This window comes from Acinetobacter johnsonii (assembly GCF_048551975.1).
Lineage (GTDB): Bacteria > Pseudomonadota > Gammaproteobacteria > Pseudomonadales > Moraxellaceae > Acinetobacter > Acinetobacter johnsonii_A.
The window spans coordinates 57,672-115,342 of record NZ_JBIMCF010000002.1 but is presented as its reverse complement, the minus strand read 5'-3'; the positions used below and the strand labels follow the sequence as shown (position 1 = coordinate 115,342).

The 57,671-nt window shown below is 42.1% G+C and carries 46 protein-coding genes and 2 pseudogenes (2 of these 48 cut by a window edge); 25 read left to right on the top strand and 23 right to left on the bottom strand.

Annotation, left to right across the window (positions count from 1 at the left end; translation table 11 throughout):
• Positions 1-790 carry the 3' portion of a permease gene (locus ACG9ZB_RS02645; protein ID WP_419323948.1) on the top strand. It extends 95 nt beyond the left edge of the window, so only the last 790 of its 885 coding nucleotides appear in the window; the start codon falls outside the window, past its left edge; it ends in the stop codon at positions 788-790.
• 122 nt (positions 791-912) lie between these two features.
• Here the strand turns inward: ACG9ZB_RS02645 and rdgB are convergent, their stop codons facing one another.
• From rdgB to ACG9ZB_RS02605, 8 genes are all read right to left on the bottom strand, one after another.
• Complete coding sequence (gene rdgB, locus ACG9ZB_RS02640; RefSeq protein ID WP_419323946.1) at positions 913-1,539, bottom strand: RdgB/HAM1 family non-canonical purine NTP pyrophosphatase; 627 nt, start codon at positions 1,537-1,539, stop codon at positions 913-915.
• 104 nt (positions 1,540-1,643) lie between these two features.
• Positions 1,644-2,234 (bottom strand): tetratricopeptide repeat protein, encoded by a 591-nt coding sequence (locus ACG9ZB_RS02635; protein WP_392453077.1) that lies wholly within the window; start codon positions 2,232-2,234, stop codon positions 1,644-1,646.
• Positions 2,231-2,824 (bottom strand): methionine biosynthesis protein MetW, encoded by a 594-nt coding sequence (metW, locus tag ACG9ZB_RS02630; protein WP_004979039.1) that lies wholly within the window; start codon positions 2,822-2,824, stop codon positions 2,231-2,233. Before metW ends, ACG9ZB_RS02635 begins: the two co-directional genes overlap by 4 nt.
• Positions 2,824-3,984 (bottom strand): homoserine O-succinyltransferase MetX, encoded by a 1,161-nt coding sequence (metX, locus tag ACG9ZB_RS02625; RefSeq protein WP_419323944.1) that lies wholly within the window; start codon positions 3,982-3,984, stop codon positions 2,824-2,826. The genes metW and metX overlap by 1 nt, the downstream gene beginning before the upstream one ends.
• Positions 3,985-4,085: 101 nt before the next feature.
• Positions 4,086-5,783: a 2-isopropylmalate synthase gene (gene leuA, locus ACG9ZB_RS02620; protein WP_419323942.1), complete on the bottom strand. Its 1,698-nt coding sequence runs from the start codon at positions 5,781-5,783 to the stop codon at positions 4,086-4,088.
• A gap of 425 nt (positions 5,784-6,208) precedes the next feature.
• Positions 6,209-6,892 (bottom strand): Fe2+-dependent dioxygenase, encoded by a 684-nt coding sequence (locus ACG9ZB_RS02615; RefSeq protein WP_419323940.1) that lies wholly within the window; start codon positions 6,890-6,892, stop codon positions 6,209-6,211.
• A 100-nt stretch (positions 6,893-6,992) separates the two neighbouring features.
• The gene (locus tag ACG9ZB_RS02610) at positions 6,993-9,281 is read right to left on the bottom strand and encodes a TonB-dependent receptor (RefSeq protein WP_419323938.1); all 2,289 of its coding nucleotides are present in this window, start codon (positions 9,279-9,281) and stop codon (positions 6,993-6,995) included.
• A gap of 338 nt (positions 9,282-9,619) precedes the next feature.
• Complete coding sequence (locus ACG9ZB_RS02605) at positions 9,620-11,758, bottom strand: TonB-dependent receptor domain-containing protein (RefSeq protein ID WP_419323936.1); 2,139 nt, start codon at positions 11,756-11,758, stop codon at positions 9,620-9,622.
• 272 nt (positions 11,759-12,030) lie between these two features.
• Here ACG9ZB_RS02605 and tig point away from each other — a divergent pair, with 272 nt between their 5' ends.
• The 4 genes from tig (at position 12,031) to ACG9ZB_RS02585 (ending at position 16,375) form a co-directional block, all read left to right on the top strand.
• A complete protein-coding gene (gene tig, locus ACG9ZB_RS02600; protein WP_004692429.1) occupies positions 12,031-13,362 on the top strand; it encodes a trigger factor in 1,332 nt (443 codons plus the stop codon).
• A gap of 194 nt (positions 13,363-13,556) precedes the next feature.
• Positions 13,557-14,162 carry an ATP-dependent Clp endopeptidase proteolytic subunit ClpP gene (gene clpP / locus ACG9ZB_RS02595; RefSeq protein ID WP_004692427.1) on the top strand — a complete coding sequence of 202 codons (606 nt, stop codon included), beginning with the start codon at positions 13,557-13,559 and terminating at the stop codon, positions 14,160-14,162.
• Positions 14,163-14,190: 28 nt separating this feature from the next.
• The gene (gene clpX, locus ACG9ZB_RS02590; RefSeq protein WP_419323933.1) at positions 14,191-15,501 is read left to right on the top strand and encodes an ATP-dependent protease ATP-binding subunit ClpX; all 1,311 of its coding nucleotides are present in this window, start codon (positions 14,191-14,193) and stop codon (positions 15,499-15,501) included.
• Between the two features lie 157 nt (positions 15,502-15,658).
• Positions 15,659-16,375 (top strand): DUF2846 domain-containing protein, encoded by a 717-nt coding sequence (locus tag ACG9ZB_RS02585; RefSeq protein ID WP_419323931.1) that lies wholly within the window; start codon positions 15,659-15,661, stop codon positions 16,373-16,375.
• Positions 16,376-16,380: 5 nt separating this feature from the next.
• Here ACG9ZB_RS02585 and ACG9ZB_RS02580 read toward each other — a convergent pair whose 3' ends face one another.
• From ACG9ZB_RS02580 to ACG9ZB_RS02570, 3 genes are all read right to left on the bottom strand, one after another.
• The gene (locus ACG9ZB_RS02580) at positions 16,381-16,503 is read right to left on the bottom strand and encodes a hypothetical protein (protein ID WP_419323929.1); all 123 of its coding nucleotides are present in this window, start codon (positions 16,501-16,503) and stop codon (positions 16,381-16,383) included.
• Between the two features lie 55 nt (positions 16,504-16,558).
• Positions 16,559-16,924, bottom strand: coding sequence for a hypothetical protein (locus tag ACG9ZB_RS02575; protein ID WP_419323927.1), 366 nt, complete (start codon positions 16,922-16,924; stop codon positions 16,559-16,561).
• Between the two features lie 102 nt (positions 16,925-17,026).
• Positions 17,027-18,553, bottom strand: coding sequence for a fumarate hydratase (locus ACG9ZB_RS02570; RefSeq protein WP_419323925.1), 1,527 nt, complete (start codon positions 18,551-18,553; stop codon positions 17,027-17,029).
• A 652-nt stretch (positions 18,554-19,205) separates the two neighbouring features.
• Between ACG9ZB_RS02570 and ACG9ZB_RS02565 the strand changes: the two are divergent.
• A pseudogene (locus ACG9ZB_RS02565) lies at positions 19,206-19,406 on the top strand (IS630 transposase-related protein); the annotation flags it as partial.
• Positions 19,407-19,575: 169 nt separating this feature from the next.
• Here the strand turns inward: ACG9ZB_RS02565 and pta are convergent.
• From pta to ACG9ZB_RS02550, 3 genes are all read right to left on the bottom strand, one after another.
• Positions 19,576-21,714 carry a phosphate acetyltransferase gene (gene pta, locus ACG9ZB_RS02560; protein ID WP_419323923.1) on the bottom strand — a complete coding sequence of 713 codons (2,139 nt, stop codon included), beginning with the start codon at positions 21,712-21,714 and terminating at the stop codon, positions 19,576-19,578.
• A gap of 55 nt (positions 21,715-21,769) precedes the next feature.
• On the bottom strand, positions 21,770-22,987 hold the full coding sequence (locus ACG9ZB_RS02555) for an acetate/propionate family kinase (protein WP_159153356.1): 1,218 nt from the start codon (positions 22,985-22,987) through the stop codon (positions 21,770-21,772).
• Between the two features lie 609 nt (positions 22,988-23,596).
• Entirely contained in the window at positions 23,597-24,862 is a 1,266-nt protein-coding gene (locus ACG9ZB_RS02550; protein WP_419324181.1) for a glutamate-5-semialdehyde dehydrogenase, read from the bottom strand.
• Between the two features lie 306 nt (positions 24,863-25,168).
• Between ACG9ZB_RS02550 and ACG9ZB_RS02545 the strand changes: the two genes are divergently transcribed.
• Positions 25,169-26,500 carry an alpha/beta fold hydrolase gene (locus tag ACG9ZB_RS02545; protein ID WP_419323921.1) on the top strand — a complete coding sequence of 444 codons (1,332 nt, stop codon included), beginning with the start codon at positions 25,169-25,171 and terminating at the stop codon, positions 26,498-26,500.
• A gap of 58 nt (positions 26,501-26,558) precedes the next feature.
• On the opposite strand, the gene ACG9ZB_RS02540 is transcribed toward ACG9ZB_RS02545, so the two are convergent.
• Both ACG9ZB_RS02540 and nagZ read right to left on the bottom strand, forming a co-directional pair.
• Complete coding sequence (locus ACG9ZB_RS02540; protein WP_419323919.1) at positions 26,559-27,434, bottom strand: class I SAM-dependent methyltransferase; 876 nt, start codon at positions 27,432-27,434, stop codon at positions 26,559-26,561.
• Positions 27,435-27,592: 158 nt separating this feature from the next.
• Positions 27,593-28,609, bottom strand: coding sequence for a beta-N-acetylhexosaminidase (gene nagZ / locus ACG9ZB_RS02535; protein WP_419323917.1), 1,017 nt, complete (start codon positions 28,607-28,609; stop codon positions 27,593-27,595).
• Between the two features lie 241 nt (positions 28,610-28,850).
• Here nagZ and ACG9ZB_RS02530 point away from each other — a divergent pair, with 241 nt between their 5' ends.
• From ACG9ZB_RS02530 to ACG9ZB_RS02485, 10 genes are all read left to right on the top strand, one after another.
• Entirely contained in the window at positions 28,851-31,046 is a 2,196-nt protein-coding gene (locus tag ACG9ZB_RS02530; protein WP_419323915.1) for a carboxy terminal-processing peptidase, read from the top strand.
• Between the two features lie 263 nt (positions 31,047-31,309).
• Positions 31,310-33,388, top strand: a complete 2,079-nt coding sequence (locus ACG9ZB_RS02525) for an EAL domain-containing protein (RefSeq protein WP_419323913.1) — start codon at positions 31,310-31,312, stop codon at positions 33,386-33,388.
• A 168-nt stretch (positions 33,389-33,556) separates the two neighbouring features.
• Entirely contained in the window at positions 33,557-35,146 is a 1,590-nt protein-coding gene (locus ACG9ZB_RS02520; RefSeq protein ID WP_419323911.1) for a peptide chain release factor 3, read from the top strand.
• Positions 35,147-35,236: 90 nt separating this feature from the next.
• Positions 35,237-36,055: a hypothetical protein gene (locus tag ACG9ZB_RS02515; RefSeq protein ID WP_419323909.1), complete on the top strand. Its 819-nt coding sequence runs from the start codon at positions 35,237-35,239 to the stop codon at positions 36,053-36,055.
• A gap of 47 nt (positions 36,056-36,102) precedes the next feature.
• Positions 36,103-37,053: an RsiV family protein gene (locus tag ACG9ZB_RS02510; protein WP_419323907.1), complete on the top strand. Its 951-nt coding sequence runs from the start codon at positions 36,103-36,105 to the stop codon at positions 37,051-37,053.
• Positions 37,054-37,065: 12 nt separating this feature from the next.
• On the top strand, positions 37,066-37,881 hold the full coding sequence (locus ACG9ZB_RS02505; RefSeq protein ID WP_419324179.1) for a TatD family hydrolase: 816 nt from the start codon (positions 37,066-37,068) through the stop codon (positions 37,879-37,881).
• 127 nt (positions 37,882-38,008) lie between these two features.
• Positions 38,009-40,762, top strand: a complete 2,754-nt coding sequence (gene acnA / locus ACG9ZB_RS02500) for an aconitate hydratase AcnA (protein ID WP_419323905.1) — start codon at positions 38,009-38,011, stop codon at positions 40,760-40,762.
• 114 nt (positions 40,763-40,876) lie between these two features.
• Positions 40,877-41,647, top strand: coding sequence for a tRNA threonylcarbamoyladenosine dehydratase (locus ACG9ZB_RS02495; protein WP_419323903.1), 771 nt, complete (start codon positions 40,877-40,879; stop codon positions 41,645-41,647).
• A gap of 338 nt (positions 41,648-41,985) precedes the next feature.
• Positions 41,986-42,240, top strand: coding sequence for a hypothetical protein (locus tag ACG9ZB_RS02490; RefSeq protein WP_419323901.1), 255 nt, complete (start codon positions 41,986-41,988; stop codon positions 42,238-42,240).
• Positions 42,200-42,670: an acid phosphatase gene (locus ACG9ZB_RS02485; RefSeq protein ID WP_419324177.1), complete on the top strand. Its 471-nt coding sequence runs from the start codon at positions 42,200-42,202 to the stop codon at positions 42,668-42,670. The genes ACG9ZB_RS02490 and ACG9ZB_RS02485 overlap by 41 nt, the downstream gene beginning before the upstream one ends.
• A gap of 68 nt (positions 42,671-42,738) precedes the next feature.
• Here ACG9ZB_RS02485 and dusA read toward each other — a convergent pair whose 3' ends face one another.
• Positions 42,739-43,761 carry a tRNA dihydrouridine(20/20a) synthase DusA gene (dusA, locus tag ACG9ZB_RS02480; RefSeq protein ID WP_419323899.1) on the bottom strand — a complete coding sequence of 341 codons (1,023 nt, stop codon included), beginning with the start codon at positions 43,759-43,761 and terminating at the stop codon, positions 42,739-42,741.
• A gap of 422 nt (positions 43,762-44,183) precedes the next feature.
• Between dusA and ACG9ZB_RS02475 the strand changes: the two are divergent.
• Positions 44,184-45,140: pseudogene (locus ACG9ZB_RS02475) on the top strand (IS5 family transposase).
• A gap of 105 nt (positions 45,141-45,245) precedes the next feature.
• On the opposite strand, the gene ACG9ZB_RS02470 reads toward ACG9ZB_RS02475, so the two are convergent.
• Positions 45,246-45,974, bottom strand: coding sequence for an SDR family NAD(P)-dependent oxidoreductase (locus tag ACG9ZB_RS02470; RefSeq protein WP_419323897.1), 729 nt, complete (start codon positions 45,972-45,974; stop codon positions 45,246-45,248).
• Positions 45,975-46,301: 327 nt separating this feature from the next.
• Between ACG9ZB_RS02470 and ACG9ZB_RS02465 the strand changes: the two genes are divergently transcribed.
• Complete coding sequence (locus tag ACG9ZB_RS02465; protein ID WP_419323895.1) at positions 46,302-46,946, top strand: hypothetical protein; 645 nt, start codon at positions 46,302-46,304, stop codon at positions 46,944-46,946.
• A gap of 62 nt (positions 46,947-47,008) precedes the next feature.
• Here ACG9ZB_RS02465 and ACG9ZB_RS02460 read toward each other — a convergent pair whose 3' ends face one another.
• Positions 47,009-48,199, bottom strand: a complete 1,191-nt coding sequence (locus ACG9ZB_RS02460) for an MFS transporter (protein WP_419323893.1) — start codon at positions 48,197-48,199, stop codon at positions 47,009-47,011.
• Positions 48,200-49,260: 1,061 nt separating this feature from the next.
• Between ACG9ZB_RS02460 and ACG9ZB_RS02455 the strand changes: the two genes are divergently transcribed.
• From ACG9ZB_RS02455 to ACG9ZB_RS02430, 6 genes are all read left to right on the top strand, one after another.
• Positions 49,261-50,388: a Re/Si-specific NAD(P)(+) transhydrogenase subunit alpha gene (locus ACG9ZB_RS02455; protein WP_419323891.1), complete on the top strand. Its 1,128-nt coding sequence runs from the start codon at positions 49,261-49,263 to the stop codon at positions 50,386-50,388.
• A gap of 11 nt (positions 50,389-50,399) precedes the next feature.
• Positions 50,400-50,723, top strand: a complete 324-nt coding sequence (locus ACG9ZB_RS02450) for a proton-translocating transhydrogenase family protein (RefSeq protein ID WP_004974924.1) — start codon at positions 50,400-50,402, stop codon at positions 50,721-50,723.
• Positions 50,724-50,726: 3 nt separating this feature from the next.
• A complete protein-coding gene (locus tag ACG9ZB_RS02445) occupies positions 50,727-52,181 on the top strand; it encodes an NAD(P)(+) transhydrogenase (Re/Si-specific) subunit beta (protein ID WP_419323889.1) in 1,455 nt (484 codons plus the stop codon).
• 97 nt (positions 52,182-52,278) lie between these two features.
• Positions 52,279-52,980, top strand: a complete 702-nt coding sequence (locus ACG9ZB_RS02440; protein ID WP_419323887.1) for an XAC2610-related protein — start codon at positions 52,279-52,281, stop codon at positions 52,978-52,980.
• 183 nt (positions 52,981-53,163) lie between these two features.
• Positions 53,164-54,501: an ammonium transporter gene (locus ACG9ZB_RS02435; protein WP_419323885.1), complete on the top strand. Its 1,338-nt coding sequence runs from the start codon at positions 53,164-53,166 to the stop codon at positions 54,499-54,501.
• A 16-nt stretch (positions 54,502-54,517) separates the two neighbouring features.
• The gene (locus tag ACG9ZB_RS02430; protein WP_419323883.1) at positions 54,518-55,126 is read left to right on the top strand and encodes a hypothetical protein; all 609 of its coding nucleotides are present in this window, start codon (positions 54,518-54,520) and stop codon (positions 55,124-55,126) included.
• Positions 55,127-55,173: 47 nt separating this feature from the next.
• On the opposite strand, the gene rsfS is transcribed toward ACG9ZB_RS02430, so the two are convergent.
• The 4 genes from rsfS to ACG9ZB_RS02410 all read right to left on the bottom strand — a co-directional run.
• Positions 55,174-55,578, bottom strand: coding sequence for a ribosome silencing factor (rsfS, locus tag ACG9ZB_RS02425; RefSeq protein ID WP_004692321.1), 405 nt, complete (start codon positions 55,576-55,578; stop codon positions 55,174-55,176).
• A gap of 75 nt (positions 55,579-55,653) precedes the next feature.
• The gene (locus tag ACG9ZB_RS02420; protein WP_419323881.1) at positions 55,654-56,448 is read right to left on the bottom strand and encodes a hydroxypyruvate isomerase family protein; all 795 of its coding nucleotides are present in this window, start codon (positions 56,446-56,448) and stop codon (positions 55,654-55,656) included.
• 15 nt (positions 56,449-56,463) lie between these two features.
• Positions 56,464-57,339, bottom strand: coding sequence for an NAD(P)-dependent oxidoreductase (locus ACG9ZB_RS02415; RefSeq protein ID WP_419323879.1), 876 nt, complete (start codon positions 57,337-57,339; stop codon positions 56,464-56,466).
• 34 nt (positions 57,340-57,373) lie between these two features.
• Positions 57,374-57,671 carry the final stretch of a crotonase/enoyl-CoA hydratase family protein gene (locus tag ACG9ZB_RS02410; RefSeq protein ID WP_419323877.1) on the bottom strand. 491 nt of this gene lie beyond the right edge of the window, so 298 of the gene's 789 nt are visible here — the last part of the coding sequence; its start codon lies off the right edge, out of view; the stop codon is at positions 57,374-57,376.

Here is a 57,671-nt window from a genome sequence, read left to right as displayed (position 1 = left end):
TTTAGCACGTTGCTTTATTCCGATTGTTATTGTCTACAACATGGTGTTTTATCAGGCTGGTAGCATTAGTCTGATGTTATTCAGTTTTGTCGTGGCAGTGCTCTTATTTTACTTTTTCTTATACTTTTCAAAGAATAAATTAAGCGCCTTGTGTTTTAGTTATGCCAATATGGCATGGTTAGGCTTTCCTTTTGCGATTGCGTTGTTTGGCACAGAAATTAGTCCAGCAATGGTGGCGCTATACATCGGTGGCTCTATTTTTGGCAATCTCTGGGCAGTGACAGCTGTGAGCCAAACATCGTTAGCTTTTTCATTTATTTTAAAAAAAATGCTCTGTACTCCACCCATGATTGCTTTGATTCTGGCTCTTATTTTTCGTTCCGTTGGGGTGCAACATTGGTCACAGCATGTTCTGATTGATGTGGTTTATAGTGCAGCCAAATTTGGTATGAGTTTCTCTGGTATGTGTGTATTGGGCATGTGGTTGAGGCACACCAAAGTTGAGAAAGCGGACCTGTGGCAAAGTAGTCAGACAGCTTTATTAAAATTAGCATGTGGCGTGGTGTTATGTGGGCTGAGTTATCGTTACCTCGCTATTCCTCATATTGAACAATATATTGGGGTCATGTTCTTATTGTTCTGTTTACCGCCAGCAGCCAATATTGTGGCTTTGGAAACGCATTATCAAGGTACAGGCACATCGGCAAAATACATTGCTTCAGGTACGATCATCAGCTGTGTCGTGGTGAGTATTTATGGTTTATTGCTACATGTATTCGCTGTGATCTAAGCACTCACTTTTAGCTAGAAATACATAGTTCTGCTGCGCAAGGGCGATAGAGGAGAATATAGAAAATCTTTCGCCACCGTCCTCCCCGAGGGGAGAAGGGGCAACATTACACAGCTTAGTTTTTATTGTTCTAAACTGGCTTTAAACAGTTGCATCGCCTGACCACGATGGCTGATTTTATTTTTTTCTTCTTTGCTCATTTCTGCACTTGAAAGCCCTAACTCGGGTAACCAGAACAGCGGGTCATAACCAAAACCATTTTCCCCACGAGCAGTCTCTAGTACTTCACCTTTCCAAATGCCTTGGAAAATTTGTGGAAGAGGATCATCAGCATGTTGCACTAATGCTAAAACGCATACAAACATGCCTTCAATCGCTTGACCGTCTTTACGCAGTGGCTTGAGTTCAGCTAATAATTTTTGATTATTGGCAGCATCATCGCCGTGTTCGCCTGCATAACGTGCAGAGTAAATCCCCGGTGCACCATCTAAAATAGGGACGCAAATGCCAGAGTCATCTGCAATGGCTGGTTTTCCTGAAATTTTAGAAGCATGGCGTGCTTTAATAATCGCATTTTCGACAAAGCTCAAACCATCTTCAATGGCATCTTCAATATTCAATTTACCTTGAGCAATCACTTCAACAGGTAAGTTGAGCTCTGCAAATAATTTTTCAAATTCCGAAATTTTGCCTTTGTTATTGCTTGCGAGGACTAAGGTACCTTGAGATAACCAATCAGTTGATGCCATGTGAAAGATCCGTGCTTTAAAAATTATGCGGTTATTTTAACAAGTCCGACTCATGGATAGGCAATAAAAAAGCACCCGAAGGTGCTGAGTTTGGAAATAAAAGCTTATTGAGCTTGAATCCACTTGTCTGCACGGTCACGTGCTTGACGAATTTGATCTTGGGTTAAGTTTGCCGCCAACGCTGTTTTCTTGCCTTCAGAAAGCGTAATCACTTTATTATCGAGCATGCCATCACGGGTTGAAAGCTCATACCATTGATAAGCCCCCATGTAGTTTTTCTTTTGCTCTTCCATCATGGCCAAGTTAAAGCTTGCGCGGTTATCACCACGACTGGCTGCTTTTTCAAAGTATTGACGTGCTAAAGATTCATCTTTTTTAGTGCCTACGCCATCTGCAAGCATACGACCAACATTTAGCTGAGCAGCCGAAAGACCTTGATCTGCAGCGGCTTTGTACCAAGCAAAGGCCTGTCGTTCATCTGCAGAGATGTCTTTACCTTGTTGATACTTGGTTGCAAGATAGAACTGCGCAGCAGGCTGACCTGCTTTTGCTGCTTTAATTAAGCTATTGATATCCATAACAGAATATTGTGCAGCTTGACTCGCAACAGACGTGGTTGGGGAAACATAATCTGCATGAGCTTGAATGCTCAAAAGTCCAACCAGTAGTGTCGTGCTTAAGAATAGTTTTTTCATAGAGCGCTCACTCGATAAATTGCGACTTCACCAAACAAATTCGGGAGACGTTTACTGAGTAAACTATCTTGTTGATCCCCATTTACAGCGAGTCGATTAATAATTCTGATGTTATTTTCCGCACAAAGTGCTTCAAAATCACGGAAAGTACATAAGTGGATATTGGGCGTGTTATACCACATGTACGGCAAAGCTTCAGAAACGGGCATCATTCCTTTAAGAGCCAAGAAAGAACGGGTCTTCCAATGGGCAAAGTTAGGAAAAGTAATGATCGCCTGTTTCCCTACGCGCACCATATCACGTAATAAAACATCTGGTGCATCTACCGCTTGCAAGGCTTGTGCCATAACGACATAGTCAAAAGACTGGTCTGCAAAGCGGCTTAAACCCAAGTTTAAGTCTTGTTGGATAATATTTAACCCGCGACCGACCGCAATTGCAATCTTTTCTTGATCAATTTCCAGTCCATATGCACGAATATTGTGCTTTTTGCTCATATGGGCCAGTAATTCACCGTCACCACAACCTAAATCGAGTACGCTGGAATCAGGTTTGATCCATTTTTCTGCTAGTTGATGATCAATACGCATTACACAGCCTCCTGAGATGTTGCTTGAAGGTGTTCAGAACCACCCAAAAATGCACGTAATGCTTTTACATACAAAGGAATTGGGAACAGGAATGAGTCATGGCCTTGTTCAGCGTCGATATCTAAATAGCTCACCGGTTTGTGGTTGGTGATCAGTGCATCCACAATTTCTTGTGAACGTTGCGGGGTAAAACGCCAGTCGGTGGTAAAGGACACCACAAGGAACTGACATTTGGTCTGTGACATGGCTTTAACTAAAGACTGCTCATACTCACGCGCAGGATCAAAATAATCCAAAGCTTTGGTCATAATCAGGTAAGTGTTGGCATCAAAGTTACGGCTAAATTGCTCACCTTGATAACGCAAATAGCTTTCGACTTGGAACTCGACATCGAAACCATACATAAATTTGCCTGACTTTAGGTCACGACCAAATTTCTGCTTCATGGCTTCTTCAGATAAGTAGGTAATATGACCGACCATACGTGCCAAAATTAGGCCACGTTTTGGATAGCTGTCATTTTCAAGATAGCGGCCATCATGGAAGTCTGGATCAGACAAAATTGACTGACGTGCGACTTCGTTGAAGGCAATATTCTGAGCAGACAGCTTCGGTGCACTGGCAATAATGACGCATTTTTTAAGACGATCAGGATAATCAACCGACCATTGCAAGGCTTGCATACCACCCAATGAACCGCCAATCACCGCGCTCCAGATTTGAATACCCAGATGATCGGATAAAATAGCTTGGGTTTTAACCCAGTCACGAACGGTGACTAAAGGAAAGTCAGGACCATAAGGACGGTTATCATTTTCAGGGTTTGGCGAAGTAGGCCCTGTTGAACCGCTACAGCCCCCAATATTGTTTAGTGCAACTACGAAAAATTTTGAAGTATCAATCGCTTTACCTGGGCCAATACAAGCATCCCACCAACCCGGTTTTTTATCGTCAGCATGATGGTAACCCGCAGCATGATGATGACCTGATAGTGCATGGCAAATTAAAATCGCATTGGATTTATCTGCATTGAGTTCCCCATAGGTTTCAACCATCAGTTCATAACGAGGGAGAATACGACCGCATTCGAGCTCTAAGGGCTCTTCAAAAGTAAACTTTTGTGGAGTAACGATACCCACGGAGTCAGCAGGAAAAGACACAGGAATAATTCGCCTTAAATCTTTGGGGTTAATAAATAAAAGGATACCACTTGAGGGTATCCTTCTAAAGTCATTTTAGTGCTAATTATTATTGCTAATACTTATACCGCAGCAGCAATCACTTGATCTGTGCTTAACACACCTTGATCAATTAAGCGGTTGGTACACGCAATAATCGCTTCGATAGATGAGGTCACAATGTTGTCGTGAATACCCGCACCGAAGGCTGATTTACCTGTACCTTTGACTTGTAATTCAACCAAAGCCAAGGCTTTTGCATTTGCTCCAGAGCTAATACCACGCTCTTCGTAGCTCAAAACGTCAATTGGTAACTGTAAAGCATCCAACATTGCAGAGATTGGACCATTGCCTTCACCACGTAATTGCTGCGTTTCACCATTCACTTCAATTTCAAGCTCAACCACTTGTTTGCCGTTGTTATCATACAAACGATAGTTTTTGGTTGAATAATGCGTATCTTTGGTGTCTACATAAGTTTCTTTGAACAATTTCCAAATTTCTTGTGCGGTAATTTCAGTGCCTTCTTCATCGGTACGTTTTTGTACAATTTGAGAGAATTCAATTTGGATACGACGTGGCAATACTACGTTGTAATTTGCTTCCAACAAGTAAGCAATACCGCCTTTACCTGACTGTGAGTTGACGCGAATCACAGCATCATAGTCGCGGCCCAAGTCTTTCGGGTCGATTGGCAAGTATGGCATATCCCAAATTTCTTCGTTCTTTTGGAACTCAAACCCTTTTTTAATGGCATCTTGATGTGAACCAGAAAATGCGGTGAAGACCAAATCACCTGCATAAGGGTGGCGAGGGTGAACAGGCAAACCTGTACATTCTTCTACCGTTGCAATGATTTCATTGATATTTGAGAAATCTAAGTTTGGTGCAACGCCTTGGGTATACATGTTCAAGGCAATTGCAGCAACATCGACGTTGCCTGTGCGTTCGCCATTACCAAACACACAACCTTCGACACGGTCTGCACCCGCCATAATCGCCAATTCAGACGCAGCAATACCACAACCACGGTCATTGTGACAGTGTACAGAAATGATCACGCCATCACGACGTGCAATGTTGCGGTGCATCCATTCTACTTGGTCGGCATACACGTTTGGCGTAGACACTTCTACCGTTGCAGGCAAGTTTAAAATTACTTTATTGGTTGGCGATGCTTCCCAAATTTCAGTCACGGCATCACAAACATCTTTAGCCACTTCTAACTCAGTTGCAGTAAAACACTCTGGACTGTACTGGAACACCCACTCCGTTTCAGGATATTGCGCTGCATATTCTTTAACTTTTCTGGCTGCATTGACTGCTAATTGCTTTGCACCTGCAACATCGACATTTAAAACTTTTTGACGGAAGGTTGGGGCATTTGAATTATAAATATGCACAATTGCACGTTTTGCGCCGACTAAAGATTCAAAAGTACGTTGGATCAAATGATCACGTGCTTGAACCAAAACTTCGATATAGACATCGTCTGGAATGTGATTTTCTTCAATCAATTTGCGGGTAAAGTCAAAGTCAATTTGAGATGCAGAAGGGAAACCGATCTCAATGTGTTTGAAACCAATTTTGACCAACATTTGGAACATTTTAAATTTTTGTTCCATATCCATCGGTTCAAAAATGGCTTGGTTACCATCACGTAGGTCAGTACTCATCCAAATAGGCGCTTTTGTAATTTCGTTGTTTGGCCATTGACGGTCTGGCAAGTCAACACGTTGATACATGCGACGATATTTCTTACTTGGATCAGCCAACATCATGAGGTAACTCCTTACATAGTACGGGTTGCATTTGAGTGGGTAATAAAAAGCAACCTACTATTTATATAGATTGTGTCTATGGTCTCTATTTACAAGGGAGTCTTCAGGGTGTTTTTAAACGTAAATATTTGATACGACTTAGATTTACCGTGAGTAACCTTGTAACGTTATATTTAAGAGTTTAATCCAGTTCGGTCGAAAAGATTTTTCTTTTTTTATGGCTTTTAGTCGTATCTGAAAAAATATTTCCCTCTAATTTGATATATAGGGGAAATATTTCCGTGTATTTTTGAGATGTGTTTAATCTTTTTCTTTATTTTGCGAATTTGATTCATTTCATTCGCTTTTTTGAAGAGGCTATGAGAGCTCTACGACTAAATATGTTTGGATAGATCAAAGAGTTTATACTCAATTCACAGTAAAACTTACAATTCAGACCACATCCGTATGAGGTTGTGATAGATATTGGTGAGTTTCACGACTTCAGGATAAGTATCCCCATGATCTACTCGGAGTTGACGAATACTTTCATCTAAATTGAATAACATATGCCTTTTTTGATCTTCACGAATCAAGCTTTGTACCCAAAAGAAAGAGGCGAAACGTGTACCGCGAGTTATGCTACTAACTTCATGTAAACTAGTAGAAGGGTATAGTACAACATCGCCTGCGGGTAATTTAACTTCGTGATATCCATAGGTGTCTTCAATGACCAAATCACCACCGTCATATTCTTCAGGTTCACTTAAAAATAATGTACAAGATAAATCTGTACGCATTTGCTGTGAAGTTCCACGAATCAGGCGAATCGAGTTATCCACATGAAAACCAAAGCTTTCATGTTCATCATAACGGTTAAAAAGTGGTGGAATAATTTGATGTGGGAGAGCCGCAGCTTGAAAAACGGGGTGTTTCCAAATGGCTTGAATGACTAAATCACTTAAATGATGTGTTAACGGATCTTGTTCGGAGAGTTGTTGATTTTGTTTGACTGAGGCAGATAGAGTTCCTGCAGTGACTTTTCCTCCAACCCAGTCTGCTGTTTCCATCAATTGACGAAATTCAGCTACTTGCTCTTTTGATAATACATTTGGAATATGATGAATCACAGAGAACATCCTTGATTTGATGATTATAAAAATAGCCTCATAGAGAGGCTATTTTAGTTTAAGTTAGATAATTTCCATAAAGTTTTTATGGAAATCAAACTTAGTATTTGAAGTTGATTGCCAATACCGCATTACGGCCATTACCTTCAAATGCATAGTGTGCTGCATGTGCACTGGTAAAGTATTGTTTGTCAGAAATGTTATTCACATTTAATTGAACATTTACATTACGATTTACATCGTATTTCGCCATTGCATTGTAAATGGTGTAAGTCGGTAAAAACTTAGGTGCAGTTGTATTTACATAAACCTGATCACGGTATTCAGCACCAGCACCCAATGTTAATTTTGGTAATACTCGGTATGTTGACCATAACGTTGCACTGTTTTTCGCCACAAATGGAAGTGGTTTACCTTCCTGAGCAATTGCATTGTAAGCAGCTTTGGTGATCTCGCTATCTAGATAGCTATAACCTGTAGCCACTTCCCACTTGTCGGTAATTTTACCGTTTAAGCTTACTTCAAATCCATCAACACGGCTTTCACCTGCATTCGCTGTTGTGGTTGGATCAATTTGAATGCGGGTATTTTGCTTTTCAGTACGGAAAATTGCAGCAGTTAAGTTTGCACGATTATTAAATAAGTCCCATTTGGTACCAATTTCAAAAGTACGTGCTTCTTCTGGCTTGAGGGCATTAGCTGTTGCACTTGCAACACCAGAATCGCTAATAGAATCTGGACCTGTATCACCTTCAGCAAGCACACCTACAGGATTTGCTGATGTAGCGTAGCTTAAATAAATACTGCCATCTTCTGTTGGTTTAAAAACTAAACCAGCTTGGTAAGTGAAGTAATCGGTATCACTTTCTAATTTATCGCCAGCTTTATGAGGAGTACGTCCACTTACGTCCTTATTATATTTTTTCTCAGTTTCAAATTTATCCCAACGCACGCCTAAGTTAAGTAGCCATTGTGGATTAAATTCAATACTATCTAGGGCATAGATTCCTACATTATGACTACGTGTAGTAGATTGTCCTTTAATACTACCCATAGTGTCAGTAAATGCACCATTGCCTGGATTGTTTAGACTCGTACACCAGCCATTGAGAGCTGCAGCAGTTGAAGTACAGTTTTGAATATTGTTGTCTAAAATGGTCGAGGTTGTTTCACCAGCAGCATTGGTAAAGGTATAAACGCCTTGATCAGTTTCTTGGAAGCTCCATTCAGTTCCTACATTAAATGAATGCTTTAATGAACCCGTATTGAATTTGCCTCTTAAAGAAAGTTGGTCGCTATATGCATCTGTGTCTAAAATACGTGTGAGTGCACGGCGCGCGACAGTTCCTCTATAGATGTTCCCTTTTGAGTCATCGGCATTGGTATAAACATAATCAGATTTAGATTTGTTATAAGTAGCAATGTTAGATAGCGTCAAATCTTCATTAAGATCATGTTCTAACTTAAATGTTGCAATTTGATTTTCACGCTTATCAAAATCACGCGCTTTCCAACCATAGTATGTGCCTGGTTTAACACTGACTGGTCGACCGTCACCTGGTGTCACAGTTACGCCAGCTGGTGGGCTGCTTGGGTTTGCATTATTAAATGGGATACCCGCATCTGGTTCATCATTGCTACGTAAATAGTAATAACCGACAGAGCCCCGCGTATCAGAACCTAGACCAAAAGCTAGACTTGTTGCAATACCTGCACGAGCATATTCAGCACCGTCATGTTGTCCTGCTTTTTCATTTTCATGACCCATGACTACAACGCGGCCAGCCATTCCGTTGCCGAAATCTTTATTCGCATCGAGTTGAATGTGGCGATAGTTGTCCGTGCCACCTTGTACGCTACCTTGGTAAGTATCGCCTTCATGAGCCACTTTAGGAATGAGATTGATACTTCCGCCGACGCTGCCACCACCGCCAAGAGCAGAAGAAGAGCCTTTAATAACTTCAACTTGTTCAATAGCGAACATATCTCGACTTTGTGATGTCGTATTGCGGACTCCATCAACATAAATAGATGATTGACCGCTATATCCACGAATATAAGGCATATCCGTAAATGGTGTACCACCTTCACCAGCACCTAAAGTGATACCGGGCTCATAACGTAATGCTTCTAATAGAGTATTTGAATTGGTTTCTTTGAGTAATTTTTGAGAAAGAACAGAAACAGACTTTGGTGTGTCGAGTAGGGGAGCAACGAACTTGTTGTTTGCAGATTTGTCTACTTTCAAACTTTGTTCTGCTGCCGCTTCCGTGTGAATTGTTTCTAATTGCGCGATTTGATCTTGCGCAACAGCATTGACTGCAACCACAGAGAGTGTTGAAGCGATTGCTGAAGAAACCAGCTTTTTACGTGTTTTGATGAAGGCCATAACGAATCTAGTTCTAGCGTTGTAAATTAGTATGCGAATAATAATGATTCTTATTTTTTGTAGCATAACTATTACATTGAAATTGTCGATGCTTAGATGTATTTGTGTAGAAAAAATAAATGTAATAATGTAATGAATTGAATTTAAGTTTTTGATTTTTATTTAAATTGGAAAATTAGATTATGTTTTTATAATGTTATTGAAATTTAGAATCCATTATTTTAAGCTAAGTTTGAAGGTGTTTCTCAAGTGAATATGTAGAAATTATGTTGGATCTATATTATGTATGTAAGAAGAAAACCCTGCCAGTGCAGGGTTTTCTTTAGATATGACTATTTTTAGAAGTCATATGAAATTGATAACCAATAATTTCGTCCTGACAAATAGGTTCCTTCTGAGCTTCGACCAATAGATAAATATTTATAGGCTTGCTGAACATTACCATTTGTATCGACATAATCCATATATTCAGTAAAGTCTTTATCTAATAAGTTATTTACAGCAGCATTGATCCGAACATTATTATTCAACTGATAGCTTGTCCCTAAATTGAACAGGTTATAAGCCGAGAATTTGTTGTCTGTATGCTGTTCTATACTCACTTCACCACCAGTTGGCGCAGCTAAATAACGAGGACGTCCTGACTGATACTCATGTTGCAACCAAACATCCAGACTATTATTGATATGCCAAGTCGATGTTAGGTTAAATAGGTGTTTAGCTGTCGATTCGAGTGCATAACCTTTGTTTGCACCTTTAGTGATTTCAGACTCGGTAAATGTATAAGCAGCTTTGATATCCCATTCAGGAATAATTTGATACTTAAGCGATGTTTCTAAGCCGTAGATTTCAGCTTCATCCGCATTAAAGCTTTTACTATAAGACGTTACGTTGCTGTTGAAATTTGAGCAATCATTGGTTGTGCACAAGAAGTTCCGAGAAACGATTTTATCTTCTACAACATTAAAAAATGCTGTGGCATTAAAGTCTAATGTATCTGTAGGTTGATAATTTAAGCCTAACTCGTAGTTAACTGATGTTTCTGGTTTTAAATCAGGATTACCTAGACTTGGTGTAGTGCCTTGGCCGCTATAGCCAACAATACCATTATATAAATCTTTTGCTGACGGTGTCTTATAGCCTGTGCTTACACCACCTTTAAGTGTTAAAGCATCAGTTGTGTTCCATACTAAATAAGCACGCGGGCTAAAGTGACCACCAAATCCTGAATGATCTTCATAACGACCACCGAAGGTGAAATGTAAGTTATCTAATAAGCTCCATTCATCTTCTGCATAAACTGACCAAGTATCTTGTGTAAACTCTTTGCCCATACCTGCAATATCATCAGCAATAGTTACATCTTTATATTCTGTGCCAACAGTGAGCTTGTGGTTAGCAATAGGTGCAATTAAATGTGAATCAAAGACTAAATCGGTATTTTCCAAAGTTCGTGGTTGACCAGCTAAAGCAGGGAAAGCATCAGTTGGAATGGTACGACCTTTGGTTTCAGTTTTATTTTGACTAATGTAGGTTTTCCATTGGCCAAAATCATAATTACCATCATGTCCCGCCGAAATTTGTAGACGATTAAACTCTAATTCATTTTCATAGCCTGCAATACCACCGCGGCTAAAAAAGTTGCCTAGTCGTTGGTCTGAGTTGTCATAGGTTTGGTTTGAAGTAAAACCATCAACCCAGAAAGAGTTTTTATCGTCTAATGTAAATTGTAATTTTCCACCAACATCATAGTTTTCAGTTTTGCTTGGGCGTGGGTCGCGAGAGGTTGAGCCCGCCACAATGCGTTCTGAGCGTTGACGGTCTAAATAACTACCACGAAGCTGTAAGCCTAGACGATCATGAATAATTGGCCCATTGAGCACAAAGCTGGTTTTCCATGAGTCGGCTTCGCTGCCATGTTCCATGACATTGCCACTGACAGTGACATTGCCATTCCATTCATTACTAATTTTTTTGGTAATAATATTGATGACACCACCCATGGCTTCTGAACCATAACGTGTTGCCATTGGTCCACGAATGACTTCAATACGTTCAATAGAGGTTAAAGGTGGTAAAAAACCATTTGATGTTTCACCAAAGCCGTTTGGAGTGACATCTGACGAGGTGGTTTGGCGGCGACCATCAATTAAAATCAGGCTATAGTCATTGCCTAAGCCACGCATTTTGATATTCAGACCTGATGTTTTTCCTACACCTGAACGAATATCAATACCAGGAACATCAGCTAATAGGTCTGCAATGCTGGTTGCATTTTTCTTTTCAATATCTTCTTTCGTGACCACGCTAATTGAAGCTGGTGCATTTTTAATATCTTGTTCAAAACCCGCAGCTGAAACCACAATAGTGGAAAGCTGATGGGTAGATGAATCTTCAGTTGTTGTTTCTGCGAAAACAGGAGTGGTGATTGCCCCAAGCAATGCCAATGAAAGCGGGTGTAGATTAAACTTACTCATAACTAGAGTTCCAATGATGGACGAGAAAAAAATTGAAAAAAACGATCAAAGTTGATGCAAATATTAATGGTAATATTTATCATTTGCAACAAAAGCCATAAAAAATATAATACTTTGCGCTTAATAAGTAGCGATTTAAAAATATTCAAAATAAAAAACGATAAATGAAGAAAAAAATATGTGGTTTCAATCGGGTGTTTTGTATATCGTTCAATGTTGTCATATAATGTGGCACTTTTTAAAATTGTTCTTACCAAAAGATTGAGGAAGCCATGCAAGTAACTTCTGAAGCGGTTTCGGGTGTTACCCGTCGTTTAAATGTATCTGTACCGACGAGCCGTGTTAACGAGCAGTTCGAAGCTCGCTTAAAACGCACTGCTAAAACTGTGAAGATCAACGGCTTCCGTCCAGGTAAAGTGCCAGTAAATGTTGTTCGTCGTGAATATGGCGCGGGTATCTACCAAGAAGTCGTAAGCGACATTATTCGTGACACAGTATTTGAAGCGATCCAACAAGAAAAAATCAATGCTGTTGGCATGCCAAACATTGAAAAATCTGAATTAAAAGACGACGCGCTTGTATACGAAGCGACTGTTGAAGTTTATCCAGAAGTTAACGTGAAATTTGATGGTTTAGAAGTTGAACGTAAAGCATCTGAAGTAAACGACAAAGATGTTGATCAAATGATCGAAAACCTTCAGAAGCAACGTGCTTCTTGGGCTGAAACGAAAGGCATGGCTAAAAAAGACATGCAAGTAACTTTTGACTTTGAAGGTTCAGTAGACGGTGAAAAGTTTGAAGGCGGTTCTGCAGAAGACTTTAAACTTGTTTTAGGTTCAGGTCGTATGATCCCTGGCTTCGAAGACGGCATCGTTGGTATGAAGAAAGGCGAAGAGAAAGTTATCGATGTAACTTTCCCTGAAGACTACCAAGCTGAAAACCTTGCTGGCAAATCAGCTCAATTCAAAATTACTGTGAAGCTTGTTGAAAAACAAAAACTTCCAGAAGTTGATGCTGAATTCCTTAAAATCTTCGGTTTAACTGAAGAAGAAGGCATTGAGAAATTAAAAGCTGACGTTCGTAAAAACATGGAACGTGAAGTGAAAAATGGTTTGCGTAATCAAGTGAAAGGTGCAGCTTTTGATGCACTTGTAGCTGCAAACGAAGTTGAACTTCCTGCGTCTATGGTTGCTCAAGAAGTTGACCGTCAACGTCAACAAATGATCCAACAGTTCACTCAGCAGTTTGGTGCTCAAGGTGCGAAAGCATTTGACTCAAGTATGCTTCCAGATGAATTGTTCAAAGAACAAGCTGAAAAATCTGTAAAATTAGGCGTACTGGTAAGCAAAGTTTTAGCTGATGCTAAAATCGAAGTAGATCAAGCACGTGTTGATGCTTACATCGAAGACATGGCTTCATCTTATGAAGATCCAGCTGAAGTGATCGAATACTTCAAAAATGACAAACAACAACGTTCGCAAATCGAAGCTGTTGTGTTAGAAGACCAAGTAGTTGATCACATCTTAGCGTCTGCTAAAGTAACAGATACTGTTGTAAGCTACGAAGACTTATTGAAAGAACAACAAGCTCGTCAACAAGGCTAAGTTTAGCTAAAGTAAAAAAGGCGCTTTGAGCGCCTTTTTTATTATGATCTGGTTTTTTTTAAAAGGTCTTGCGTTCATAAAGCTTATGCAAAAAATATCTGTTATTTACTTGAGAATATTTTGCATTTTCAGCAATTATCCCTCATATTGTGACTATGAGTTGAGTAACAAAAAATTTAGGAATAAGTAAACGTATGTATATTCCAACTATCGATAATGCCTTAGTTCCAATGGTTGTAGAACAGTCATCTCGCGGTGAACGTTCATTTGACATTTATTCACGTCTTTTGCGTGAACGCGTCATTTTTATGACTGGTGAAGTTGAAGATAACATGGCGAATTTGATTGTCGCGCAAATGTTGTTTTTAGAAGCGGAAAACCCAGATAAAGATATTCATCTTTACATTAACTCACCAGGCGGTTCGGTGACTGCTGGTATGGCGATTTACGATACCATGCAATTTATTAAACCAGATGTTGTGACTTACTGTATGGGGCAAGCAGCATCAATGGGTGCTTTCTTGCTGAATGCAGGTGCAAAGGGTAAACGTTATTGCCTTGAAAATGCACGTGTCATGATCCATCAACCGTTAGGTGGTTTCCGTGGTCAGGCATCTGATATTGAAATTCATGCACGTGAAATTCTGTTCATTAAAGAACGTTTAAACCGTTTAATGGCAGAGCACAGTGGTCAAGACTATGAAACTGTGGCACGTGATACTGACCGTGATAACTTTATGACAGCGCAAGCTGCAAAAGAATATGGTCTCGTGGACGAAGTGTTATCTAAACGTCCATAAGTTTTAAAAGTTTAGAATTGGAGTGAATATGTCCGAACATCCTCAAGGACAAAAGCATTGTTCATTTTGCGGTAAAACGCAGTCTGAAGTTGGGAAACTGATAGCAGGCGAGGACGCGTACATCTGTAATGAATGTGTGGACGTATGCTTAGACTTGGTGCAAACCAGTCAACAAGTTGAGTCGGGTGACTGGGCTGCAAAACCCTTGCCTAAACCTCACGAAATTCGTGCTGCATTAGATCAATATGTCATTGGTCAAGATGTGGCAAAGAAAACCTTGTCAGTTGCTGTCTATAACCACTATAAACGTCTTAAAGCGATACATGGTGGACATACACACGACGATGCGGTTGAAATTGCGAAAAGTAATATTTTATTAGTAGGACCAACGGGTTCGGGTAAAACCTTACTTGCCCAAACCATGGCGCGTCTTCTCGATGTTCCTTTTGCTATGGCTGATGCAACAACACTTACCGAAGCAGGCTATGTCGGTGAAGATGTTGAAAACATTGTACAAAAGCTTCTACAAAAAGCAGACTACGATGTAGAAAAAGCGCAAAAAGGTATTATCTATATCGATGAAATCGACAAGATTACACGTAAATCTGAAAACCCATCGATCACGCGTGATGTGTCTGGTGAAGGCGTACAACAAGCTTTACTGAAAATGATCGAAGGTACGGTTGCCTCTATTCCACCTCAAGGTGGTCGTAAGCATCCGCAGCAAGAATTCATTCAAATTGATACTTCAAATATCTTGTTTATCTGTGGTGGAGCATTCTCGGGTCTTGAGAAAATCGTACAACAGCGCCAAGAAAAGGGTGGAATCGGCTTCACGGCTGAAGTGAAGAAGAAAGATGAAGGCAAGAAATTGTCTGATTTGTTCCGTCAAGTTGAAGCGACAGATTTGGTGAAATTTGGTCTGATTCCAGAGTTTATTGGTCGTTTGCCTGTAATTGCGACTTTGGAAGAGTTAGATGAAGAAGCTTTGATGCAAATTCTGACTGAACCGAAGAATGCATTGACCCGTCAATATCAACATTTGTTTGATATGGAAAATGTTGATCTGGTTTTTGAAGACTCAGCACTGCGCGCTGTGGCGAAAAAAGCTTTGGATCGTAACACGGGTGCACGTGGCTTACGTTCTATTTTAGAAAATACGCTGCTTGAAACCATGTACGATTTACCAAGTCGTACCGATGTTGGCACAGTTGTGGTGAATGAAGACGTGATTAACGGTACGGCTGCACCATTATTTAAGCCAGAGCGTTTACCTAGAATCGAACAGAAAGATGCAGCTAAAGTTGATTTAAAAGTCATTAATTCAAAGTCCGCTTAAGTTGTTATTCATCTGAAACGTGTGAAAATCGAGTGTTTTCACACGTTTTTTTATATTCAAAAAAAAGAAGGAATGCTACTCTGCATCATAGGCTGGGATGCCTAGATTAAAACTAAAAATTAAGTATCAAAATAAAAATACGTCGTGAGGAATAGTCATGCGTGCAATGATAATTACGCTTTTAAGCAGTTTAATTTTATTGGGTTGTCATGGAAAAGCGACAGTTGAACAACCTGAATTAACATCAACGCTCAGCCATGAGGTTGATTTTGAACACGACCCAGGCATGATCGAGCAGTATCGCATTGGGGTGTTTAGCTTAGGTGGATGGGTCAATCAAAAATTAGGACAGCGTTTTCAGCGTGTCCAACCCCAGCATGAACAAGCGGCGATAGTTTATCTCTATCGTCCAGACTCAAAATGGAATCGACAAGAAATTGTGGCCTCGAGTTTATTTATCAATAAAGAACGCATTCCAAGCCTGCTGAACAATCATTATTATTGGGTCGAATTGCCCGCAGGGACTTATCGATTATCGAGTAGTCGGCCTTTGGGTATTAACCATTTTCAAAAGCCGAAATATATCGATTTTAGCGTAGAAGCAGGGCAGTCTTATTTCATCAAGTATGATGAAGAGAACTTGTCCACACGTCGTGATGTTTCAGGGCCTTTGGCGGTTATCCCTGAAAAAATTGCGATTCAAGAAATTGCATTTACCCAGTTAAAGTCGAACAGCTACAACTTTGTAGCGGAAGATCAACACACGGGGGAGCTACGAAAGAAAGTGCAAAAACTTAAACCCGCAAAATATGATCCAAGTGAAGAGGTTCAGCTGATGAAACCCTTTAAGCTGTGGAATCCTTTAACCTGGTAAGTGAGCTATTGTGCTTTTTTGGCTTGTTCAAATAATGGTGTCAGGGTCTTTTCAATTTGACGATTCATTTCCAGCTGAATAGCTGGATCTTGCATCATTTCAGCAGACATGGCGATGCTATTACGCATGATTTCACTCATCATTTTGCTGCTTTTTTTATTGATAGAATGGCCTAGAGGTGTTTCAAGAAACTGAATGTTGGCCAACTTCCTCTTCGGTAAAGGTCTGCATATATACATTTTTAAGCATTTGCATAAATTTCGGATCAGAAATCAATTTACTGCTAAACGATGCCGTGATTTCAGCGATTTGCTTGGCTGCTTTTTGTTGTTCATTATTGAGTGCAGATGTTTTAAAAATATTCTTAATGATTTCTTCGGCTTGCTGGTCATAAATGGGGCTTACTTCTTGCTGTGATTGCGCTAAAGTGCCTTTAATATCGCCTAGTTTGAGTGCCTTTTCTACCGATGCTTCGCGCGGGTTTTGCAAAAGATGCTGTGCTGAGGACGCATAAGGTAATACCGCAAGGATGTGATTTAATTTTTTCATTGTTGGTCTATATTTTTTGATTAAGTCTATAAAAGTAGGTAAAAAATACCCTTAACATGACCTTAGCATGTTAAGGGTATCCAAAAAAGTAAAACTTAAGTTTTAGCCCGCTGCTGCATCGACTACTGGAATTTTACCAATTTTCGCTTGCCAGATTTTTGGTGCTGTCGCGTGAATAGATGTACCATTTACATCAACTGCTACCGATACAGGCATATCTTTCACTACAAATTTGTAAATCGCTTCCATACCTAAGTCCGCAAAAGCAACCACTTCAGCTTCACGAATTGCTTTAGACACAAGGTAAGCTGCGCCGCCCACTGCCATCAAGTAAGTCGCTTTATTGTCTTTGATTGCTTCAACCGCTGCAGGACCACGGTCCGCTTTACCGATCATGCCGAACATACCTGTTGCTTCAAGCACTTGACGTGTAAATTTGTCCATACGTGTTGCTGTTGTTGGGCCAGCAGGACCAACCACTTCATCACCGACTGGATCTACAGGGCCAACGTAGTAAATGAATTTACCTTTTAAGTCGACAGGAAGCTCTTCACCATTGTTGATCATATCGACCATGCGTTTATGCGCGGCATCACGACCTGTGTAAATCGTACCGTTCAGAAGTAAGGTGTCGCCTGGTTGCCAAGCGTTCATTTCTTCTTGGGTAATGTTGTCTAAATCTACACGTTTAGATTTAGAAGAATCCCAAGTTACTTCTGGATAGTCTTCAAGTTTAGGCGCTTGAATATGCGCTACACCTGAACCATCTAACTGGAAGTGTGCGTGACGAGTTGCTGCACAGTTTGGAATCATGCCCACTGGTTTGCCTGCAGCGTGGCAAGGGTAGTCTTTGATTTTAATATCAAGAACGGTAGTTAAACCGCCTAAACCTTGTGCGCCAATACCAAGTGCGTTCACTTTCTCGAAGATCTCGATACGGAGTTCTTCCATTTTGTTTTGTGGGCCACGACGTAATAATTCGTCCATGTTGATTTCTTCCATGAGTGCTTCTTTGGCAAGCATCATGGCTTTTTCAGCAGTACCACCAATACCAATACCCAACATACCTGGTGGACACCAGCCAGCACCCATAGTTGGAACAGTTTTAAGTACCCAATCCACGATTGAGTCAGATGGGTTTAACATAGCCAGTTTAGATTTGTTTTCTGAACCGCCACCTTTTGCCGCAACGGTAATATCCACTTTGTTGCCTGGAACAAGTTTGTGATAGATCACAGCAGGGGTGTTGTCTTTGGTGTTTTTACGACCAAATGCAGGATCAGCCAGAACTGATGCGCGCAGCACGTTTGAGTTTTCTAAGTAACCTTGACGTACGCCTTCGTTGATTGCATCGTCTAAGCTCATAGTTAAATCAAATTTAACATCCATGCCCACTTCAACGAATACGTTGACGATACCAGTATCTTGACAGATTGGGCGGTGACCCTCTGCGCACATACGCGAGTTAATTAAGATTTGTGCGATCGCATCCTTCGCAGCTTTGTTCTCTTCACGATCATACGCACGGCTCATCGCTTGGATGAAGTCTTGTGGGTGATAGTAAGAAATGAACTGAAGCGCGTCTTTGACCGATGTGATCAAATCATCTTGCTTGATAATAGTGGTCATACAAATATCTCTTGAGCGGGCTGATAGCTAGCGGGCTAAATTATAAGACAAAATGCCGAGGTTGTGGATGTTTTGCGAAGGCTTTGGGCGAAAGTTTAATAGTTGAACAAAATTGATGAGAAAATCAGGTTATAAACCGTGGTAAATATGACAAAAATATCTAAATTTAATGAAATATTTCATGTCTAACTTTGGATTATGAATATGATTTATTGCTTAAGGTGTTGAATGTAATGTAAAAATAATAATATTGAAATATGACAACGCTGTCATAAAGTTGTCATAAAACTTTCGCATAATGCATTCATCAAACAATAGGACATCGAGCATGTTGACAGGTTTAGTGATGGCTGCGGGCTTTTGTGTATATATCGCAGCGACTTGGATGTACGGTCAAAAAGAAGATCAGGCTTAAGCTTTATCTTCTTTTTTTTGTTTTAAGCTTTCTTCAAATCTTCAAATCTTCAAATCTTCAAATCTTCAAATCTTCAAATCTTCAAATCTTCAAATCTTCAAATCTTCAAATCTTCAAATCTTCAAATCTTCAGTTTCAATGCTTAATTTTGTGTAAAATCGCTTTAAAATTGAGTCTAAACGCGACAACACTTTATTATTTATAGTCCGCACGCCAAAAAACCAATACAATACCGATATGAGTTATCCAATACATTTTAAAAAGAAAATATTAGCTAAACTTGAAGAAGGTCAATCTATCCGAGCGGTTGCTCAGCACTTCGAAATTGATAAAAATACAATTGTCGAATGGAAAAAGCGAATCGAAATAAAAAGAACTCGACCAAGAACACCATCTAAAGTTGATGATGATGCCTTACGTGTAGATGTTGAGCAATATGTTTAGTCCCAGATTTTAATGGTGCAATATTCTCAGATAAATGGAAGGAAGCACTATGGGACAAGTTCTACACAGCAGCGCCACAACGACACAGGCAGTGCGTCGAGCAATACAAAAAACCACCCTATCTTACGAACGGGTGGTTTTTTTTAAAGGCTAATCTTAAAAGTTAAGCACTTTGTTGTTCAGACTGAATTGCGGTTAAGGCAATGGTAAATACAATATCATCCACCAAAGCACCACGAGACAAGTCATTTACAGGTTTGTTCAAACCTTGCAACATTGGGCCAACGCTTACGACATTGGCAGAGCGTTGCACGGCTTTATAGGTGGTATTGCCTGTGTTTAGGTCAGGGAAAATAAACACATTGGCACGACCTGCAACTTTAGAATCAGGTGCTTTAGAGCGTCCCACACTTTCCACCGATGCAGCATCGTATTGAAGAGGGCCATCAATTAATAAGTCAGGACGGCGTTCTTTCGCTATGCGTGTTGCCTCAGCGACTTTTTCAACTTCAGCTCCAGCACCAGAGGTACCCGTAGAGTATGAAATCATCGCAATACGTGGGTCTAAACCGAAGGCCTTTGCTGAATCAGCCGATTGAATCGCGATTTCAGCGAGCTCTTCTGCATTTGGGTCTGGGTTAATCGCACAGTCGCCATAGACATAGACTTCATCGGGTAACAGCATAAAGAACACGGAAGAGACCAGTGAGTACTCAGGCGCTGTTTTAATCAGTTGGAATGCAGGGCGTACAGTATTGGCTGTGGTGTGTACTGCGCCTGAAACCAAACCATCGACCTGATCAAGCGCTAACATCATGGTGCCTAGAACGACAGTGTCTTGCAGCTGTTCACGCGCTTGCAGCTCGTTCAGTTTGCCTTTACGCAGTTCCACCATTTTTTCGACATAGTTTTCACGAATCAAATCTGGATCGATAATTTCTAAGTCATGTGGAAGCTCGATGCCACGTGCTTTTGCCACTTCTACGACCGCTTCAGGTTTCGCCAATAAGATACAGTGTGCAATGCCACGAGATTGGCAAATAGCCGCCGCTTGAACTGTACGTGGCTCATCGCCTTCAGGTAGAACAATCCGCTTTTTCGCAGCAATCGACTTTTGGACCAATTCATGGCGGAAAGCCGAAGGTGAGAGACGAGGTTGGTACGAGCCATTTAACATTGCCGTTAACCATTCTTCATTGATATGGCTCGACACAAAACGAGTGACTTGTTCAGCGCGTTCCGTATCATCGACCGGAATTTCATTGCTGAGATTAGCTAAGCTCTGCGCCGTGTCGAACGTGCTGAGCGTTGTATGTAAAATTGGTAAGCCTTGTTTAATCGCTGTTTGGCAGAACGCAAGCACCTGCTCGTTTGGCGTATGGTGCTCAGTTAGGACCAAACCCGCCAATGGTATACCGTTACTGCTGGCTAAGCTTGAAGCTAATAGCACATCGATACGATCTGATGCACTAATGATCAGCTCGCCTGCGACAAACTTATGTAGTTCATGCTCAATGTTCGATGCAATCAAACTGCTATGTAACACACGACGTTGGGTCGCATCGCCTTGATTGATCCATTCCGCCTGAATGTGTGAAGCCAAATCCGACATGCGTGGTACGCTGAGCGTGTTGCTAAATGGAACCAAGCCGATTACAGGGAGTTTGTCTGATCCGAGCTTTGGATGGGTCTTTTGGAGCTCAATAATAAATTTATTGGTATCGCTGATTAAACGCAGACTAGGGTCAAACGTCACTGGAATGTGTGCTGAGTCATCGGGCAAGCCTTTGGTGCGCATCAATAACACACCCGCAGTTCTCTCAGAACTGGCACCGCCAAAGTAGCGTAGTTGGCTATCGACTTTTTCAGCCGTCGCGCTCGGTTTATTAATGTCTGCATTGCTGACAATAATAACTTTGGCATCGAGTGCTTGCGCAAGTTGTGCATTTAGTTCAGAAGCAAAAGAATCTCGGCTATTTGGGACTAAGCCTTCAACAATGATCAGATCATGCTTACGCGCAATAGCACGGTGTAAACGAACCGCATCTTCAAGTAGCTCATCATTTTCACCTGTACTGAGTTGTTGCAAAATGGTGTGATAGCTAATTGGTTCAACGGTTTCATTTTTTGAAACATGGTGATAGAGCGCTGTGGTACGGTCTGCACCTGTGGTCAGTTCTTGAGAAAAAGGTTTTAAAAATCCAGCCTTAACACCTTGGCATTCCAGCGCATAAACCAAACCCAGACAAGCGGATGTTAAGCCGACGCCTTCCCCAGTGGGCACAAGTAAAATCGTTTTCATATATTTATTCGTCATACAAGAATTTAAAACAGACTTGAGTGAATGTAACGACCGCTTAAGCGATCGCTACATTGTCTTCAGACTTTTTTGCAGCAGTTTGAATCACCTCATCGGCCACGAATGCAGTTTCTTTGGCAATACGGCCTTCTTCATCGGTCGGTACAACCCAAATTTGTGGGCCTGTACCTGTATCAATACGACCTTCGGTACCACGTTTTAAACTGTCATTGGCTTCTTTACTCAAGTTAAAACCAAAGTGCGGTAGGAAAGCGACTGTTTTTTCACGAATATATGCCGAGTTCTCACCAATACCGCCAGTGAAGAACAATCCATCAAGACGTGGTAGACCGCAGCTCAGTGCCGCCAATGATTTTGCGAGGCGGTAGCAGAAGACTTCAATAGCTAAAGTCGCATCTTCATTGCCTTGTTCAGATGCTTCAATCAAAGTACGCATGTCATTTGATAGATCAGACAGGCCGAGTAAGCCCGATTGGCTATTCAGCATTTTATCAATTTTATAAATATCCCAACCTAAGTTGTTGGCAAGGAAACTATGTAAGCTTGGATCGACATCACCACTGCGTGTGCCCATCACGACACCTTCAAGTGGAGTTAAGCCCATTGAGGTATCTACACTTTGTCCATTCCAAATTGCACAAGTAGAGCTACCATTACCCAAGTGTGCAGTTAACCAGCCCCCTTGTTTGAAGCTACCTGCCAGTTCTGAACCTCGTTCAGACACATAAGCATGGCTTGTACCGTGGAAGCCATAGCGACGGACATTGTGTTCAGTGTATAAAAATTTTGGCACAGCATAGCGGTAAGCATGTGCAGGCATAGTCTGGTGGAATGCTGTATCAAATACCGCCACTTGTGGTAGCTCTGGGAATAAACGCATCGTGGCGTCAATCCCAACCAAGTGTGCAGGGTTGTGTAATGGTGCAAGTGGTGTTGCTGCACGAATGCGTTCGACAATTTCTTCTGTTAAAAGCTCAGCTTTGGTCAATGTACCGCCGTGTACTACGCGGTGACCAATGGCTTGAGGGTTATAATGTGAAAGGCGTTCTAAGATGGTTTCCAATGCTTTTTCATGATCGGCATGTGGAATAGACAATTCAAGGGGTTGACCACCCGCAGTAATGCCTTTGATACGAGCGTCAGCAGAACCTAAGTTCTCAGCTAAACCGAAAATACGATCTTCACGACGTTCAGAAACGAGCGCATATTTGATTGATGAAGATCCGCAGTTAATTACTAATACTGATGTAGACACGTTTTAATACCTGATTCTAATTGAATTATCCGTCCTAGAACTGATCTTCATGCAGTACGTTCTTATGCAATCTTGATCATTTTTTATGTTGTATCATGTGTATATTTTTAGTCCAAGATAGACTTTAGGTGATTAGACTTAAGCACTATCGACCGTTTGATGAATAATAATTAAAATTTATCGGTTCATGATTTTCATTTATTCATGAAATGATGCTGAATTATTCATCAGCTTCAATCCTTTAAAAATAACACGTTATCTTCTGAAAAGAGCTGAATATATTCTGGCTTTCCTGTTTATTTTTGATATTTCATCTTTAGATTCACACATAATCACATGTGCAATCAACGTAACCATCAAAAAAGCGTGATTTCCTCAAGATTTTAAGCATTTGCATTGAAATGGCACTGATTGGGTTGGCAAACGCCTTTATGTAAAAAAGAGAGATATAAAGTCAAAACAACAGCCGATAGGGGGATCAGTAAAATAGGCCTGTATCTTATGATGATCATGCTTTTATTTTGAGTGCTTGCAGAGGGCGTTCAAATATAAAAATGTTCAGCCCTTTGGAAAGAGCTGAACATAGATATTTAAAATGTGCTAGATGAGTTATTGGCGAATTTGACCATCACCAAACACGATCCATTTTTGTGAAGTCAAGCCTTCTAAGCCGACTGGGCCACGGGCATGGATTTTATCCGTTGAGATGCCAATTTCTGCACCTAAGCCATATTCGAAACCATCGGCAAAACGTGTCGACGCATTGATCATGACAGAACTCGAATCCACAGCGGCCAAGAACTCACGAGCTAGAGAGTAGTTTTCTGTAATGATCGAATCGGTATGATGTGAGCCATATTTGTTGATATGCTCAATCGCTTCTTCCATACCAGACACCACTTTCACCGCTAAAATTGGACCGAGATATTCGGTGTACCAATCTTCTTCGGTTGCCGTTTTGACTGCCGCACCTAAAATGCGCTGAGTTTCAACACAGCCGCGCAACTCCACTTGTTTTTCAGTATAGAGCTCAGCGACACGCGGTAAAAACTCATCTGCGACTTTTTCATCGACCAGCAAGGTTTCCATTGCATTACACACGCCATAACGGTGAGTTTTTGCATTGAGCGCAATCGGTAGGGCTTTTTGTAGGTCAGCTTGCGCTTCAACATAAACGTGACAGTTCCCATCCAAGTGTTTAATCACCGGGACACGGGCTTCCTTGCTGATACGCTCAATCAGGCCTTTGCCTCCACGTGGAACAATCACATCGACAAATTCAGTGAGTGTAATCAGTTGCCCCACGGCTGTGCGGTCTGCGGTGTTAATGACTTGAACTGCATGTTCAGGTAAACCCGCCAGTTTTAAACCGCGTTGGATGGCTTCAGCAATGGCTTTATTGGATTCGAGCGCTTCAGAACCACCACGTAAAATAATGGCATTACCAGACTTCAGTGCTAAAGAGGCGGCTTCTAAGGTCACATTTGGGCGAGACTCGTAAATCATGCCAACCACGCCTAAAGGAACGCGCATCTTACCGAGCTGGATTCCTGACGGACGATAGGCCATGTCGGTGATTTCACCGACAGGATCTTTGAGACCAATCACATCTTTTAAGCCTTGCAACATGCCTTTAAAGCGTGCGGGAGACAGTTCTAAGCGATCAAGTAAAGCACTGTCTAAGTTGTTGCTGTGCGCTTTGTTCATATCTGCTTGGTTCGCCGCTAAAATAGTGGGCTCACTGTTGACCAAAGCAGTATAAATAGCTGACAACGCATTGTTTTTAGTTTCGGTAGAAGCACGCGCCAAAATACGAGAAGCTTGACGTGCTTGCTGTCCTACCGTTTGCATATATTGTTCAATCGACTCTTGCATAGCGGTTTGATCACTTAGAAATTTCACAGAAGATAGTAACAGCCTAACACTCGACCGCATAGTCTCTACATGAAAAATCCAGTGTAGAGGCGGACTTATACTTATTTTGAAATTGTTTTTTATCTAAAACATGATGAGCGGTTACACAATCTGTTGCGTGTAAAACAGTGCTCTGTATAGAATGAATTTTAGGATATGAAGTCCTTGCATAATTATTACAACACTGAACACCCTGTTGCCGTTGACAGGCGTGATCGTACATTTCTTGCAAAACAAAAAGTATAGGCAAGAGTAGAGGGAAAGAACATGAATTCTATGATTCAAATGGATGCCGAGCTAGATGATGCGAATTTACGCTTAGGTTTTTTTGATGTTTACCATCGTAACAGCTTTAAAGAACCTGCACGAAGCACATGGATTGAGGGTTGGAAAGTCGAATACATGGCGATTGCTCGGCCAGAGTCATTCCATCGCACGCCTATCGTGATTATCGGCGGGGCATTTCAAAACTTTAATTCCTACAAATATTGCGTTGAACAACTACTCGATGCCGGTCCGATTGTCCTGATTGATCTGCCTTCAATGGGCGCCAATCAACAAATTCGTAATATCGATACAGGCTTGTCTGCGGGCACTTTAGAACTGGGTGATCTTGCGAAAATGCTCGGTGTTTGGTTAGATATTGAAGGATTAGACAAAGTTTCAGTGATGGGCATGTCACTGGGTTCAGTGGTGGCGTCTTGTCTGGCCGATCAACGACCAGAGCTGATTGATCGTATGATTTTAATGGGAGTGATGCAAAAGACCCGTAAAAGTTGGCGGATGTTGCTGGAAGAGTCGTTACATTTAATGCGTGAACAACGCATGGATGAATTTGGTCAGGCCGTGATTTTGTATTTGGTCAATCATGCCAAAATGGATAAAACCAAAATGTCACCCACAGCCAAGCGTTTGTTCTTTAGACAGATGGCGGAGTTTACCGTAACAGAACAAGAGCGTTATGAAATCAACTGTAATCGTTTGCTTCGCCTCACCGATGTGCCGATTCCACAGTGTAAAGTCTTGGTGGCCTGTGGCCAATATGACAGTTTTACCTTGCCACATGAAAATGCCAGTTTTGCATTGCAATGTCCTGACATGGTATATGCGCAAATTGCTAATGCAGACCATGTGCCACAGCTACAACGCCGTAAAGAAACCATGCATTTGTTTGCGATGTTTCTGAAGGACGAGTCCATTCAACACTTAGACGGGATTATCCCCTTTAGTCGAGCACAAATGTTGGAAATGGAGCGCCGTGGCGAAGAGCGAGTTCAGATTCAACACCCTGAAACCTTTTTAAGCTATCGCCATTCAGACTTGGTGATTGCAACAGAAGTGGTGGACTTGAACTACTTTGGGGTACTTTTACGCTTTGAGTCAGACTTAGCTGCTGTGGTTGCTAAATATCCGCGTGATTTGGCTTTGCACTTGAGCGATGAAGAAGGCGAGTTTCAGATTGAATGTTTAATTTTTGCCGAAGATGGGCCTTATATTCGTGCCTTATTTAAACATGGCAGTTTTGAACTCGCGGAGCGACTGCTCCGCTTTGTGGGGTGTCAGAAACAAGAACAGACGTTGCTCGAAGCCGTAAGTTAAGTGAAATTCAAAAATAAAAAAACAGCATTTCATCGCTGTTTTTTTATGGGGACTAAGTTTATTGCTCGGGTTGATTGGGCTTTTGCCATTGGCTATGTATCAACCAGACCAAGTCACCTAAGTGATCCTGCTGATCTAAGTTTGAAGTATCGGCCTGAGTACTATTGAAAGCTAAAGTGGGTTGGTGAACGGTAATAGTATGAAAGCCCGCTTGTTTGAAAAACTGAGCCGCTTCAGGCGGACTGACAAAGTGAAAGCCAAAGGCGCTACGGGACATCCATTTTAAAAGCTTGCTACTGCTCCAGATAAAATTAGCCAGCTTATTTTTCACAGGTTCAGGGTAGAGGTCAGTCAGATAATATAACTGATCAAACTGCTGTCCGTATTGGATAATGCCTTGTAGCAGTTGAGCGAGCATGTCTTTGCTAAAGTAGTTGATCAGACCTTCACTCACCACCACCAAAGGGCGGTTTGGGTCAAACACCTCAAAGGCACGGGCAAAATCCGCGCTAAATAAGTCGGCGGAGAGAACCGCTGGGCTGGTCTGATCGATCTGTTTTAAGGCCTGAGTTTTCATTTTTGCCATGTCTGGTAAGTCGAGTTCACGATAGTCAATCTCAGGATACTGTTGTCGAAAGCTCCAGCCGCGTGGCGACAGGCCACTGGCAATTTCTAAAACTTGTAAGTTTGGGTGCTGTTGGATCAGCGCGTTGAGGTGGTCATCAATTATTTGATGACGCTGTTTTAAGGTGGTGCGCATGCTGCCGCCGACATGTTTTTCAGCCCAACTTTCGAGTGGATGTACAAGTTTGGCTAGCCACTTCCCTTTGCGGGTGGCAAATACAGGATGTGAGATGCCCATGCTATACCAAATATAGCCTGTATAGTGCGCAGTAAAAGAGATGTGGCGATGAGCTGATAGAGCATCTGTCATGGTATCCGTACCTGATATTTTGTTGTTTTAGCATTGTTGTTTGGGCAATGCAGAGCAAGCCTGTTGATTTATTTTAAGTTTATCATAATGAAAAAAGGACATCTTGTGATGTCCCTTTGTCCGAAATATCGTGGTTGAAATGGTCAAAGATGAAGTGCTTAACTTAATCTAAATAGTTCCACTTGGTCGCGTACTTTGGCCCAATCTTCACCTAAATGCAGCTTCGACTGAACGCTGATATTTGGAATCTGACCACGCATGCGTTCTAAGCGAGCTTGGTTTGGCAGCCCCAGTTTGCTGATTCCTTCCAAAGCCACACATGCGGCAGCTCGGTCATTACACACCAGCCCCATGTCACAGCCTGCATGGAGTGCGGCTTGAATGCGTGCATCTGCACCGCCTGCGACACATGCGGCCTGCATGCTTAAATCATCTGAGAATAAGACACCATCAAAGCCCAGTTGTTGACGTAGAACGGTTTGAATCCAATACGGCGAAAAACCTGCTGGGTTTGGATCGATTTGACTATAAATCACATGGGCAGGCATGAGTGCATCCAACTGTGGCATCAGTTTGATAAAAGTCTGCATATCTTTGGCATAAATTTCATCATACGTGCGTGAGTCGATGGCTGCTGCGACATGCGAGTCTGCTTGGACTGAACCATGACCGGGGAAATGTTTGCCTGTCGATGCCATGCCTGCAGCTTTCATCCCTTTTAGGAATGCACTGGCCAGCGGTACGATGTCTTGAATATTTTTGGCAAAGCCACGGTCACCAATCACATCACTGATGTCATTGAGGTCGAGTACAGGGGCAAAGCTAAAGTCGATACCGACGGCAAGCACTTCTGTCGCCATCAACCAGCCAGATTGTTCTGCCAAGCTTAAGGCTTTTTCAGGTTCGCTTAAGAATAGCTCGCCAAACTTACCCATGGCTGGAAGTAGGCTAAAGCCCTGTTTTAAGCGTTGCACACGTCCACCTTCTTGATCGACAGCAATCAAAATATCAGGACGAATTCGGCGCATATGGTCGGTTAGGGCGCGAACTTGTGCAGGAGATTCAATATTTCGTCCAAATAAAATCATGCCACCGACTTGCGGTGCTTGTAATAGTGCAATATCTTCTTGAGTAAGTTCTGTGCCTGCGATGTCGAGCATCAATGCGCCAATCATATTGGGTGTCCGTATTTGATTTTTTGGTCAGTGACTGTTTTGGCTCTGAAAGGTGAGCGAAACAGGTCGTCGAAAACAATACCCGAATTTTGCAATGATTTGCTACATTTTGTCAGCACAGATTATGATAAAACTACACGACATAAACAGATTAAGTTGTTTAAGATTTTGAATATTCTCAATTCATGTCGAAAAATGACATTGTAATTTTGGTCAAAAACCAAGGAACTAAGAATTATTTATGAAACTTCAAACCATTGCTTGTGCGGTTGCAATTGCAACGGGTGGATTCTTTTTCACTCATGCCATTAATGAAGCCATTGCAGCGACTGAAACTACCGCTGTAACCAAACAAGCTATTGTTCCGTCGCAGGAGCAGGCTTTGGTGTCTCGTCAACTGGCGACCTTGGTTGACCGTCAACATTATCTCAATCAACGTTTAGATGCGAAAACATCGGCACGTATTCTCGATTTCTATCTGGACAGTTTAGATCCAGACCATTCGCTGTTTCTTACCTCTGAAGTAGAGAGTTATAAGCGTAAATATGGCTCAAACTTAGGTGCGGCTTTAAAAGCAGGTGACTTAAGTGGACCGTATGCGATTCATGCACAGTATCGAGATCGTTTGACCCAGTTTTATACGTATATGCTGGATGAGCTGAAAAAGCCGCAGAATTTAAAACAAACCAACGTTTATATCGAAACGGATCGTGAAAAGGCACCATATTTTACCAATGAAGCGGCGCAACGTCAGCATTGGAACAAAATGTTGGTTTCGCAGCTGATTAATTTGACCATCAGCAAAGAAGAAGAGTTAGCGAAGCAAAAAGCGCTTAAAGCCAACCCAGAATTGGCCAATGGACAAGATCTCACTAGCTCGGAAGATTTAACCCCAGTACAGACTTTAACCAAACGTTATACGCGCCAGTTAGAACGTATTTCACGGGTGAAAAGCGATGATGTGTTAGACAAAACACTCAATGCAATGACGCTTACCTATGATCCGCACAGTAACTATTTCCCACCTGTCGATGCAATGGAGTTGAACCGCCAGACGACTTTGCAGCTTGAAGGGATTGGGGTGTCGATTCGACCTGAACGGGGCAATGAAGACTACACCAAAATCGAAACCATTGTAGAAGGTGGCCCTGCGAGCAAGTCTGGACAGGTGAAGTCGGGTGACCGCATCATTGGTGTGGCACAAGATGGCGAAAAAATGGTGGATGTCATCGGTTGGCCGAGCAATGAAATTGTGGGCTTAATCCGTGGTAAACGTGGTACCAAAGTCACCATACGTTTACTCGGCTCGGGTGCGCCGATGAGCCAAGCGCGTAATGTGACCATTACTCGTGACGTCATTCAAGAAGAAGATGCAGGAGTACGTTCACGTATCGTGAATGTAACGCGTGATGGACAAAAATACACCTTTGGTGTGATTGAAATTCCGTCTTTTTATTTGAACTATCGTGCACGTCGTGCGGGCACAGAATATCGTTCTGTATCTGAAGATACTAACAATGCACTCAAAACTTTAGCGGCCAAGAATGTCTCAGGGATTATTATCGACTTACGTAACAACCCAGGGGGCTCACTTGAAGAAGTGGCGCGTATGCTTGGACAGGTGATTAAGTCAGGTCCAGTGGTGCAAATTCGAGATGGTAACGGCAATGTCAGCGTTTTCGAAGACGATGACAATGGTGCGCAAACCTATGCAGGGCCATTGGCAGTGATGGTGAATTTAGCATCTGCGTCTGCAAGCGAAATTTATTCTGCTGCGATTCAAGACTATGAACGTGGCATTGTGATTGGTAGTACCACTACAGGTAAAGGAACGGCACAAGTTCAGCTGGACAATTTGGCGCATGGTCAAGCGACACTAACGCAACGTAAGTTTTACCGTGTAACGGGTGGCAGTACGCAAAACAAAGGCGTAATTCCAGACGTGAAATTGGTAGATATTTATAATGAAGAATTTGGTGAGCGTAAAGCGAAAAATGCGCTTAAGTGGGACACCATTCCAACTGCACCGTTTAAACGAGAAGGCAGCATTGCACCGTATGTAAAACGTTTAGGTGAGCTGTCGCAAGCACGCGTTAAAGTCGACCCGCAGTTTAACTATCTTGAACAGCGTAAAGAAATCTCGAAAAAGACCGAAGATCAAAAACGTGTGGTTTTAGATATTGATCAACGTAAAGCTGAATTGTTGGCACTGGAAAAACAGACTTTAGACTCGGAAAACAAGCGCCGTCAGATTGCAGGACAAAAGCCTTATGCAAACTGGGAAAGCTATCAAGCTTCTATGGAAGCTTTGGTTGAAGCACGCGCTAAAATGAAAGCGAATCAACGTCCTGCATTGCCTGAAGAGGAAGCATTTGTGACTGAATCTGCAAATGTCTTGTTGGATTATGCCAAGTTGCAAAAAGGCACTGCAAAATAGTTTAATCTCTGACGCAATGTATTAAAAAGCCAGTTTCGACTGGCTTTTTATTTAAATTGTGATTCAAAACACAAATGTAGGATTGGCAGGCTGCCAAAGCAATCTGCTAGGTAAAATAAATCTATAAATTCTAATGATATCTCTGTGATTTTTTCTTGACCTGAACCTGTTTGTATAAGATTCTTAATCGGGTAGTAATGCTTTTCGCCTTTGATAAAAAGGATATAAATGAAGAAAAAGAGAAATTAATACGGACATTTTATATGATGCATGTGCATTACGATTTTAGTTTGGTATTAGGTTCAATTGTTGTGGCATTGTTGGCGTGTTTTTTTGCAGTGTCGACCGAACGCTTATTATTTCGTGCTTGGCGTAAAAAATTTCAAACAGCGCTCATTTTACTCAGTAGTTTTTTCTTAGGCTGTGCCATTTGGGCCATGCATTTTGTGGGCATGTTGGCTTGTGATTTGCCGACGCATAGTTATTTTGACCCTGCACTCACAATTCTTTCTTTTTTTATTGCTTTTATTGCATCTGTTTTTTCAATTTGGTTGACCACGCGTCAGACCTTACCTTTTTTAAGATTGGTTTTGGGGTCGGTATTGATGGGGCTTGGTATTTCGGGCATGCATTATACTGGCATGATGGGGCTGATTATTGAGGGCTATCAGAGTGTTTACGATCCTTTATTAACAGTTTTCTCTATTTTACTTGCCATCAGTGGCTCGGGTTTAACCTTTTGGCTGATCTTTAAATATAAAAGTGCAGTCAGTAAGAAACTGTTGTACCAATGGTATGTTGCAGGGATGATGGCCTTGACCATCGTGAGTATGCATTATACCGGTATGCTAGCAGTCTCGTTCTATCCAACCCATAGTGACAAGCTGGTGATGCCCCTTGAAGCAGGTCAAAGCATTGTTTTATTTGTTGTTATCTTTATTACCTCTTTGATTTTGGTGGCGGCATTTGTTGTTGCGGTGTTGGAGCAGCGTTTAGAAGAGCGTAATATTCAACTCTCTCTGGCCAATAAAGAGTTGGCAAATCAGGCGGTACAGGACAATTTAACCAAGCTCCCCAATCGATTGTATTTGGCGGAATACGCCCATTTCTTGTTTACAGATCACCGCCTCCGAAATGAAAGTATCGCCTTTTTGTATATCGATTTAGACCGCTTTAAAGCCGTGAATGATGTCTTTGGACATCATGTTGGGGATCAATTATTGGTTCAACTAACCACTCGGATTCATCGCCACTTAAGCAAAAATGAAAAAATTCTCAGAATTGGTGGGGACGAGTTTCTAATGGTGCTGGAGCAGGCGACTGCTGAGCAAGCGTGCCAAATGGCCGAGCAAGTACTGGAGTTGATTCAAGATAGCTTTTTGATTGCGGGTAAAGAAATCAATGTGTCGGCCAGTATTGGTATTGCGATGTATCCTGAGCATGGTAGTAATTTGCAAGATTTATTGATTAATGCCGATGCAGCGATGCTGACCTCAAAATATCAGGGACGAAATACCTATTCTATTTTTAATTACAGTTTTGACCAACAAGAAGCGAAAAGCCAAACTAAGCTGATCAATGACTTGTATAAAGCCGTAGAAGAACAACAGTTTGTTTTGTATTATCAGCCTAAATTTACTATCCAAGATCAACGGATTTGTGGAGTCGAGGCATTGATTCGCTGGAAACATCCGACTTTAGGTTTGTTGACCCCCAATATGTTTATTAAAGGTGCGGAGAAAACAGGGTTGATCATCCAAATGGGCTATTGGGCTTTGGAGCAAGCCTGTAAACAACTGCAAATCTGGGAGCGAGAGAAAATTGAACTCTATCCAATTGCCGTGAATTTATCGGCGGTGCAGTTTGAGCATAAGCATTTATTTAATAATCTTGAGCATCTTTTTGATAAATATAAAGTCAATCCAAATCATTTAATTATTGAAATCACTGAAAGTACCGCCATGCACCATATCGAAGCCAGCATTCGTACCTTACAGCGTTTACGTGAAATGGGGATTCGTTTGGCGATTGATGACTTTGGGACAGGACATTCCAGCTTTTTATATTTAAAGAACCTACCTGTAGATGAGTTGAAGATTGATCGCGGTTTTATTCATGAGCTGACTGTTGGCTCAAAAGATGAAATGATCTTAGAAAGTATTGTTCATTTAGCGATTCGCTTAGGTTTAGTCGTGACGGCAGAAGGTGTAGAAAGTCCTTTGCAAATGGAAATCTTGTCGCGTTTAGGCTGTCAGCAGTTACAAGGCTATTTGTTGGGTATGCCTATGGATGTTAAGCGCTTAGAAGAGTTTGAGTACACATCGTCAACTTATTTCAATTAAGCCACTCATTGAAACGCTTTGGCGTGAGGCGCTTTCTCGCTTCGCTTGATAAAAGACAATAGAAGCTCAAGCGGTATTCGGATACAATTAGCCCAATTTAGAATTTCTTTTATAGGACTTTATGATCGTATCGATCATGAGGGCTATGATCAATTGCAGATTTAATTTATGTTTAAAAATGAATTAGCCGCGCAAGTTGCGCAGCGTCGCACCTTTGCGATTATTTCCCACCCCGATGCGGGTAAAACCACCATGACAGAAAAATTACTGTTGTGGGGACAGGCCATTCAGATTGCAGGTATGGTGAAAAGCCGTAAATCGGATCGTGCAGCCACTTCTGACTGGATGGAAATGGAAAAAGAGCGTGGGATTTCGATCACCACGTCCGTCATGCAGTTCCCGTTCAAGGACAAGATGATTAACCTGCTGGATACCCCGGGGCATGAAGATTTCTCGGAAGATACTTACCGTACCCTCACTGCGGTAGACTCGGCGCTGATGGTGATTGACGGTGCAAAAGGTGTCGAGGAACGTACCATCAAATTGATGGAAGTGTGTCGTATGCGTGACACTCCTATCATTTCTTTCGTCAACAAAATGGACCGTGAAATCCGTGAGCCTTTAGAGCTGCTGGATGAGATCGAAAATGTCCTGAAAATTAAATGTGTCCCGATTACCTGGCCACTCGGTACAGGACGTGACTTCGCTGGTGTCTATAATCTGCTCGAAGAAAAGTTCTATGTCTATAAAGCCGGTTTTGGTTCAGTGATTACTGATATCGAAGTTCGTGATGGCTATGACCATGCTGATTTACGTGAAAAAGTCGGTGAGCTGGCTTGGGCGGCATTTGAAGAATCATTGGAACTGGTACAAATGGCCAATGAGCCATTAGATCGCACAGAGTTCCTTGCGGGTCGTCAAACGCCTGTATTGTTTGGTACAGCATTAGGTAACTTTGGTGTAGACCATGTGTTAGATGCATTTAGCAACTATGCACCTGAACCTAAAGCGCACCCAACAGAAAATCGTTTGGTTGAAGCAACTGAAGAGGGTTTTACTGGCTTTGTCTTTAAAATTCAAGCCAATATGGACCCGAAACACCGTGACCGTATCGCTTTCATGCGAATCTGTTCAGGTAAGTATGAAAAAGGCATGAAAATGAAGCATGTGCGTATCGATAAAGATATCCGCATTAGCGATGCCTTGACCTTCCTGGCTGGTGACCGTCAGCATCTGGAAGAAGCATGGCCGGGCGATATTATCGGTCTGCATAACCACGGTACCATCCAGATCGGTGATACCTTCACTTCAGGTGAAAAACTGCAATTTACCGGTATTCCGCACTTTGCACCAGAAATGTTCCGCCGTGTCCGTCTGAAAGATCCATTGAAGTCAAAACAGCTGCAAAAAGGCTTAAAAGAGCTGTCTGAAGAAGGTGCAACACAGGTCTTCATGCCGCAAAATAGCAATGACTTGATTGTGGGTGCGGTAGGTGTACTTCAGTTTGAAGTGGTGGCATACCGTTTGAAAGAAGAATACAAAGTCGACTGCGTCTACGAGCCTGTGAGTATTAACACTGTGCGCTGGGTGTCATGTGATGATGACAAAAAATTCAATGAATTTAAGAAAAAAGCACATGACCAATTATCGGTAGATGGCGGTGGTCACTTGACCTACTTGGCACCGAGTCGTGTGAACTTACAACTGATGCAAGAGCGCTATCCAGACATCGTGTTCCGCAATACCCGCGAACACTAATCGGGATGTTAAAAAATAAAACAGCTTCTTCATGAAGCTGTTTTATTATGCAAGATACTTTATTTTAATCATGAATTTCATGGAAGACGCATGTTGCAGAAACAGGCTATTTATACAATATTGGTGAGTTTGACTGTCTTACTGACGGCATGTGACTCCTCTAAACAATCTGAAGCAGATGCAGATAGCAAAAGTTCGGTATTTAAAAACGAGCACGCTGAAGTCTTGCCGTATTTAAATATTCAACAACAAGCGGCTGATATTGCACAGCCATTTTGTGAAACCAAGAATTGTATTGAATTGGATCTGCAAAGTTTAACAACGGCAGATCCGTGGTTAAACCAATGGATTGCCAAAAGTCAGGCTCGAGTGATTCAAGATCAGATTGGCTTAAAACAAGACATGAATTTACAGCAAGCTATTAATGCCTATGTGAAAAAGTCGGATACATGGCAAGCTGAATTTAAGGGCAACAAGGCTTATAGCTTGGCGATGTATACGCGTATACCGTATCAGCGCAATCAGTTTGTGCTCATGCAAATTGGGGTTGATACCAATCAAGAGAATGTAAATGTTAAGGAACGGTATTATTTCTTTGTTGCGGATCGTAAAAACCAAAAAGTGGTGGCATTATTAGATTTAATTCATCCGAAACAGCAACTGGCGATGAATGTGTTGGTGCAAAATGCATATCAAGACTGGCTGAAGAAACAAGAACCTGAGGTGAGAAAAACTGCACCAGCGAAGTTGTACTGGGGGCAAGCAGATTGGTTTTTTGACCAAGAGGGCATCGGCTTACATTATCGGACTCATGAGATTGTAAAAGATGGGACCCAGCTTGATATTTATTTGACGAAGGCACAAACTCAACAGGTATTAAAAGCCGATGTCTATACCCAGTTGTTTTAGTGCATTAGCCAAAGCAAGAGCCGGCTTCACAAGGTAATAGGTTATATATGTTAAAAAGCAAAACAATATTAACAATCAGCGTACTTGCAGCTGCCATCAGTTTGACAGCCTGCCAACCAAAAGATAAAGAGCCTCAAACGCCTGCAACGCAAACCACAGCAGTTTCAGAGGCAGAAACTGCCTTAAAGCTGGTCGGTGACACAGAAAAATTACAATTCGAATTACCTGAATGTGATGGCAATGCTTGCCCAGAATTAAACATTGATCGTTTGCAAAGTAATCAAGCCTTTATTGATGAATTTATCGATCAACAAATTGTGAAAGATCTCTCGCAGATTATTGATATTTCGCCTATGCATAGCAGTTCTGATAGCACGGCATCAAGTGCGGTGGCTGCAAGTTCTGAACCTGCGGTAGTGGGCCAAGTCCTAACCCCTAAGCTGAAACTAGAGAAACAAGTTCAACCTTATTTGGCCGCTTTTCTGGGTTTAGACCAAGAGTTGAAAGCCTTAAGTTCGAACCATCAAATTAGTTTGATGATTAAGCCTAAAATTTTAAATGCCAAAGATCCTTTGGCTACGGTGGTATTGAACACCAGCAGCTACTTAGGCGGTGCACATGGTTCATCGTCACAGCATTATTATAATTTTGACTTGAAGCAGCAAAAGCTGGTGAGTTTGGATGATCTATTGTTGCCGAATCAGAAGGCGGCGTTAAATAGAGTAGCGCATGAAGCCTTTCGTGCTTGGGTTGTGGACTCTAAGTTAGCGACCAATGTCGATGAATATGAGCAAGCCTGGAAGTTTAGCTTGAGTAACAATTATTACTTGGGCACTGAAGGTCTGATTTTGCAATATGGCGAGTATGAAATTGGCCCTTATGTGGTGGGTTTACCGCGCTTAACCATTGGCTATGATCAACTCCAGAAAATTTTAAAGCCTGAGTATTTACCAAAAGCCAAACAGAGCGCACAGGCTGCTTCAGAAGCCAAGAGCTAGTCAAGCATGAGCTTGCCTCTGTTCGACACCCATACTCATTTTGATGTTGCCGATTTTGATACTGATCGGCAACATTTGGCTGAGCAAGCAAAACGTGTTGGGGTAGAGGCATTGGTCCTTATTGGTTTTCTTGAATCACGATTTGATGCGTTGATTCAGACCCATCAGCAATTAAAAAGCTGGAAGAATGTTCCGTGCTCTTATCTTGCCCCAGGTTTACATCCATTTTATATCGAACAGCATCAGACTGAACACTTACAACGTTTAGAGCAGGTTTTGCAGCAGCAGGACTGTGTGGCTGTGGGTGAAATTGGTTTAGACACCTTTTTAAAAGAGCATAAACAGCCTGCACTTTTCGTCAAGCAGCAATCTTATTTTTCTGACCAACTGGAACTTGCCAAGCAGTATCAAAAGCCTGTGTTATTGCATATTCGCAAAGCACATGCGGAAACTATTGCCATTTTAAAAGCAGAAAAATTTAAATTAGGTGGCATCGCTCATGCTTTTAGTGGTGGTTTAGAAGAAGCCAAAGCATTGATTAAACTTGGTTTTAAAATCGGGGTCACAGGACAAATTACCAATCCGAATGCCAAAAAATTGCATCAAGTGGTGCAAGCACTTGGTAGTGAACATTTGGTGATTGAAACGGACTGTCCAGATATGACCCCGTTGTGTTGCCAAACGTCAATGGAGCATCGAACCCGTAATACGCCGGTAAATTTACCTTATGTTTTGGAGAGTCTCGCACAGACATTGGACCAGTCTGAGCAGGCGCTAGCAGCTCAACTCTGGCAGAACTCATTGGCTGCGTTGCATTTAAAATTTTAGAAGAATAAGACAATAATCTCGATAAAAATAAGATAACCAAAAGGGAACACATTCTTTTCTAAACAGGCTTACATTAAAGAAAGAACATCATAATAAATAAATTCGCCAATACTGGGAGGGCAACCGAATGGCCAGATATAGCAAAATCAATAGTTTCAATGCATTACAAACACTCACGGTGGGTGAAAAATCCTATCAAATTTTTAACCTCCCTCAAGTCGCCCAAACATTGGGTAATATTGATCAATTACCCAAGTCTTTAAAGGTCCTACTCGAAAATTTACTCCGTTTTGAAGATCAAAAAAGTGTAAAAGTAGAGCATATTCAAGCCCTAGTCGATTGGCAAAAAAATAGAACCTCTGATCAAGAAATTCAATATCGGCCTGCACGTGTGTTGATGCAGGATTTCACAGGGGTTCCTGCCGTGGTTGATTTGGCTGCCATGCGTGCGGCAATGGCACAAGCGGGTGGTGATCCGAATTTGATTAATCCTTTGTCCCCTGTCGATTTGGTGATTGATCATTCCGTGATGGTCGATCATTTTGCGGATAAAGATGCCTTTACTGAAAATGTCGAAATTGAAATGCAACGCAATGGTGAGCGTTATCAATTCCTACGTTGGGGACAATCGGCCTTTAATAACTTTAACGTTGTCCCGCCCGGTACAGGAATTTGCCACCAAGTCAATTTAGAGTATCTAGCTCAAGCGGTATGGCTGGGGAAGGATGAGGGACAAACTTTTGCGTTCCCTGATACCTTGGTGGGAACAGATTCACATACCACCATGATCAATGGCTTAGGCGTGCTCGGTTGGGGTGTTGGCGGGATTGAAGCTGAAGCGGCGATGCTCGGGCAGCCTGTATCCATGTTGATTCCTGAAGTCATTGGTTTCAAACTCACAGGGAAACTTAATGAAGGCATTACCGCAACGGATTTGGTTTTAACCATCACAAAAATGCTACGCCAAAAAGGCGTGGTTGGTAAATTTGTCGAATTTTATGGCGATGGTTTGGCTGACTTGCCTTTGGCTGACCGCGCGACTATTGCCAATATGGCGCCTGAATATGGTGCGACCTGTGGTTTCTTCCCGATTGATGACGTGACCTTGGCCTATTTAGCGTTGACAGGTCGGGAACAACAACATATTGATTTGGTTGAAGCCTATAGTAAAGCGCAGGGCTTATGGCGAAATGCAGGTGACGAACCCGTTTTTACCGATACGTTGAGCTTGGACATGAGCACAGTGCAGGCCAGTTTGGCAGGCCCTAAACGTCCGCAAGATCGTGTTTTGCTGTCAGATGTACCTAAAACTTTTCATGACTTGATGGAACTGAATCTCAAGCCAGCCAAGGAAGCCAAAGAGCGTTTAGAAAATGAAGGCGGTGGTACAGCTGTTGAAGCTAAAAAAGCCAATCTACCGCATGAGGAACCATCTTGCACCATTGATGGAAAATCCTACCCCTTGAATCATGGTGATGTGGTGATTTCAGCCATCACCTCATGTACCAATACATCCAATCCGAGCGTGATGTTGGCTGCAGGGCTCCTCGCTAAAAAAGCCATTGAAAAAGGTCTACAGCGTAAACCGTGGGTGAAAAGTTCGCTTGCACCTGGTTCTAAAGTCGTGACCGATTATTTGGCTGCGGCAGGTTTAACACCGTATTTGGATGAGTTGGGTTATAACCTTGTTGGCTATGGCTGTACCACGTGTATCGGGAATTCTGGACCGCTGCCTGAACCGATTGAAGAAGCCATTCAGTGCCATGATCTGAATGTTGCTTCAGTACTTTCAGGCAACCGTAACTTTGAAGGGCGTGTGCATCCTCTAGTGAAAACCAACTGGTTGGCTTCGCCTCCTTTGGTGGTGGCTTATGGTTTGACAGGCAATATCCGTACCGATCTGACCACACAACCGATTGGTTTCTGCAAAGATGGGCAAGCGGTTTACTTGAAAGATATTTGGCCAAGTCAGGCGGAAATTGATCATGCGCTACAGAGCGTGAATACCTCGATGTTCCATAAAGAATATGCCGCAGTATTTGATGGTGATGCAGCATGGCAGGCGATTCAGATTCCTCAAAGTCAGACCTATGCTTGGCAAGAGAATTCAACTTATATTCGCCATCCGCCATTTTTTGAAGAGATTGGTCAACCGCCGAAGCCGATTACCAACATTGAGCAGGCACGTATTTTGGCTGTGCTTGGAGACTCGGTCACCACCGATCATATTTCTCCAGCAGGTAATATAAAGAAAGACAGCCCCGCAGGACGCTATTTACAACAACAAGGGGTTGAACCCAAAGACTTCAACTCTTACGGGTCTCGACGTGGGAACCATGAAGTGATGATGCGAGGCACTTTTGCTAATATCCGCATTAAGAATGAAATGTTGGGCGGTGAAGAAGGTGGAAACACGATCTATAATCCAACAGGAGAAACCTTGCCGATTTATGATGCTTCTATGCTTTATCAGCAGCAACATATGCCATTAATCATTATTGCTGGGAAAGAGTATGGCACAGGCTCATCACGTGACTGGGCTGCCAAAGGCACGAACTTATTGGGTGTTAAAGCGGTGATTGCCGAAAGTTTTGAACGAATTCACCGTTCGAATTTGGTTGGTATGGGTGTATTGCCATTGCAATTTGTCGATGGACAAACGCGCCAATCCTTAAATTTGACAGGTCGTGAAGTACTTTCGATTCATGGATTATCGGATGATATCCAGCCGCATCAAACCTTGGAAATTCAGGTGCTTCGAGAAGATGGTAACCAAGACCAATTTACAGTGTTGTGCCGTATTGATACCTTGAATGAGGTGGAATACTTTAAAGCTGGCGGCATTTTGCATTATGTACTACGTAATTTAATTGCAGCCTAATCTCAATGAAATAAAGCCCTGTCAGTAGCAGGACTTTATTGTTTGTAGCGATACATTCAATCCAAGGTCGTATTCAGGTAAAATGAACATGATTTTACCGATATAGATGTACGCATGACTGATCTGCAACATGATGAATATGACCGCCGTTTTGCTGGTGTAGCCAAAATTTATGGAGACGAGGCCTTTTCATATTATGAAAAAAGTCATGTCATGGTGATCGGAATTGGTGGTGTAGGTTCGTGGGCAGTAGAGGCTTTAGCGCGTACAGGCGTTGGAGAATTAACACTGGTTGATATGGACTCGATTGCGGCTTCGAATATTAACCGTCAATTGCCAGCCATGACCTCAACCTTGGGACATGAAAAAATTGAAGTGATGGCCGAACGTTGTCGATCCATCAATCCACGGATCAAAATCAATTTGATCGATGACTATTTAACCCCAGAAAATGTCAAAGAAATTTTAGAACATCGACCAGACTTGATTTTAGATTGTATTGATGACGTCAAAGCTAAATTAGCACTGATGTTGCACTGTCGTTTTAATAAGATTCCATTGATTGTTTCGGGTGGTGCAGGCGGTAAATTGGACCCGCTGAAAATCCGTGTTGCAGATTTATCGAAAACTGAACAAGACCCAATGCTTGCCAAGTTACGTGCACAGCTACGTTCAAAAGGGATTTGTAAAAAGCCGAAAGAAAAATTCGGGATTACCTGTGTGTATTCAATTGATAATCCATTCTCCAGTGCCGATGTTTGCCCAAGTGCAGGCTTGCGTTGTGGTGGTTATGGTTCGGCAGTGGTAGTAACTTCAAGTTTTGCCATGATTGCAGTTGCGGAAGTTTTGAAAAAACTTGAAATGATTCAGGCAAAGTCTTCGTAGAAACTTTGCCGCATTGCGTGATGGTTTATCTAAAAACGGCCTCAGTTTTTAGAACGTCGCTCTAGCTTACATCTTAAATTATGTTATGTTGATTGCACTTTGATTCGATTTCGAATCTAAACTTTGAAAATGATAAAGAACAATTGCATAACAGATGAAAGAGGTAGAGACGACAATGATAAAACCTACTGGGATCATACTTTTAGCGTGGGCAACAGCAGTGACGCACGCAGAGCGGAATGCCTATGAAAAAGAGTTGAGAGAACAATAAAAGTTATTTAACCGAGTCGACCGTCGATAGCGCACTGATTTTATCGCCACCGCCTGCTGAAGGCTCTGTGACCAAAGCCAATGATGAGTTTGTGAATAAAAATGCCCTCATGCTTTATGGTTCAGACCGATGGGTGCAAGCAGGTTACGACAGTAATTTATATCTTCCTAGCGCAGCCAAAGCATTTTCTTGTGCTGCCAACGTAGACATTAGCAAAGAAAAGACTCCGACTATTTATAAGATGTTAGAGACTTCTTTGGTCGATTTAGGCTTATCGACGTATACTGCAAAAAAAATATCAACGTGCTCGACCTTTTATTAGTAATGGTCAAGGAATTTGTGAAATCTCGGCTGCTGACCGTGAAAAATTTGGCATCACGTATGAAGAAAATAAAGAAAAATTAGCAACCGACGGTTCTTATCCATCAGGGCATTCAGCCATTGGTTGGGGCTGGGCACTGATCATGAGTGAAATTGCACCGCAGCGTGCCAGTCATATTTTTCTACGTGGACGGGCTTTTGCCGAAAGTCGCTTGGTGTGTAATGTGCATTGGCAAAGTGACATTATCGAAGGTAAAAACATGGCAGCTATGACTGTGCCGCAGTTACATACGCAAAAACAGTTTTTAAAAGATTTAGCAAAAGCGCAGAAGGAATATCAGACTGCACAGCGTAAAGGTGATGTACCAGATCCTGCTTCATGTGAGTTTGAAAATAAAGCTTTGTCGACCACCGTTGGTTCCGTGATGTAAGTCTAAAAAGCTAACCTTAGAAAATAAAAAAAGCCCAATTTCAAATTGAGCTTTTTTATTCTAACTATTTAAGGCTGAACTTGATGTTCAAGTAAATAATCTTCGGTACGTTTCAGAGCGTCTTGAATATTTCGAATGGCATTTTCAACATCGGCAAAGGTTTTGGCATTGCCACCACTGAGTGCCTGACGCCATTTGCGTGCACCTGGCAAATTCTGGAATAAACCGAGAATATGGCGGGTTAAAATCGACAATGGTGCACCTTCTGCCATACGCTGTGAAATATAAGGCAGCATTTGCTCCATAATTTCAAAACGGTCTGGTGCATCAAGTTGCCAAAGTTGTCCAAGTTCTGCTAGTAGATAGGGGTTGTGGTAGGCTTCACGCCCAATCATCACACCATCAACATGTTGTAAATGCTGCGTTGTTTCGGCATAGGTTTTAATCCCACCGTTAATTTCAATCAGCAATTCTGGGCGTTCTTGTTTGAGACGATACACATCTTCATAACGTAGCGGTGGAACTTCACGGTTCTCTTTAGGTGATAAGCCCTGAAGTAAAGCAATACGGGCATGCACAATGAAATTATTACAGCCAGTTTTCGCCACGGTATTGACAAAATGCAGCATTTCTTCATAAGAATGCATATTATCAATGCCAATACGGTGTTTCACCGTCACTGGAATGTCGACTGCTTGACGCATTGCTGCAATACATTCTGCGACCAAGTCTGGTTCTGCCATTAAACATGCGCCAATTTTATTGTTCTGTACGCGGTCACTCGGGCAGCCGACATTTAAATTAATTTCATCATAGCCCCAGTCCTGCGCCATTTTGCTACAGGTAGCAAGGTCTTTCGGATTAGAGCCACCCAGTTGCAAGACAAGTGGATGTTCTTGATGGTTAAAGTCGAGATGACGTTTGGCATCTCCAAATAAAATGGCACCTGTGGTCACCATTTCGGTATAGAGAATCACATTCGGGTTAAATAAACGTGCAAAAAAACGATAGTCCTTGGTGGTCCAATCCATCATCGGCGCAACACTGATTCTCGGAGATTGAGTGTTTTCAATATTTTTGTTCATCGTCATGAAAAATCATACCTTTAATCTGTGCTATGCAATCTGTCAAAGATTACGTAAACCCACGTGGACGAGTTAAGAGCTGTCCTAACTGTTCTGAAACTACATAAGTGGTTTGTGGGAGCTAAAAATTGAATTTGAAAAGTGCAAACAACATACAGGAAATCAAATAGTTCGTTGGAGAAAGAGCTTGAACTGACTTTAACGAGTTGCTATTGATCAATATCTGAATCAAATTCGATGCGAATATGGGAGAGTACGCTGCTACTTTAGGCTTAATTCAATATTGGCCGATCGCGCGCAATACTACCATAAAAATAAAGTCAGTACATTTTGCTGAACACTAGAGCAAGTAAAGGGAACTTCTGATCTGGAATGGCTTTGTTGCACAAAGTTATTCTTAAAGGCTTCTTATGTAATATAATTTCCAAATGAAGAAGCCTGCATCTAAAATTTATCGCACAACGAATTGGTCCTCTTATAACCAAGCTCTAATCAAGCAAGGAAATATTTCAACTTGGCTCGATCCTCAGACTAAATGGTATGCTCAGCCACAGGCTAAGCATGGAAGAAATCAAACTTATTCTGATACAGCAATTCAGTGCTGTTTGATGATCAAATCTATCTTTCGACTTTTTTTGCGTATGGTCACAGGCTTTGTGCAAAGCCTAATTCAACTCAGTGGGTTAAGTTGGACAGCACCAGATTATTCCACACTTTGCAGACGAAAAAAGCAGATTGATATTACGATCGGCTATCAAAAAAAGTCATGAAGGATTACATCTATTGATAGACTCAACTGGCCTTAAGTTTTTAGGCGAAGGTGAATGGAAACGCAAGAAACATCAGCCTGAATATCGTCTGCAATGGCGTAAATTGCATATTGGTATAGATGCTACAACCTTGTAAATCAGAGCTGTACAGCTGACAACAAATAATGTCAGTGATTCGCAAGTCCTTGGAGATTTACTTGATCAAATCCCATTGGATGAGCAGATTGATTCAGTCTATACAGACGGGGCTTATGACACAAAACAATGCCGTCAGGTCATTGCAGATCGGCAAGCGTATGCAGTGATTCCACCCAGAAAAAATGCAAAGCCTTGGAAAGATAACAAAGCTCATTCGCGAGAGCGAAATGAATTACTTCGAACAGTTAATCTTGCGAAGCAGTGCTTCTCAGGCAGGACACTATGGAAAAATGGTCAGGCTATCATCGCAGAAATCTGGTCGAAACCAAGATGCATTGCATCAAATTATTGGGGGATAAACTCAGTGCGAGAAACTTTCAAAGCCAAGTCAATGAAATGCATGCACGTGTGACAATATTAAATAAATTTAAGGAGTTAGGTCGACCTTTACCCAAGTTGTCACTTGAATTTGAGTAGAACAGGGTAAATTTAACTTTTAAATCTTTATGCAACAAAGCCGCTAAGCGTTATAAAAGCAAAGGGCTTATGATTTAAGCCCTTATCAGCCTTGGCAATAAAGTATTAGTCAATTGAATAGGCACCATCAACTTTCACTATCGCATCATTTACAAAGCTTGCTGCATCAGACGCGAGGAAGATTACCACGTTAGCAATTTCTTCAGGCTTACCTAAACGCTGCATTGGAGAACGTTGCATAATGCCATTAAATACATCAGGCATATCTTTCAATGGTTGGATAAGCGGCGTATCGATCCAACCCGGAGCAACAGCATTTACGCGAATTTTGGCTTGGGCCATGCTCAGTGCATGTGAGAAGGTAAGTTGATCAATGGCACCTTTAGAACAAGAGTATGTTGGTGCAATACCTGAACCAAATTGCGCGTACAGTGAAGACACGTTAATGATCGATGGATTGTCCGATTTAGCTAAGGCTTTAGCAGCGACTTCACTGATATAAAAAACAGAGGTGAGGTTAACTTCTAGCACTTTTTTATAGGTGTCTAATTCGTGCTCTGAGACAGAACCCATACCTGCGCCGTTGAATAAAGTATCAATGCGATCTACTTTTGCGAAAAAAGTATCGACAGCGGCTTTATCGGTGACATCCATTTCGACAGCTTCAATATCCAAACTAGTTGGGAAAACTGCCTTGGCTGCTTGTAAGCCAAGCGCCCATACTTTTGCACCACGTTCAGCAAATGCGACTGCAACGGCTTGACCAATACCAGATGTGCCACCTGTCATGACGGCGATTTTATTTTCAAACATCTTTGAGTTAAATGTTTCCATGATCTTTTTATCCTAGTTTAAGTGGCATCAATGTTTCCTGATTGATGCCATTTAACTTAGCGTTATATATCGCTGTAGAAAAGAATGGAAATAAAAACAGCAGGATTTCCATTCTTTGGAATGGCTGTTTTAGGTGCTTGCTAGAATCGTTTGATGAGTGATTTCTAGTGCGACCAAAGCATGGAAAAAATTGAATAGTTCTATTTTCAAAAGAACATTCATACTGAATTTGTGGGATTGATCAATCACTATATCTTAGCAGGATTGAATTTAGCTTAATCATTCAGTATGTTGAATACATAGAAGAATAAAGTATAGGAAAAGCCGATGTTGCTTTTAGAAGAAATTTTTAAAACTAAAAAAGTACAACAGAGTGATGAGTTTAATCTGAGAATACATCGTGGGCTGAGTTGGTTAAAGCAAGCATTGCTGCTCGATCATGATCCCGATTTACAATTTATCAGCCTTTGGATTTCCTTCAATGCGATATATGCACAAGACTTGGGGCAAAGTCAGGACAAACAGAGTTTACGTCAGTTCTTGCATTTAATTTGCCAGCATGATGTCGATCATAGAATTTATAGCATTTTATGGGACAAATTTAGTCAGCCTATTCGTATGCTCTTAGACAACCAATATACCTATCAAGGGTATTGGGACTATCAAAATAAGAAAATTGGTTTAGAGGTTTGTAAGGCTCAGCTTGAACAAGAAAAGAAGAAAGTGGCGAAAGCGCTACAACAGAAGCATTCGGTTGATATTTTACTGATACTGTTTAACCGTTTATATACCTTGCGAAATCAGTTGATGCATGGCGGTTCAACCTATAAGAGTTCATTGAACCGTAAGCAGTTACAAGATGGCTGTCAAATTTTATCGGCTTTGCTGCCCGCATTTTTGTATATTGCTTTGGAAAATGCCGATAGTCTCGATTTGGGTAAACCTTTTTACCCGGTCGCTCAGGTAAGTTAGCGCTAAAAAAGTAATGTCCAAATAAAAAGACAGTTGACTCAGTCAACTGTCTTTTTTTAGGGTTAAGCAATACCATGTTTTTTGCTATACAGTGTATCCAGCAGAGCAAAGACACCCGCCATCATCACCAGTGTAATACCGACCAAACATGTACTAGTCCAGCCGCCATGATGCCATGCATAGACACCCAGTGCCGAGCCACACGCGCCGCCAATAAAATATAAGGTCATATAAATGGAGTTCACCCGCGACTTCGCATCGGGGCGCAAACGGAAAATCACGTTTTGGTTACAACTATGTGTAGTTGCAAGTCCTAAGTTAATCAGTGCATAACCGATGATGTAGCTGATGAGAGAACTTCCACCTAAGTATAGAAAGGCCCAACTGAGGGCTAACGTCCCACAGCCGACCCAAGTCAAAAGCAAGGTATAACCGCGATCAGCCCATTTACCAATCCACTGGGTGGAGAGTGCGCCAAATACGCCGACCAAAGTCACTAAGCCGACTAAAACATCCGAAAGTTGAAATGGCTTAGCGGTTAAAAGTAGGGCAATGGTGGAAAACAGCATGCTCATGGCAGCAAAAGCAAATCCACCCGTGATTGAGCGAAACACCAAACGAGGCTCTTGTTGCAGCAGACTCCCCATGGACTTAAAAATGTCGAAATAGGTGATTTTGAGTTTTGGTAGTTGTGGTAGTTTTCCTTTCATCAGAAGAGCCAAAGCAAACATGGCAATGCCACTCAGCACATAAATCATTTTCCAGTGCCATAAATCTGAGAGTAATCCCGCCACACTGGTCGATAGTAAAATTCCGACCAGTAAGCCACTCATGAGGAAACCGACCACTTCTCCCGTTTTTTCAGGTTTGACTGCCATCGTAGCCAGAGGAATCAGCACTTGTGCTGCAACTGAAAAGAGTCCTGTAATAATGGTGCCTAACCAGAGCATCGATAAGTTTGTAGATGTCGCACAGATAAACAGCCCAGCAGATGCGCCAAACATCAGGAATGGAATTAGTTTGGCTTTGTTCAGCATGTCGCCTAAGGGCACAATGAACAGTAAACCTAAAGCATAGGAGACTTGAGCAAAGGTCACGGTCAAAGCCACTTGTTCTTCTGGTGCTTGAAAGCTTTGCTGAATAGAGGAAATCAAAGGCTGGCAATAATAGTTTGCCCCTGCACATAAGCCGCAGACAATTGCCATCAGCCAGAGCAGAGATTTGTCTCGACTGATGTCGAAAGAAGTATTCATAATGAGCCTTTGATGAGGGAGTATTTTTTAGAATGACGTTTACATCGTGCTTGAGTTAAATAGATGCACCGTTTAAGAAATTGTATACGAAGCTGGGACAAAAGCCTAAAACAGGTGAGAAATGACCGCATCAAAAATGAGTCGAAGATCAAGACACAGAAAATAGCATAACCTGTTCTCAGGCCGACGTTTTCATCTAATACAATCAAAAAATGATGATATTTAGAATTTCCTGTCAAAAAATAATAAAAATCTTTAAAAAATTCTGAACATGGCCGTCTATTTTGTATGAAATTGTTGCATTCGATCATTTTTAATCATCTTGCACATCAAAGATTTGGGACAAATTACTGAAATATTCATCTATTTAAGGTATTTTTGCTCAATGATGGTGCATTTTTACTTAAGCCTAGTGTGTCAATGCGCGCCATTATCATCCGATAAAATATGAAAAAACATTTTTGTTGGTCATTCCTCGTTTCAGATCTAGTTAAACGCGATCAACCCCTCCCTGTATTTTTAGACTATCCATTTCAAATACGCGTTTTAGTTGAGCTAAATTTTGAGCATAGGCATTTTTGATCGATGAAAAATAGGGACAGGCCAATTCGAAGCTTTTGCAAATGCAGCAAAACTGTCATTTAAGTCAATGTCTGCAAAGTTTGCGTGACGGCAGATGGTAAAGCTCGATGAATGACGGGTTCGGGTTAATCTGAACGTGGCGGTTCATATTCTCGAATTGGTCAAAAAGATCAATACTGCGGAATTAAAGGACTTGGTTTTGTGCAAAAAAAGTGCAGATTTTAATGTGAAAGGATCTGTGGTTCAGAATTTGAATAGAAATAAATCAATTTTTAAGCGGATTCAAAGCAAATAAACGAGATATCACCCAATATTTTTTATGAATCACCAGTTCAGTATGTGGGTATTTATTAAATAAATAGTGGGTGGTATTTTAAAAAAGTTTCATTAGAATCCAAAAATTCATAAGAACATCCTGTGAGAAAACATTACCTAATCGGTGATGTTTACTTTAAGAAAAACTAGCTTGAGGGACGCTCATGCAGATCGGAATTCCAGCCGAAACTGTCGTCGGTGAAAATCGTGTAGCCGCAACGCCAGAAACGGTAAAAAAGTTGATCAGTGCTGGTCATAGTGTAGTGATTGAACGTAGAGCAGGTGTGAAAGCTGCTTATATCGACAGTGCTTATGAGCAAGTCGGTGCTACGCTGACAGATGATGCCTATACCGGTAGCCAAATGATTTTGAAAGTACGTGCCCCTCAGGGTGCTGAAATTCAAAAGCTTGCGCCAAATACATCGGTTATTGCCATGTTTGACCCGTACCGTAATACGGAGCTTGATCAATTTGCATCACAACAAGTGTCTGCATTTGCTTTGGAGCTACTGCCACGAACTTTATCTCGTGCGCAGAACATGGACGTATTATCTTCACAAGCTAACTTGTCGGGTTACAAGTCAGTGCTTCTTGCTGCGGCAGAGTACCAGCGCATGTTCCCAATGTTGATGACGGCTGCGGGTACTGTAAAACCTGCACGTGTCGTGATCATGGGGGTCGGTGTTGCTGGTCTTCAAGCGATTGCGACAGCAAAACGTTTGGGTGCTGTGGTTGAAGCAACGGATTTACGTCCGACTGCGAAAGATCAAGTGGAATCTTTGGGTGGCAAATGGTTAGACGTACCTATGTCAGCGGAAGAACAACAAAAAGCTGCCGATGCTGCCAAAAATGGTTACGGCTGGATGCCGGGAGAAGACTATATCCGCGATCAAGCGATTATTGTAGATAAAGCTGTATCGAATGCGGACATCGTGATTACCACTGCACTTTTACCAGGTCGTAATGCGCCACGTCTGATTAAGGCGGAAACGGTTGCTAAAATGAAGCCAGGTTCTGTGATTTTAGATATGGCGGTTGAAACGGGTGGTAATGTCGAAGGTTCACAATGCGGTGAAACTATTGTGACTGACAACGGTGTGACCATTTTAGGGATTCCAAATATTCCATCGACTGTATCGACAGAGGCATCTGCACTATACGCGCGTAATGTGTTCAATTTTGTTGAAACATTATTTGATAACGACAAGAACTTCGCATTGAATCCTGAAGAAGAAATTCAGAAAGCATTGCTGGTCACTCATAACGGTCAAGTGCTGTTAAAGCGTGGTTAAGGAGAACTCTCATGGTTGAAACAATTACGATTTTTGTCCTTGCCATCTTCGTAGGTTACTACGTGGTGTGGGGGGTAACACCTGCGTTACATACGCCATTAATGGCAGTAACCAATGCACTTTCTTCAATCATTATTGTAGGTGCGATGATTCAAACTGTCGGTCTACCAATTATGGGTGTAGAAGGCAGTGTCGACTTCCAAACCATTAATGTGGTGAGTGTACTGGGTGCGATTGCTGTGTTCTTGGCAAGCATCAATATTTTCGGTGGTTTTGCAGTGACTGCGCGTATGCTGGAAATGTTCAAACCAAAAGCAAAGAAAAAAGAGGGCTAATGCATGGAATTTATTCGTGAATATGCAGACTGGTTCTATTTAATCGGGGCTGTGCTCTTTATCTTAACTTTACGTGGTTTGTCTGGGCCGAAAACTGCGATTGCAGGCAACCGTTATGGCATGATCGCAATGGCGATTGCAGTCTTGACCACATTCTTTGTGGCAGACAATCCAGTTGTGTGGATGATTTTGGCAGCTATGGCAGCAGGTGCGGTGGTGGGTATTGCCCGCGCACGTACGGTGCCAATGACTCAAATGCCTGAAACTGTAGCGTTAATGCACTCTTTAGTCGGTTTGGCTGCGGTATTGATTGCGATTGCGGCAATTCTACATAACAACCAACTGACTGCATTATTTGCACAAAATGAAGCGGCATTAACTGCTGCGGGTGTGCAACATGCACACATGAGCAAGGTTCATTTATTTGAATTGTTCGTGGGTTGTTTCGTCGGTGCGATTACCTTTACAGCGTCTGTATTCGCTTATGGTAAATTGGCTGCGAAAAAATGGGCGAAAACCATTTCTGGTGCATGGGTTAAACCTGTACAAGCGCTGATTTTCCTTGCAATGTTGGCATGTGGTGTGTACTTCTTTACGACAGGCAACATGAATGCATTCTGGGCCATGACTGCACTGGCACTTGCATTCGGTTGGGTATGGATTGCACCAGTCGGTGGTGGTGATATGCCGGTGGTGGTATCGCTATTGAACTCATTCTCTGGTTGGGCAGCAGCAGGTATTGGTTTCACACTTGAAAACAATATGTTGATCGTTGCGGGTTCACTGGTGGGTTCTTCAGGTGCGATTCTGTCTTACATCATGTGTAAAGCCATGAACCGTTCAATCATCAACGTTTTGTTTGGTGGTGCAATGGGTGGAACTGCGGTAGCTTCTGCGGACAAAGGCGAACAAGCACAGCGTAACCATCGTTCTGGTTCAGCAGATGACGCTGGCTTCTTGATGTCAAATGCAGACAGCGTTGTGATCGTACCGGGTTATGGTATGGCGCAAGGTCGTGCACAAAATGCGGTGAAAGAACTGTGTGAAATCTTGAAAGAACAAGGTGTAAAAGTGCGCTTCGCCATTCACCCAGTTGCTGGTCGTATGCCAGGTCACATGAACGTACTTTTGGCTGAAGCAGACGTGGCTTATGAAGACATCTTAGAGATGGATGAGATTAACTCAGACTTCCCAGCAACAGATGTGGTGCTTGTGATTGGTGCGAATGACGTGGTCAACCCTGCGGCGAAAGACGATCCAACATCTCCAATCTATGGCATGCCAATTCTTGAAGCACATAAAGCACGTACCATTATGGTCATCAAACGCTCTATGGCGACAGGTTATGCAGGTCTAGACAACGATTTGTTCTATAACGAAAAAACCATGATGATCTTTGGTGATGCGAAGAAAGTGGTTGAAGATATGACCAAAGCAATCAATGGTGGTGGACACTAATCCTCCTCCTAGAGTGTATAAAGACCACCTTCGGGTGGTTTTTTTATGTTTGCAGCTTTTGCTAAGATGATGTTTAACTTTTCAATAAGAAAACAAGATGAATATAAATCAGATCTGGTTTCAGGTGCTGCTGATCTTTAGTGGGTTCGTTTTGAGTCAAACTACTCAGGCTCAAGTATTCGAAATAAAAAATGCATCGAAACGCTATGATGTAAAAATAACGACGAGCTGTACGGACAGGAGCTGTGATGGACTAGCCAATATTGATCTTTACATAAAAGGGACAACACAGCACTTTCAGCATTTTTCCTCGGCTGAATTGACGATCGATCTGGACGAAACTGACAAACCGTCTGTTAATGTGGTGCAGCTTTATGGTGAGCAAAGTGCATTAATTTTTGCTGACTTTAACTTTGATGGGAGTGAGGATGTCGCCATCCGTAATGGTAACTATGGAGCCTATGGTGGACCAACCTACGATGTTTATGTCTTTCATCGAACCAAGAATAAATTTGTTCTGAGTGAGGAGTTGTCGGTCTTAACCCATGAAAATTTGGGAATGTTTGAGGTCGATCCAAAACAGAAAAGAATCTTAACCTTCAATAAAAGTGGATGTTGTTATCACATCCGTTCGGAATATATTGTGATTCCTAAACATGGTTTGAGTCTAGTCAAAGATTTTATTGAAGATGCAACAGTCCAAGAGGGAAAGGTTAAAGTGACGGAGCGAACGCTGAATCGTGGTCGATGGGTAGAGAAGGTTCACTATTATGCTGTGGATGAGTACTATAAAAACTAAAAGCTATGTTTCATCAATCAGCTGATAAATGCGCTTTGGCTCTTTTATGGTGTATCGCTTTTTCGCCTTGTTTGAATTGTCCATTTATATTGGTGGGCATGGATCATGATTAAATATCTGTAAGGTGTTGAAACACTGGCATTGATTTTGCAATTGAGATGAATAATCTTTGGGGGATTATTCATGAAAAAAATAAAATACTTACTCTTCTTTGTGTGCTGTATTGCTTTACCCATTTTTGCTGCAGAGCCCCTGCCAACACAGGCTCAAAATATTCAAGAAATTCGTCTCTCGCTCGACAGTGTCTGGGTGGTGCTCGGTGGCATTTTAGTGTTTTTCATGCAAGCAGGTTTTGCCCTGATTGAAAGTGGTTCGGTGCGCTCTAAAAACACCATTAATGTACTCATGAAAAACTATATGGATGCGTGTTTAGGGGGCTTGGTCTTTTGGTTGATTGGCTTTGGTTTGATGTTTGGTGTCAATTCGAGTGGTTGGATAGGAACCTCGCATTTTGCCCCCAATGCCATGGATGATTGGCACTGGAACCTATTGTTCTTTCAAATGATGTTTGCTGCCACCGCCACGACGATTGCCAGTGGGGCGATGGCTGAGCGGATTCACTTTGTGGCGTATATTGTGAGTGCTGCGGTGGTCAGTGGTTTGATCTACCCGATTTTTGGTGCATGGGCTTGGGGGAGCTTATTTGATGGCGAAGGTTGGCTAAAAGCCATGGGTTTCATTGACTTTGCAGGTTCAACGGTGGTGCATTCGCTTGGTGGATGGGTGGCTTTAGCGGGAATTATTGTGTTGGGGCCTCGTTTAGGGCGGTTTGGGCGCAATGGACAGGTCCATTATTTGGCAGGACATAATTTACCGTTAGTGGCGCTAGGCGGTTTTGTTCTATGGCTGGCATGGTTTGGTTTTAATGCGGCCTCTACTGTGAAGGCAGATGTGAGTATTGGGCGGATTGCCTTGAATACACATTTGGCGGCGTGTGCTTCGGCGGTTGCCTATATGGCTTATACCCTAATACGTGGTAAAGCAATTTTAATGCGCGGCACCATTAATGCCTCACTAGGCGGACTGGTTGCAATTACGGCGGGCTGTGCAACCATGAGTCCAGTGTATGCCATCATCAGTGGTGCGGTTGCAGGTGTGCTGGTCAGTATTTTACCAGTGGTGATGGAAAAACTCCGCTTGGATGACGTAGTTGATGCAGTGACTGTACATGGTTTTTGTGGGGCGTGGGGTACATTGGCTGCGGGGCTATTTTTTGAAAACCAAATGTTTAATGCGGGGATCATTGCGGTACAAGGCTTGGGTATTTTGACAGCCTTTGCGTGGGGTTTTGGTGTGGCATTGATCGTCTTTAAAGTCTTGGACCTCGTTCTTGGTGGTTTGCGGGTGAGTAAACAACATGAACAACGTGGCTTGGACTATACCGAACATGCAGAACTGTCTTATCCCGAGTTTCAGCGTGATGTGACGTTTGAAACTGATGATATGACCAAACGTCATTAATGAAAGAGGATAGCTCATGTCGACTGAAACATTAACTATTTTACAAAAACGCCAAGCGATCGAGCGTGGACTGAGTCGGTACTTACAAGGAACACTTTTAGAGCAAGTATTGAATCACTGGGAAGCGAAATATGGTGATCAACCCTCCTTTGTCCTGAATCGTTTTTTGAGTGAAATTTGCACCACAGAGGAATTACGTTACTTCCGAAAAGACATGCTCAAAAATGTCTTGGCAGAGATGGCCCAAGTTGAAAAACAAGTGTTGTTGAACCCCTCTGCAAAAGCATCGAAAAGCGAACAAGGGGGAGCAGTGTTACTCGATGCATTGACGTTTTTTATGCAAAATATCTGTCAAGCAGTCAAAGCCGTTGATGTGCAGGAGTTTGAGCGTGAGGTGAAGATGCAGCTAGACGCTTTATCCATTGTGGTCGATAAGTATCAGGCCTTGAATGATCGAGTGGTGCTCGAGGCTTTGCCCATGACTCAATATGCGCAGGTCTTGACAGTCTGTTATGAAAATTATTGTGAATTTTATGGTCCAGCAAAAGCAGATCAACTCTATGCCTATGTGAAGCGCCAAGTGAAAGGGCGTTACCCAATGGTCGATATGCATCGCTTAATTTAAAGAAAATTAGACATAAAAAAAGCGACCTTCAGGTCGCTTTTTTCATATTAGGCTACAGTTTCTTCTGGGGCTGCACGCCAAAGGCTTTCTAAGTCGTAGAAACGACGTGCTGTTGGCAACATCACGTGCACAACAACAAAGCCAAGATCAATCAAGATCCATTCTGCATCACGTTCGCCTTCGACACCGAGAGGGCGGAAGCCTGCTTTACGTGCTTCTTCAGCAACGTTATCAGCAAGTGCTTTGATGTGACGCGTTGATGTACCGCTTGCAATCACAATTGCATCAGCGACGTTGCTGATTAGGCTGACATCAATCGCTAAAATATCTTTTGCTTTTACATCTTCAAGGGCTTCATGTACAACTTTTAAGCAAGCTTGTACGTCGGCAGCTTGGGTATTCATTGCGAAATCGTGAGAATTAGAAGCGCTGGGCGATGGTTCTAAATTCATAAAGGGAATTTTTCCGGACAATAACTCATCTTGTAATATAGCGTTTTTAGGCGAAAATTTCAAATCCGCAATAGTTCAACTTTGAGGATGTGCAGCAAAGTATTTTGCCTTCCATGCAAAGGACTGAGTTGAAACAGTTTTTGGTCGATATTCCGCCGCAATAAAACCGTCATAACTGCTGTGTTGTAGCCATTCAAAAATATTTGCATACATAATTTGTGCAGTATCTGGTTCATGCCGCCCCGGACAGTCTGCAAATTGGATGTGACCAATATCTTGAATATTTTCTTGTAGCCCTTGCAACACATCTTCACCCATCATGGCCATGTGATAGCAGTCGTATTGCATTTTAAGTGTAGGGTGTTGTACTGCTTCTAACATTTCCTGTGCTTGGGCAATATTTTGCACTAAGAAGCGCGGCATATCCGTGCCGTTGATCATTTCAAAGACAGGTTGAATGTCATGTTCACTGAATATATGGCAGGCCAGTTTCAGGTTTTTGGACAAGGTATTTAAACAGGGCAGTAGGTCGGCATCTAATGGTTGTTTGCCAGCAAGGATATTCACACTTGGCACTTTGAGTGCGCTGGCGTATTGCACAGCTAACTGAAGAGCGTGATGAAACTCTAGCTCTTTGCCGGGAACGCCTGCGAGTCCATTACCCCCAGTCATTAAGTCGCCCGCAGGAACGTTAATCAGGCAGAGGCTTAAGTCATGAAGCCTAAGCTGAGTTTGAATTTGTTCAATGCTAAGTTCGTAGGGAAATTGGATTTCCACATGTTTAAAGCCAGCGGCTTGAGCCAAAGCAAAACGCTCAAGCAACGGGACTTCGGTAAAAATCATGGATAAATTTACAGCAAGTTTGGTCATGATTTTCTCCTGATTTTATTTGGCTTGTTGTTCTACTTGTAATATGACTGAGGCAAGATCAGCTTCAGCATAGCCTTGTTGTTGGTGTGCTTGCAATTGCTGAAGTGCTCGCGCTGCAACAGGAATGTCGAGTTGGTGCTGCGCCGCAAGCTGCACAGCATTGTTCAAGTCTTTGGACAGGGTTTGAACTTTCCACTGTACGGGCTCAAACAGGTGAGTCGCCATACGTGGACTTAAAATTTGAAAGGGTTTCGAATCGGCAAAACCGCCTGCAAGCGCAGGTGCAAGTAAGCGAGTATCCACACCAGCTTTGTCTGCTAAAGCAACCGCTTCTGCAATCAGAGTGCTATTGGCTGCCACAATCAGTTGATTACAAATTTTGGTGGCTTGTCCAGTTCCCGTGCTGCCCATACATGTGACACGTTGCGACAAGATATTATAAATCAAAGACAAGTCTTGAATCGTCTGTGCATCGCCACCAGCAAAGATGACCAGCGTACCTTGTTCTGCACCGACAGTCCCTCCCGAAACAGGTGAGTCGATCCATTGCACCTGTTTTTGTTCAGCACGTGCTGCAAGACTTAGGGTTTGCTCCACCGAAAGACTGGAAAAGTCGATGATCACTTGCTTCGCCGTCAAAAACGGTTCGATTTGTTCATAAATGCTGAGTGCGGCTTTGTCATCAGCTAAACAGGTCAGAACTACAGGATATTCAGCGATATGCTGTAGTGTTAAGTCTGTAGCCCCCAAATCAATGAGTGCATCGCAGGCACTGCGGGTACGGTTCCATACAGCGACCTCAAGACCTGCTTGAAGTAAGCGGGTGGCCATACGGCTTCCCATGAGTCCCATGCCTAGAAATGCAATTTTAGTGTGTCGATCGAAACTCATGGAACCCTCTTTGATTGTCAGTGGTTAAATACTGTTATTTATATTGGCGTGGTAGATACTGCACGTCGGGTTGTTTATCTTTCTTACGTGCGATTTGGCTATTTTTACCTAACAGTAATTTGAGCTGCCAAATTTTTTCCAAACGTAAGGATTTTTTAGGCTTATGCTGCATGGCATCCAACACATATTTTGAGGCCATGAGTGCATCTGGTGAGCGTTGTAACATTTCTTCTGCAATAGCTTGGGCTTTAGCAAGCGGTGATTCATCAAGATGTGTGACTAAGCCGATTTCTTTGGCATAAGTTGCATCGAAAATACGTGCCGTAAGCGTT

Bases quoted from the DNA above. Each gene is read 5' to 3' on its own strand.
- rdgB (WP_419323946.1), bottom strand. From the start codon at position 1,539: ATGGCATCAACTGATTGGTTATCTCAAGGTACCTTAGTCCTCGCAAGC.
- ACG9ZB_RS02635 (WP_392453077.1), bottom strand. From the start codon at position 2,234: ATGAAAAAACTATTCTTAAGCACGACACTACTGGTTGGACTTTTGAGC.
- metW (WP_004979039.1), bottom strand. From the start codon at position 2,824: ATGCGTATTGATCATCAACTAGCAGAAAAATGGATCAAACCTGATTCC.
- leuA (WP_419323942.1), bottom strand. From the start codon at position 5,783: ATGATGTTGGCTGATCCAAGTAAGAAATATCGTCGCATGTATCAACGT.
- ACG9ZB_RS02610 (WP_419323938.1), bottom strand. From the start codon at position 9,281: ATGGCCTTCATCAAAACACGTAAAAAGCTGGTTTCTTCAGCAATCGCT.
- ACG9ZB_RS02605 (WP_419323936.1), bottom strand. From the start codon at position 11,758: ATGAGTAAGTTTAATCTACACCCGCTTTCATTGGCATTGCTTGGGGCA.
- tig (WP_004692429.1), top strand. From the start codon at position 12,031: ATGCAAGTAACTTCTGAAGCGGTTTCGGGTGTTACCCGTCGTTTAAAT.
- clpP (WP_004692427.1), top strand. From the start codon at position 13,557: ATGTATATTCCAACTATCGATAATGCCTTAGTTCCAATGGTTGTAGAA.
- clpX (WP_419323933.1), top strand. From the start codon at position 14,191: ATGTCCGAACATCCTCAAGGACAAAAGCATTGTTCATTTTGCGGTAAA.
- ACG9ZB_RS02585 (WP_419323931.1), top strand. From the start codon at position 15,659: ATGCGTGCAATGATAATTACGCTTTTAAGCAGTTTAATTTTATTGGGT.
- ACG9ZB_RS02580 (WP_419323929.1), bottom strand. From the start codon at position 16,503: ATGCGTAATAGCATCGCCATGTCTGCTGAAATGATGCAAGATCCAGCT.
- ACG9ZB_RS02575 (WP_419323927.1), bottom strand. From the start codon at position 16,924: ATGAAAAAATTAAATCACATCCTTGCGGTATTACCTTATGCGTCCTCA.
- ACG9ZB_RS02570 (WP_419323925.1), bottom strand. From the start codon at position 18,553: ATGACCACTATTATCAAGCAAGATGATTTGATCACATCGGTCAAAGAC.
- pta (WP_419323923.1), bottom strand. From the start codon at position 21,714: ATGAAAACGATTTTACTTGTGCCCACTGGGGAAGGCGTCGGCTTAACA.
- ACG9ZB_RS02550 (WP_419324181.1), bottom strand. From the start codon at position 24,862: ATGCAAGAGTCGATTGAACAATATATGCAAACGGTAGGACAGCAAGCA.
- ACG9ZB_RS02545 (WP_419323921.1), top strand. From the start codon at position 25,169: ATGAATTCTATGATTCAAATGGATGCCGAGCTAGATGATGCGAATTTA.
- ACG9ZB_RS02540 (WP_419323919.1), bottom strand. From the start codon at position 27,434: ATGACAGATGCTCTATCAGCTCATCGCCACATCTCTTTTACTGCGCAC.
- nagZ (WP_419323917.1), bottom strand. From the start codon at position 28,609: ATGATTGGCGCATTGATGCTCGACATCGCAGGCACAGAACTTACTCAA.
- ACG9ZB_RS02530 (WP_419323915.1), top strand. From the start codon at position 28,851: ATGAAACTTCAAACCATTGCTTGTGCGGTTGCAATTGCAACGGGTGGA.
- ACG9ZB_RS02525 (WP_419323913.1), top strand. From the start codon at position 31,310: ATGATGCATGTGCATTACGATTTTAGTTTGGTATTAGGTTCAATTGTT.
- ACG9ZB_RS02520 (WP_419323911.1), top strand. From the start codon at position 33,557: ATGTTTAAAAATGAATTAGCCGCGCAAGTTGCGCAGCGTCGCACCTTT.
- ACG9ZB_RS02515 (WP_419323909.1), top strand. From the start codon at position 35,237: ATGTTGCAGAAACAGGCTATTTATACAATATTGGTGAGTTTGACTGTC.
- ACG9ZB_RS02510 (WP_419323907.1), top strand. From the start codon at position 36,103: ATGTTAAAAAGCAAAACAATATTAACAATCAGCGTACTTGCAGCTGCC.
- acnA (WP_419323905.1), top strand. From the start codon at position 38,009: ATGGCCAGATATAGCAAAATCAATAGTTTCAATGCATTACAAACACTC.
- ACG9ZB_RS02495 (WP_419323903.1), top strand. From the start codon at position 40,877: ATGACTGATCTGCAACATGATGAATATGACCGCCGTTTTGCTGGTGTA.
- dusA (WP_419323899.1), bottom strand. From the start codon at position 43,761: ATGACGATGAACAAAAATATTGAAAACACTCAATCTCCGAGAATCAGT.
- ACG9ZB_RS02470 (WP_419323897.1), bottom strand. From the start codon at position 45,974: ATGGAAACATTTAACTCAAAGATGTTTGAAAATAAAATCGCCGTCATG.
- ACG9ZB_RS02465 (WP_419323895.1), top strand. From the start codon at position 46,302: ATGTTGCTTTTAGAAGAAATTTTTAAAACTAAAAAAGTACAACAGAGT.
- ACG9ZB_RS02460 (WP_419323893.1), bottom strand. From the start codon at position 48,199: ATGAATACTTCTTTCGACATCAGTCGAGACAAATCTCTGCTCTGGCTG.
- ACG9ZB_RS02455 (WP_419323891.1), top strand. From the start codon at position 49,261: ATGCAGATCGGAATTCCAGCCGAAACTGTCGTCGGTGAAAATCGTGTA.
- ACG9ZB_RS02450 (WP_004974924.1), top strand. From the start codon at position 50,400: ATGGTTGAAACAATTACGATTTTTGTCCTTGCCATCTTCGTAGGTTAC.
- ACG9ZB_RS02445 (WP_419323889.1), top strand. From the start codon at position 50,727: ATGGAATTTATTCGTGAATATGCAGACTGGTTCTATTTAATCGGGGCT.
- ACG9ZB_RS02440 (WP_419323887.1), top strand. From the start codon at position 52,279: ATGAATATAAATCAGATCTGGTTTCAGGTGCTGCTGATCTTTAGTGGG.
- ACG9ZB_RS02435 (WP_419323885.1), top strand. From the start codon at position 53,164: ATGAAAAAAATAAAATACTTACTCTTCTTTGTGTGCTGTATTGCTTTA.
- ACG9ZB_RS02430 (WP_419323883.1), top strand. From the start codon at position 54,518: ATGTCGACTGAAACATTAACTATTTTACAAAAACGCCAAGCGATCGAG.
- rsfS (WP_004692321.1), bottom strand. From the start codon at position 55,578: ATGAATTTAGAACCATCGCCCAGCGCTTCTAATTCTCACGATTTCGCA.
- ACG9ZB_RS02420 (WP_419323881.1), bottom strand. From the start codon at position 56,448: ATGACCAAACTTGCTGTAAATTTATCCATGATTTTTACCGAAGTCCCG.
- ACG9ZB_RS02415 (WP_419323879.1), bottom strand. From the start codon at position 57,339: ATGAGTTTCGATCGACACACTAAAATTGCATTTCTAGGCATGGGACTC.